The organism is Streptomyces sp. MA5143a, from assembly GCF_900290235.1.
In the GTDB taxonomy this organism is placed as follows: Bacteria; Actinomycetota; Actinomycetes; order Streptomycetales; family Streptomycetaceae; genus Streptomyces.
This window is the reverse complement of record NZ_OLMK01000006.1, coordinates 1-56,988: the sequence shown is the minus strand read 5'-3', so window position 1 is coordinate 56,988 and position 56,988 is coordinate 1. Positions and strand designations below refer to the sequence as shown.

50 protein-coding genes and 1 pseudogene (1 of these 51 only partly in view) are annotated in these 56,988 nt (G+C 73.0%); 27 read left to right on the top strand and 24 right to left on the bottom strand.

The annotated features are described in order from the left end of the window. The 3 genes from SMA5143A_RS01485 to SMA5143A_RS01475 all read left to right on the top strand — a co-directional run. Positions 1-707, top strand: the 3' portion of a protein-coding gene (locus tag SMA5143A_RS01485) for a helix-turn-helix domain-containing protein (protein ID WP_107460987.1). Its footprint begins 169 nt before the window's first position; the window shows 707 of its 876 coding nt (coding positions 170-876); its start codon lies off the left edge, out of view; its stop codon occupies positions 705-707. A 67-nt stretch (positions 708-774) separates the two neighbouring features. Continuing rightward, positions 775-987 (top strand): DUF397 domain-containing protein, encoded by a 213-nt coding sequence (locus SMA5143A_RS01480; RefSeq protein ID WP_055520851.1) that lies wholly within the window; start codon positions 775-777, stop codon positions 985-987. A gap of 122 nt (positions 988-1,109) precedes the next feature. Then, positions 1,110-1,925 (top strand): SAM-dependent methyltransferase, encoded by an 816-nt coding sequence (locus tag SMA5143A_RS01475; protein ID WP_107461027.1) that lies wholly within the window; start codon positions 1,110-1,112, stop codon positions 1,923-1,925. 52 nt (positions 1,926-1,977) lie between these two features. Here the strand turns inward: SMA5143A_RS01475 and SMA5143A_RS01470 are convergent, their stop codons facing one another. From SMA5143A_RS01470 to SMA5143A_RS01435, 8 genes are all read right to left on the bottom strand, one after another. After that, on the bottom strand, positions 1,978-3,090 hold the full coding sequence (locus SMA5143A_RS01470; RefSeq protein ID WP_107460986.1) for a LacI family DNA-binding transcriptional regulator: 1,113 nt from the start codon (positions 3,088-3,090) through the stop codon (positions 1,978-1,980). Between the two features lie 141 nt (positions 3,091-3,231). Beyond that, a complete protein-coding gene (locus tag SMA5143A_RS01465; protein WP_107460985.1) occupies positions 3,232-5,682 on the bottom strand; it encodes a beta-galactosidase in 2,451 nt (816 codons plus the stop codon). Continuing rightward, on the bottom strand, positions 5,682-7,487 hold the full coding sequence (locus SMA5143A_RS01460; protein ID WP_181361672.1) for a glycoside hydrolase family 35 protein: 1,806 nt from the start codon (positions 7,485-7,487) through the stop codon (positions 5,682-5,684). Before SMA5143A_RS01460 ends, SMA5143A_RS01465 begins: the two co-directional genes overlap by 1 nt. 45 nt (positions 7,488-7,532) lie before the next feature. Next, on the bottom strand, positions 7,533-8,690 hold the full coding sequence (locus tag SMA5143A_RS01455) for an MFS transporter (RefSeq protein ID WP_107461026.1): 1,158 nt from the start codon (positions 8,688-8,690) through the stop codon (positions 7,533-7,535). A 512-nt stretch (positions 8,691-9,202) separates the two neighbouring features. After that, positions 9,203-9,889, bottom strand: a complete 687-nt coding sequence (locus SMA5143A_RS01450) for a DUF3618 domain-containing protein (RefSeq protein WP_107460983.1) — start codon at positions 9,887-9,889, stop codon at positions 9,203-9,205. Continuing rightward, the gene (locus SMA5143A_RS01445; RefSeq protein ID WP_107460982.1) at positions 9,865-10,278 is read right to left on the bottom strand and encodes a phage holin family protein; all 414 of its coding nucleotides are present in this window, start codon (positions 10,276-10,278) and stop codon (positions 9,865-9,867) included. The genes SMA5143A_RS01450 and SMA5143A_RS01445 overlap by 25 nt, the downstream gene beginning before the upstream one ends. A 3-nt stretch (positions 10,279-10,281) precedes the next feature. After that, positions 10,282-10,920, bottom strand: coding sequence for a hypothetical protein (locus tag SMA5143A_RS01440; RefSeq protein WP_107460981.1), 639 nt, complete (start codon positions 10,918-10,920; stop codon positions 10,282-10,284). A gap of 188 nt (positions 10,921-11,108) precedes the next feature. Continuing rightward, on the bottom strand, positions 11,109-12,635 hold the full coding sequence (locus SMA5143A_RS01435; protein WP_107460980.1) for an FAD-dependent oxidoreductase: 1,527 nt from the start codon (positions 12,633-12,635) through the stop codon (positions 11,109-11,111). A 210-nt stretch (positions 12,636-12,845) separates the two neighbouring features. On the opposite strand from SMA5143A_RS01435, the gene SMA5143A_RS01430 reads away from it, so the two are divergent. The 3 genes from SMA5143A_RS01430 to SMA5143A_RS01420 all read left to right on the top strand — a co-directional run bounded on the left by SMA5143A_RS01430 (position 12,846) and on the right by SMA5143A_RS01420 (position 19,397). Next, complete coding sequence (locus SMA5143A_RS01430; protein ID WP_107460979.1) at positions 12,846-15,995, top strand: AfsR/SARP family transcriptional regulator; 3,150 nt, start codon at positions 12,846-12,848, stop codon at positions 15,993-15,995. Between the two features lie 221 nt (positions 15,996-16,216). Next, positions 16,217-18,352, top strand: coding sequence for an AfsR/SARP family transcriptional regulator (locus SMA5143A_RS01425; RefSeq protein ID WP_107460978.1), 2,136 nt, complete (start codon positions 16,217-16,219; stop codon positions 18,350-18,352). 145 nt (positions 18,353-18,497) lie between these two features. After that, the gene (locus tag SMA5143A_RS01420) at positions 18,498-19,397 is read left to right on the top strand and encodes a helix-turn-helix domain-containing protein (RefSeq protein WP_181361670.1); all 900 of its coding nucleotides are present in this window, start codon (positions 18,498-18,500) and stop codon (positions 19,395-19,397) included. Positions 19,398-19,452: 55 nt separating this feature from the next. On the opposite strand, the gene SMA5143A_RS01415 is transcribed toward SMA5143A_RS01420, so the two are convergent. The 4 genes and pseudogenes from SMA5143A_RS01415 to SMA5143A_RS01400 all read right to left on the bottom strand — a co-directional run bounded on the left by SMA5143A_RS01415 (position 19,453) and on the right by SMA5143A_RS01400 (position 23,342). Continuing rightward, the gene (locus SMA5143A_RS01415; RefSeq protein WP_107460976.1) at positions 19,453-20,190 is read right to left on the bottom strand and encodes a YoaK family protein; all 738 of its coding nucleotides are present in this window, start codon (positions 20,188-20,190) and stop codon (positions 19,453-19,455) included. Continuing rightward, positions 20,183-20,703 (bottom strand): annotated as a pseudogene (locus tag SMA5143A_RS01410) (DoxX family membrane protein). Before SMA5143A_RS01410 ends, SMA5143A_RS01415 begins: the two are co-directional and overlap by 8 nt. Before the next feature lie 36 nt (positions 20,704-20,739). Next, positions 20,740-21,402: a hydrolase gene (locus SMA5143A_RS01405; RefSeq protein WP_107460975.1), complete on the bottom strand. Its 663-nt coding sequence runs from the start codon at positions 21,400-21,402 to the stop codon at positions 20,740-20,742. Between the two features lie 56 nt (positions 21,403-21,458). Continuing rightward, positions 21,459-23,342 (bottom strand): amidohydrolase, encoded by a 1,884-nt coding sequence (locus tag SMA5143A_RS01400; RefSeq protein ID WP_181361676.1) that lies wholly within the window; start codon positions 23,340-23,342, stop codon positions 21,459-21,461. Between the two features lie 269 nt (positions 23,343-23,611). Here SMA5143A_RS01400 and SMA5143A_RS01395 point away from each other — a divergent pair, with 269 nt between their 5' ends. After that, the gene (locus tag SMA5143A_RS01395; protein ID WP_107460973.1) at positions 23,612-24,583 is read left to right on the top strand and encodes an alpha/beta hydrolase; all 972 of its coding nucleotides are present in this window, start codon (positions 23,612-23,614) and stop codon (positions 24,581-24,583) included. A 29-nt stretch (positions 24,584-24,612) separates the two neighbouring features. Continuing rightward, positions 24,613-25,329 (top strand): alpha/beta fold hydrolase, encoded by a 717-nt coding sequence (locus SMA5143A_RS01390; protein ID WP_107460972.1) that lies wholly within the window; start codon positions 24,613-24,615, stop codon positions 25,327-25,329. A gap of 62 nt (positions 25,330-25,391) precedes the next feature. Here the strand turns inward: SMA5143A_RS01390 and msrB are convergent, their stop codons facing one another. The 4 genes from msrB to SMA5143A_RS01370 all read right to left on the bottom strand — a co-directional run bounded on the left by msrB (position 25,392) and on the right by SMA5143A_RS01370 (position 28,668). Beyond that, positions 25,392-25,799: a peptide-methionine (R)-S-oxide reductase MsrB gene (gene msrB / locus SMA5143A_RS01385; protein WP_099967967.1), complete on the bottom strand. Its 408-nt coding sequence runs from the start codon at positions 25,797-25,799 to the stop codon at positions 25,392-25,394. Between the two features lie 13 nt (positions 25,800-25,812). Continuing rightward, positions 25,813-27,198, bottom strand: coding sequence for a UDP-N-acetylmuramate--L-alanine ligase (gene murC, locus SMA5143A_RS01380; protein WP_107460971.1), 1,386 nt, complete (start codon positions 27,196-27,198; stop codon positions 25,813-25,815). Between the two features lie 90 nt (positions 27,199-27,288). Continuing rightward, positions 27,289-27,744, bottom strand: a complete 456-nt coding sequence (locus SMA5143A_RS01375; RefSeq protein WP_107460970.1) for an indole-3-glycerol phosphate synthase — start codon at positions 27,742-27,744, stop codon at positions 27,289-27,291. 120 nt (positions 27,745-27,864) lie between these two features. Next, on the bottom strand, positions 27,865-28,668 hold the full coding sequence (locus tag SMA5143A_RS01370; RefSeq protein WP_107460969.1) for a pyrimidine reductase family protein: 804 nt from the start codon (positions 28,666-28,668) through the stop codon (positions 27,865-27,867). Between the two features lie 37 nt (positions 28,669-28,705). Between SMA5143A_RS01370 and zapE the strand changes: the two genes are divergently transcribed. The 9 genes from zapE to SMA5143A_RS01325 all read left to right on the top strand — a co-directional run bounded on the left by zapE (position 28,706) and on the right by SMA5143A_RS01325 (position 37,674). Then, positions 28,706-29,806 carry a cell division protein ZapE gene (gene zapE / locus SMA5143A_RS01365; protein WP_107460968.1) on the top strand — a complete coding sequence of 367 codons (1,101 nt, stop codon included), beginning with the start codon at positions 28,706-28,708 and terminating at the stop codon, positions 29,804-29,806. A gap of 234 nt (positions 29,807-30,040) precedes the next feature. Beyond that, positions 30,041-30,442: a hypothetical protein gene (locus tag SMA5143A_RS01360; RefSeq protein ID WP_181361669.1), complete on the top strand. Its 402-nt coding sequence runs from the start codon at positions 30,041-30,043 to the stop codon at positions 30,440-30,442. Positions 30,443-30,522: 80 nt separating this feature from the next. Then, positions 30,523-31,101 (top strand): carbonic anhydrase, encoded by a 579-nt coding sequence (locus SMA5143A_RS01355; protein WP_107460967.1) that lies wholly within the window; start codon positions 30,523-30,525, stop codon positions 31,099-31,101. A gap of 20 nt (positions 31,102-31,121) precedes the next feature. Further along, the gene (locus SMA5143A_RS01350; protein ID WP_107460966.1) at positions 31,122-32,627 is read left to right on the top strand and encodes a SulP family inorganic anion transporter; all 1,506 of its coding nucleotides are present in this window, start codon (positions 31,122-31,124) and stop codon (positions 32,625-32,627) included. 257 nt (positions 32,628-32,884) lie between these two features. Next, positions 32,885-33,883, top strand: coding sequence for a slipin family protein (locus tag SMA5143A_RS01345; protein ID WP_107460965.1), 999 nt, complete (start codon positions 32,885-32,887; stop codon positions 33,881-33,883). A 105-nt stretch (positions 33,884-33,988) separates the two neighbouring features. Beyond that, positions 33,989-35,356 carry a PhoX family protein gene (locus SMA5143A_RS01340; RefSeq protein ID WP_107460964.1) on the top strand — a complete coding sequence of 456 codons (1,368 nt, stop codon included), beginning with the start codon at positions 33,989-33,991 and terminating at the stop codon, positions 35,354-35,356. 255 nt (positions 35,357-35,611) lie between these two features. Further along, positions 35,612-36,511, top strand: a complete 900-nt coding sequence (locus tag SMA5143A_RS01335; protein ID WP_107460963.1) for a winged helix-turn-helix transcriptional regulator — start codon at positions 35,612-35,614, stop codon at positions 36,509-36,511. Positions 36,512-36,542: 31 nt separating this feature from the next. Continuing rightward, on the top strand, positions 36,543-37,412 hold the full coding sequence (locus SMA5143A_RS01330; RefSeq protein ID WP_107460962.1) for a polysaccharide deacetylase family protein: 870 nt from the start codon (positions 36,543-36,545) through the stop codon (positions 37,410-37,412). A gap of 46 nt (positions 37,413-37,458) precedes the next feature. Further along, a complete protein-coding gene (locus tag SMA5143A_RS01325) occupies positions 37,459-37,674 on the top strand; it encodes a hypothetical protein (protein WP_107460961.1) in 216 nt (71 codons plus the stop codon). Positions 37,675-37,717: 43 nt separating this feature from the next. On the opposite strand, the gene SMA5143A_RS01320 is transcribed toward SMA5143A_RS01325, so the two are convergent. The 3 genes from SMA5143A_RS01320 to SMA5143A_RS01310 form a co-directional block, all read right to left on the bottom strand. Then, positions 37,718-38,320 (bottom strand): YdcF family protein, encoded by a 603-nt coding sequence (locus SMA5143A_RS01320; protein ID WP_107460960.1) that lies wholly within the window; start codon positions 38,318-38,320, stop codon positions 37,718-37,720. A gap of 155 nt (positions 38,321-38,475) precedes the next feature. Further along, positions 38,476-39,144 carry an ABC transporter gene (locus tag SMA5143A_RS01315; RefSeq protein WP_107460959.1) on the bottom strand — a complete coding sequence of 223 codons (669 nt, stop codon included), beginning with the start codon at positions 39,142-39,144 and terminating at the stop codon, positions 38,476-38,478. Beyond that, complete coding sequence (locus tag SMA5143A_RS01310; protein WP_107460958.1) at positions 39,144-40,085, bottom strand: ABC transporter ATP-binding protein; 942 nt, start codon at positions 40,083-40,085, stop codon at positions 39,144-39,146. Before SMA5143A_RS01310 ends, SMA5143A_RS01315 begins: the two co-directional genes overlap by 1 nt. A gap of 420 nt (positions 40,086-40,505) precedes the next feature. Between SMA5143A_RS01310 and SMA5143A_RS01305 the strand changes: the two genes are divergently transcribed. The 6 genes from SMA5143A_RS01305 to SMA5143A_RS01280 all read left to right on the top strand — a co-directional run bounded on the left by SMA5143A_RS01305 (position 40,506) and on the right by SMA5143A_RS01280 (position 47,444). Further along, on the top strand, positions 40,506-41,252 hold the full coding sequence (locus tag SMA5143A_RS01305) for a peptidyl-tRNA hydrolase (RefSeq protein WP_107460957.1): 747 nt from the start codon (positions 40,506-40,508) through the stop codon (positions 41,250-41,252). Between the two features lie 280 nt (positions 41,253-41,532). Then, positions 41,533-42,141 carry a DUF4142 domain-containing protein gene (locus SMA5143A_RS01300; RefSeq protein ID WP_055713434.1) on the top strand — a complete coding sequence of 203 codons (609 nt, stop codon included), beginning with the start codon at positions 41,533-41,535 and terminating at the stop codon, positions 42,139-42,141. A 132-nt stretch (positions 42,142-42,273) separates the two neighbouring features. Continuing rightward, positions 42,274-43,083: a DUF4142 domain-containing protein gene (locus SMA5143A_RS01295; RefSeq protein ID WP_107460956.1), complete on the top strand. Its 810-nt coding sequence runs from the start codon at positions 42,274-42,276 to the stop codon at positions 43,081-43,083. A gap of 150 nt (positions 43,084-43,233) precedes the next feature. Continuing rightward, complete coding sequence (locus SMA5143A_RS01290; RefSeq protein ID WP_107461024.1) at positions 43,234-44,652, top strand: DUF692 domain-containing protein; 1,419 nt, start codon at positions 43,234-43,236, stop codon at positions 44,650-44,652. Positions 44,653-44,944: 292 nt separating this feature from the next. After that, positions 44,945-45,733 (top strand): DUF4142 domain-containing protein, encoded by a 789-nt coding sequence (locus SMA5143A_RS01285; RefSeq protein WP_107460955.1) that lies wholly within the window; start codon positions 44,945-44,947, stop codon positions 45,731-45,733. Between the two features lie 100 nt (positions 45,734-45,833). After that, on the top strand, positions 45,834-47,444 hold the full coding sequence (locus tag SMA5143A_RS01280; RefSeq protein WP_107460954.1) for an alpha/beta hydrolase: 1,611 nt from the start codon (positions 45,834-45,836) through the stop codon (positions 47,442-47,444). 4 nt (positions 47,445-47,448) lie between these two features. Here SMA5143A_RS01280 and hemQ read toward each other — a convergent pair whose 3' ends face one another. Then, positions 47,449-48,180, bottom strand: coding sequence for a hydrogen peroxide-dependent heme synthase (hemQ, locus tag SMA5143A_RS01275; protein WP_099967985.1), 732 nt, complete (start codon positions 48,178-48,180; stop codon positions 47,449-47,451). Positions 48,181-48,185: 5 nt separating this feature from the next. Further along, positions 48,186-49,640, bottom strand: a complete 1,455-nt coding sequence (gene hemG / locus SMA5143A_RS01270; RefSeq protein WP_107460953.1) for a protoporphyrinogen oxidase — start codon at positions 49,638-49,640, stop codon at positions 48,186-48,188. A gap of 166 nt (positions 49,641-49,806) precedes the next feature. On the opposite strand from hemG, the gene SMA5143A_RS01265 reads away from it, so the two are divergent. Together SMA5143A_RS01265 and SMA5143A_RS01260 are read left to right on the top strand one after the other, a co-directional pair. Next, positions 49,807-50,763 (top strand): DUF4349 domain-containing protein, encoded by a 957-nt coding sequence (locus SMA5143A_RS01265; protein WP_107460952.1) that lies wholly within the window; start codon positions 49,807-49,809, stop codon positions 50,761-50,763. Between the two features lie 27 nt (positions 50,764-50,790). Next, entirely contained in the window at positions 50,791-52,188 is a 1,398-nt protein-coding gene (locus SMA5143A_RS01260; protein WP_107460951.1) for an FAD-dependent oxidoreductase, read from the top strand. A gap of 37 nt (positions 52,189-52,225) precedes the next feature. Here the strand turns inward: SMA5143A_RS01260 and SMA5143A_RS01255 are convergent, their stop codons facing one another. Beyond that, positions 52,226-52,564 carry a hypothetical protein gene (locus SMA5143A_RS01255; RefSeq protein ID WP_055521120.1) on the bottom strand — a complete coding sequence of 113 codons (339 nt, stop codon included), beginning with the start codon at positions 52,562-52,564 and terminating at the stop codon, positions 52,226-52,228. A gap of 136 nt (positions 52,565-52,700) precedes the next feature. On the opposite strand from SMA5143A_RS01255, the gene SMA5143A_RS01250 reads away from it, so the two are divergent. Further along, positions 52,701-53,513 (top strand): rhomboid family intramembrane serine protease, encoded by an 813-nt coding sequence (locus tag SMA5143A_RS01250; protein ID WP_107460950.1) that lies wholly within the window; start codon positions 52,701-52,703, stop codon positions 53,511-53,513. A gap of 30 nt (positions 53,514-53,543) precedes the next feature. Here SMA5143A_RS01250 and SMA5143A_RS01245 read toward each other — a convergent pair whose 3' ends face one another. Further along, positions 53,544-54,197 (bottom strand): response regulator, encoded by a 654-nt coding sequence (locus SMA5143A_RS01245; RefSeq protein ID WP_107460949.1) that lies wholly within the window; start codon positions 54,195-54,197, stop codon positions 53,544-53,546. Further along, positions 54,194-55,375 (bottom strand): sensor histidine kinase, encoded by a 1,182-nt coding sequence (locus tag SMA5143A_RS01240; RefSeq protein ID WP_107460948.1) that lies wholly within the window; start codon positions 55,373-55,375, stop codon positions 54,194-54,196. The genes SMA5143A_RS01245 and SMA5143A_RS01240 overlap by 4 nt, the downstream gene beginning before the upstream one ends. 299 nt (positions 55,376-55,674) lie before the next feature. Between SMA5143A_RS01240 and SMA5143A_RS01235 the strand changes: the two genes are divergently transcribed. Next, positions 55,675-56,856 (top strand): DUF418 domain-containing protein, encoded by a 1,182-nt coding sequence (locus SMA5143A_RS01235; protein ID WP_181361668.1) that lies wholly within the window; start codon positions 55,675-55,677, stop codon positions 56,854-56,856. Positions 56,857-56,988: the final 132 nt, after the last annotated feature.

Below are 56,988 nucleotides of genomic sequence, written 5' to 3'. Positions count from 1 at the left end.
GGCTGCGCCTGCCGGACGTCGAGAAACTGCTCCAGGTCTACGGGGTGGGCGACCAGCAGGAGATCGAGACCTTCCTCAAATCGGTCCGCGAGGCCAACAAACGCGGCTGGTGGCACACCTACCGGGACGTCCTGCCCGACTGGTTCGCCGCGTATCTGAGCCTGGAGCAGGCGGCGCTCCAGATCCGCGCGTACGAGGCGCAGTTCGTGCACGGACTGTTGCAGACCGAGGCGTACGCGCGGGCCCTGCTGGGCGCCGGCAATCCGCACGCGGCGACCGAGGCGACGGAGCGGCGGGTGGCGCTGCGGATGCGCCGCCAGGAGCTGCTCGGGCGGGAGCAGCCGCCTCGGCTGTGGGTGGTGATGGACGAGACGGTGCTCCGGTGGCCGGTGGGCGGGCCGGACGTGATGCGCGCCCAGATCGACCATCTGATCGAGATGAATCGGCTGCCGCATGTGACGGTGCAGCTGATGCCGTTCCGGCACGGCCCGCATCCCGCGATGCGGGCCGGTGCGTTCCATCTCTTCCGGTTCAGGGCACCCGAATTGCCGGACATCGTCTATCTCAACGGTCTGGTGGGCGCGGTGTACCTCGACAAGGGGGGCGACGTGGTCGTCTACCGCGAGGCCATGGACCGGCTGGGCGCGCAGTCCGCGGCGCCCCGCAAGACCGAGGCCCTCCTCGGCGCCCTACGCAAGGAGCTCTGACGTGCACCACGACATATCCCAGGAAGTGCGCCACTCGATACGTGACATCCGCGACGTACGCAACGGCATGCCGGCCCGCGACCTCGGCGCCCACGACTGGCGCCGCCCCTGGAGCGACGACGCGGGCGGTGCCTGCGTGGAGGTGAAGAAGCTGGCGGACGGCCGGGTCGCCGTACGCCAGTCGACCGATCCGGACGGCCCGGCGCTGGTCTTCACCCCACGGGAGATGACCACGTTCCTGGCCGGGGTGAAGGCGGGCGAGGCCGACTTCCTGCTGTGAACCCCCTTGCTGCCAAGCTGTGTTGACGCACCACTTGCTGAACCGGGGTTCGGCGCACACCGGACCCCGGGCTTCTGCCCGACCACGCACCTGGACCGAACGACCTGATGGGAGGGGCGGCGTTGCCCGACAACGGATGGCCGGCCGACCGGATCGACACCGAGCACGCGCATTCCGCGCGCATCTACGACTACATCCTCGGCGGCAAGGACTACTACCCGGCCGACAAGGAGGCCGGTGACGCCATGGCGCACGAGTGGCCGGCCCTGCCGGTCCATATGCGCGCCAACCGCGACTGGATGAACCGCGCGGTGCGATGGCTCGCCGAGAAGGCCGGCATGCGCCAGTTCCTCGACATCGGAACCGGCATCCCCACCTCCCCCAACCTCCACGAGATCGCCCAGTCGGTGGCCCCCGAGTCGCGGGTGGTCTACGTGGACAACGACCCCATCGTCCTCACCCTGTCCCAGGGGCTGCTGTCCAGCACCCCCGAGGGCAGGACCGCGTACATCGAGGCCGACTTCCAGGACCCGGAGACCGTTCTCGGCTCCCCCGAGTTCCTGGAGACCCTGGACCTCTCCCGGCCGGTCGCGCTCACGGTGATCGCGATCGTCCACTTCGTCCTGGACGAGGACGACGCGGTGGGCATCGTGCGCCGGCTCCTCGAACCCCTGCCGTCCGGCAGCTACCTGGCGATGACCATCGGCACCGCCGAGTTCGCGCCGGAGGAGGTGGGCCGGGTCGCCCGCGAGTACGCGGCCCGCGACATGCCGATGCGGCTGCGCACCATCGACGAGGCCCACGAGTTCTTCGAGGGCCTGGAGCTCGTCGAGCCGGGCATCGTCCAGGTCCACAAGTGGCACCCGGACGGCACCGGCGAGCAGGGCATCCGCGACGAGGACATCGCGATGTACGGGGCGATAGCCCGCAAGCCGTGACCGAGGGCGACGCTCCCGGCTCTCCCCCGGCGCCGCCCTGCACTCCCCCGGGTCAGTGCGGTGCCGGGCCGGTGCTGCGGCGGACGATGAGTTCGACCGGGACGACCTGTTCGGTCTTCGCCGGGGGTTCCTCCGTGTCGGCGGGGTCGTCCAGCTGGGTCAGGAGCAGCCGCAGGGACCGGGTGCCGATCTCGGAGTAGTCGGTGCGGATGGTGGTCAGCGGGGGCAGCAGGTGTGCGGCCTCCGGGATGTCGTCGTAGCCGACGACGCTCACGTCGTCCGGGACGCGGCGGCCCGCCTCGTGCAGGGCCCGCAGCAGTCCGAGGGCCATCTGGTCGTTGGAGACGAAGACGGCGGTGACGTCCGGGCTGTCCGCGAGCCGCCGCCCCAGCGCGTAGCCGGAGTCGGCGCTCCAGTCCCCGACGAGCGGTTCGTGGACGGGGGCTCCGGCCCCGGCGAGGGTGTCGCGCCAGCTCGCGGCCCGCCGGTCGGCGGAGGTCCAGCCGGTGGGGCCCGCGATGTGCCAGACCGTGGAGTGGCCGAGGCCCAGCAGATGCTCGGTGGCGAGCCGTGCGCCGGCCCGGAAGTCCGAGGACACCACGGGGGTGCCGTCGCCGAGGCCGTTGTCGAGCATCACCAGCGGGGTGTCGGGGCGGGCGGAGGCGAGCGCGGTCGCCACCGGGCGCTGGGGCGCGATCGCGATGATCCCGTCGGCACCCTCGGCGGACAGCCGGTCCACCGCCTGGACGACGGTGTCGCGGTCCGCCGTGTCCAGCGCGATGGAGCTGACCAGGTAGCCGGCGTCCTGGGCGGCCGTGTTGATCGCGGTGAGCGTGGAGGCGGGTCCGTAGCGGGCCGCGTCGAACGAGATCACACCGAGCATGCGGGTGCGGCCGCTGGCCAGGGAGCGCGCGCTGCGGCTCGGGCGGTACCCGAGGGTGCGCATCGCGGCGCGCACGGCCTCGCGGGTCTCGGGGCGTACGGCCGGGTTGTCGTTGAGGACGCGGGAGACCGTCTGCTTGGAGACGCCGGCGAGCCGGGCCACGTCGTCCATCACCGGCCGGGAGCCGGCGAAGTTCCGTCTGCTGCGGCTGCCGGTGGGTCTGGGGCCGCCGGCCGCACCGGCGTCCCCGGCGGCGGTGCCGTCCGTGGTGCTTCGGGACATGCGGCGCTTCCTTCTTCGACAGGAGGGCGGGACGGCGTCCCGCCGGGGTTCACAGAATAGGTGCGGCGCCCGGGGCGCCGGGGAGCCGAGCCGACCGGAGGCAGGGGCGCGGGCCCCGGCCTCCCGGTCCCGGACTCGTGGTCAGCCCGCCCGGAACGACAGGGTGTGGACGGTGAGCCACTCCACCCGGTCGATCCGCGCCGGCAGCGGGGAGTCGCCGGTCCGGTCCGGGATGTGCACCGGCGCCCCGGCGGGCAGCGGCAGGATCTTCAGCCGCAGGCCCTCCGTTCCCGGGTCCCCTTCCGTCCGCAGCCGGTCCACGGCGAGGTCCCAGACGCGTCCGGAGTAGAACTGGTCGGCGACGAGCCGGTCCCCGACGTAGGCGCGGCCGGTGTCACCGGTCCAGTGGACGCGGAGCAGGGTGCCGGGCGGCAGATCGTCCGGCACGGGCACGTGGTACTCGGCGGCGACGGTGTCGTAGTGCTCGTCCGCCGGGGCACTGGCCCGCCCGAGCACACCGGTGACGGTGGGCGGTGCCTCGCCGGGCGCCCGGACGAGGGAGACGGGCAGGCTCCGCCCCGCCCCGCCCGGCCCGTCGGCGCCCGGCCCGTCGGCCGCCCCGACCAGCGTGTAACGGGCGAACACCCCGTCCGCCGTCTCCTTCACCGTGCCCTCGGCGGCCACGGGTGCCGCGGGCGGTGCGGGCAGCACCGCGAACGACGGCTCCGGGGACCGGCTGTGCACCCGTACCTCGTCGCGGTGGGTGTCGAAGACGACGCCTCCGTCGCAGAGGACCAACCGGTCGGCGCCCCAGGCGGGGCCCCGGTAGGCGGTCCGCGCCGTGGCCGCGTCGAGGACGAGGAGGTCGACGCGGCGGCCGTCGGCGGTGTCCACCTCGACGAGGGCGTCCGTGCCGGGCCGCAGCCCGGTGACGAGGAGGCGGTCCCCGACGGTCGTCAGATCACCGGAGGGCGCCCGCACCGCCTTCACCGACCGTGCGTCCAGGGCGAGTTCGGGGGTGATGCCGTCGATCGCGGTGAGCACCAGCACCGGGCGGCCCCCGTCGGCGTCACCGCTGTCCTCGGCTCCGCCGCCCGCGCCGTCCAGCACGCACACCACCTGCGCCGTCGCCCATTCCAGCCGCAGTCCGCCCAGGTCGAGCCGGAGCGGCCAGCAGAAGTAGGCGCCCCGGCGGACCGTGACCGGTGTGGCCGGCAGGATGAGGGGCGGCGCGTCGGGGAAGTCGACCCTGAAGGAGACGTCCGTGTGGTCCGGCAGCGGCTCGTGCGGCTGGTGGTTGTTGACGAAGAGGAAGCCGGACCGTCCGTCGCCGCGCACCGCCCAGCGCAGGGTCTCCCGGTCGTCCTGGCCCGTCGGCAGCCGCTCGGGCAGGACCGACCTCATGGGGGCGACGCGCTGCCCGAAGTCGGCCAGCAGCAGGTGCTGGAGGCGGAGTTCGTCGTAGGAGGGGCGGTACTGGCCGTACTCGCCGAGCGGGGCCTGGAAGTCGTAGGTGAGCAGGGGCAGGTCGTTGGGGTAGCCGGTGTCGTGGGACTCCTGGAGGAACGTGGTGCGCCCCCGGGGGTTCGTGCCGCCGTGGAACATGTAGTAGCCCTGCCACACCGAACCGCACCCGATCTTGGTGAGGCCGAGGGCGCCGATGTCGGCGGCGTCGACGCGCGGCCTGCGGTGGTAGGCCACGGCCATGCCGCCGCCCAGCTCGCAGGTGGCCCACGGGAAGCGGTCCGCCAGCGCCTGCGGATCGCCGCCGCGGACCGTGGTGGGGCGCAGGTCGGCGCCGATGCCCTCGTCGTCGCGCTGGTGGGTGAAGAAGAAGTGCTTGCGGCAGGTGTCGGGCCAGCCGCCGTCGGCCTCGGTCCAGAAGGTCTCGGTGTAGCCGCCGTACAGGGGCAGCAGTTCGTCCGGGGGCAGTTGGACGCCGCCCCAGGCGGTCGACGTCCACAGCGGGGCGGCGAGTCCGGCCTCCTGGGCCGTCCGCTTCAGGGTGAGCAGATGGCCCGGCTGGTCGTACAGCTCGTTCTCGATCTGGACGGCGACGACGGGCCCGCCGTGACCCCGGTCCAGACCGCGCAGTTGCTCGGCCAGGGCCGCGTACCAGCGGCGTACGGGCGCCAGGTACGCGGGGTCGTCGGTGCGGGGCGCGTCGGTGCGGGAGAGGACCCAGTCGGGCAGACCCCCGCCCCGCACCTCCGCGTGCACCCAGGGGCCGATGCGGGGGATGAGGTCCAGGCCGTGGCGGGCGCAGAGCTCTGCGAAGCGCCGCAGGTCGCGGTCGCCGTCGAAGCGGAGGTCGCCCTCGGTCTCCTCGTGGTGGATCCAGATGACGTACGCGGCGACGACCGTCACCCCGCCCGCCTTCATCTTCAGCAGTTCCTCCTCCCACTGCCCGGCGGGGCAGCGGGTGAAGTGGAACTCGCCGGAGACCGGGAACCAGGGGCGGCCGCCGCGGGTGAGCCAGCGGCTGGTGACCTCGATGGGGTCGGTCGCGCCAGGAACGTCCGCGAAGGGCAGATGCCCGCGCAGCGGGGGCGGGGGCTCGGCCGGGAGGCGCAGCCGGTGGGGGGACGTCATCAGGGCTTCACCGGCCCCAGGTCGGGTGTGTCCGTGAAGTGCGCGCGGGCGGCGGTGGTGGCGTTCAGCTCCAGCAGGACCAGCTCGTTGGCGCCGGGGCGCAGGACGGGGGCGGGGACGTAGAGGGTGCGCTGCGGGCCCCGGTTCCAGTAGCGGCCGAGGTGGAAGCCGTTGACCCAGGCCTGGCCCTTGGTCCAGCCGGGCAGGGAGAGGAAGGTGTCGGCGGGGGTGTCGACGTCGAAGGTGCCGTGGTGGAAGGCGGGCACGGTGACGTGGGCCGTCTCTCCGGCCGGGGCGAAGGGCACCGTGGACAGGTCGGTGAGGGGCAGCCGGTGGATGTCCCAGCCGTGCAGGGCCGTGCCGTTGAAGGTGACGGGGCCGAGCAGGCCCTTGGGGGCGCCGATGCGGGGCCCGTAGTTCACCCCGCCCATGTTCTCGACGAGCACCTCCAGGGTGGCGCCGGCGCGGGGGACGCGCAGCGGGAGGGTCTCGTCGTGACGTTCGCGTTCCAGTACGCCGACGGGGGCGCCGTCCACGAAGACCTGGGCGCGGTCGCCGACCCCGCCGGCGAAGTGCAGCAGGCCGTCGCCCGGCTCGGGGAAGGCGCTGCGGTAGAGGACGTAGCCGGAGCGCTGGCCCAGCTCCTCCATGGTGAGCGGGTCCTCGGTGCGGCCGGCGGACGCGCTGTGGGCGGTGGCCCACGGCAGGAGCGGCGCTCCGCGGTCCAGCTCGACGGTGATGCCGGAGAGCTTCGGCGACGGGGCCGGGGCGGGCTCGTCCGGGACCGGGGCGTGGCGGGCGATCACCTCGCGGAAGGCGTGGTACTTGGGGCCGGGGTCGCCGGACTCGGTGAGGGCGGCGTCGTAGTCGTAGGAGGTGACGATCGGCGCGTAGCACTGGTCGTGGTTGGCGCCGTTGGTGAAGCCGAAGTTGGTGCCGCCGTGGAACATGTAGATGTTGACGGAGGCGCCCGCGGCGAGCAGCCGGTCGAGGTCGGCGGCGGCGTCGGCGCCGTCCCGGACGTGGTGCTCCTCGCCCCAGTGGTCGAACCAGCCGATCCAGAACTCCGAGCACATCAGGGGCCCTTCGGGCTGGTGCTCGCGCAGTTTGCGCAGCGACTCCTCGATCCGGCCGCCGAAGGTGCCGGTGGACAGCACGCCGGGCAGGCTCCCGGCGGCCAGGTGGTGGGCGGAGCCCGCCTGGTCGCAGGTGAACAGCAGTTCCTCCACGCCGCGGGAACGCAGCGCGTTGTGCACATGCTTGAGGTACGCGGTGTCGTCGCCGTACGCCCCGTACTCGTTCTCGACCTGGACGGCGATGACGGGCCCGCCGTTCGCGGCCATGTGGGGCAGCAGCGGGGGCAGCAGGATGTCGAGGTAGCGGTCGAGGGCGTCCGTGAAGCGGGGGTCGCTGGTGCGCAGCCGGATGTCGGGGTCCGTGGTGAGCCAGGAGGGCAGGCCGCCGCCGTCCCACTCGGCACAGATGTACGGGCCGGGGCGCAGCAGTACGTGCAGGCCCTCGGCGCGGGCGAGGCTGAGGTAGCGGGGCAGGTCGAGGAGGCCGTCGAGGACGAGGGGGCTGTCGGGGTCGGGCTGGTGGAGGTTCCACGGGACGTAGGTCTCCACCGTGTTGAGGCCCATCAGCCGGGCCTTGCGCAGCCGGTCCGCCCACAGGTCGGGGTGGATGCGGAAGTAGTGCATCGCGCCGGAGATGATCCGGAACGGTTCGCCGTGGAGGAGGAAACCGTCAATCGACGTAATGAGGGCGGGCGTGCGCAAGGCTGAATTCCCTTCGGCTCGGGACATGCGGGTGACTCGGGGACGGATGCGGCTCAGCGGGACGGGTGCGGCTCAGCGGGACTCCGCGTCGGTGCGGGTGGCGCGGATCAGCCACAGGGTGGCCAGCAGGCACAGGGCCGACACGACGCACAGCAGCAGCGGCACCGCGCGGACGCCGGACCATTCGATGGCCTTGCCGAGCGCGGGCCCGGCGGCCACTCCCCCGACCATGGACGCGGCGATGACCAGCGCGCCGGCGCTGCGGGCCCGCGGCGCGGCGGCGTTCAGCCAGGGCAGGCCGGTGGGGAAGATCGGCGCCATGAAGAGGCCGACGCCGGCGTACGCGAACGGGGCCAGCCAGGGGATGACGGCGAGGAGGAGGCAGACGGTCATGCCCGCGCAGGAGACGGTGATGATCGTCTGGGGGGAGTACCGCAGGGCGATGGGCACCACCAGGAAGCGGCCGACGGTCAGCATCAGCCAGTACACGGAGGTCGCGGTGGCGGCTGCCCCGGCGCTGTAGCCGACGGTCTCCAGGTGGGTGGGCTCCCAGCCGCCGACGCCTGCCTCGATGCCCACGTGCAGGACGTAGAGGGCGACGAACACGCCGAGCACCGAGGCCAGGCTGCGGCGCAGGGCGGACCCGCCGGCCCGCTCGGGGTCCTCGTCCGGCGCGGCGGTCAGGGGCGCGCGGTCGCGGACGCCGCGCAGACACAGCAGCAGGGGCAGGTTGGCGGCGGCGAAGGCGAGGAAGACCGCCGGGTAGTGCTCGGCGCCGACCGCGCCGATCAGGGCGGGGCCGAGGATCGCGCCGATGCCGAAGTGGGCGTTGAGGATGTTCAGCATGGCCGTCGAGCGCTTGCCGAAGCCGACGGCGAACAGCTGGTTGAGGCCGTAGTCGATACCGCCGAAGCCGAGTCCGGCGAGCAGGGCGGCGGCGAGGCCGACGGGCCAGTTCGGGGCGAGCGCGAAGCCGGCCGCGCCGAGCGCCATCAGCAGGTACGAGGCGCCGAGGATCGTGCGGTTGCCCATCCGGCCGTAGAGCCGGTCGAAGAGCAGGACACCGGCGACACCACCGATGAAGTGGGCGCTCAGCCCGAGCCCGGCGGCCGAGGGGGACAGCCCGAACTCGTCACGGAAGGCCGGGATGGCGGGCCCGTACAGCGCCTGGAGGGCACCGATGAGCACGAACCCCACACAGGAGGCGACCACGGCGGCCGGGCTGAACACCCGCGCCTCCTCGGCGGCTTGGGGGTGGTTCACAGCGGATGCGGTCGGTACGTCGGACACGCGGGCACTCCACCTCGTCGCGACTGGGGACCCTCGCAGTGTTACCGGTAACATCCCGACCGTCAAGACGGCGGTCGGTTGATCGTCGGCACGGGGGTGGGCGTCGCCGGATGCCTCCGGACGGTACTGCTCGGCACGGCGCGGACGGGCGGCGGTCGTGGGTGTCCGTCGACGGGAAGGTGTGCCGGACCGCGGGTACGGGAGGCGGTGCCCGAGCCGTGGGTGGCATCGGCTCGAGGCGTTCATGCCGGTCCCGGTGGGTGGCCGTCGACGGAGACTGCTCCCGTGGTCGTCCCTGCGGGTGCCCGTCGGCGCGAGGTGTTCGATGCCGGTCTGACGGGTGCGGGCCGCCGGGCACCGGCACCCGGACCCCTGGTCCGGGGGCGAGGGGCTACGGCATCGGACCGAGCGGTCTCGGTCGGGGCTCTCTCGGGTGCGGGCCGGGGCGGTGCTCAGCCGGGGCCGGGGTGTCGCCGGGGCTCGTCGGTGACCTGGCGGCCCGAGTCGCGGGCTTGGTCGGCCACCTGCGTGGCCTGGTCGCGGGCCTCGTCCTGCGTGGTGCGGGCGGCCTCCGCGGCCGTGTCCTTGACCTCCTGCGCCGCGCTCTGGACGGTCTCCTTGGCTCCTTCCTTCAGGTTCTGCGCGGAGTCGAGGGCTGCCTGCTTCACCGGCTCCAGCGCTTCGCCGCCCTGCTGCATCAGCTCGCCGGCCTTCTCCCGTTCCATCTCCGTGGCGGGCGCCATCGACGCCGCCAGCATGCCGACGCCGAAGGCGATCAGCCCCGCGGCCAGTGGGTTGCCCTGCGTCTGGCGCATGGCCTGGTCCGGAGCCTGCCGTACGGCCTCACCGGCCTGGCCGGCCGCCTGGCGGGCGGTGTCGACCGCCTGCCGGCCGCCGTCCTGCACGTCCTGCAGCGTTCCGGCCATCGACTGCGCGCCGCCGCCGGCCTCCTGGACGGCCTGGGAGGCGGATCCCATGACCCGTTCCCGCATGCCCGAGACGGCACCACGCATCCTGCGCGTGCGGCGACGGGCCATCTTCCGGGGGCTGGCGCGGTCCGCGAGCCGGTTCACGTCGGCGGACAACCGGTCTCTCGTGGCCGTGATCTCGGCCCTCATCTGGTCGGGTGACGTGCCCATTGCGCATCCTCCTTCAGTGTCTCGACCGTGTGTTCGGGCTTCGGCGACACGGTGCGCATACGGGAGCGGCCGCGCTGGTACAGCACCGCCGCGACCACGGCCCACACCGCGGTGACGATCAGTGCGGCCCAGCCGCCGTCCATCACGTTGGCCATGCCCAGCAGCGCGGCCACGGACAGGAACAGCAGGACCATGTATCCGGCGAACCCGGCGCCGCCGTACATGCCGGCCGCCTTGCCCGCCTCGGTCGCCTCCTGCTTGACCTCGGTCCTGGCCAGTTCGACCTCCTGCCGGAACAGGGTCTGGACATCGGAGGTCACGGTGGACAGCAGTTCGCCCACGGTGGCGTCCTCATGTGTCTCCACGGCTCGGGAGCGGGTCGCAACCATCGCTCACACCCCCGGACGGGCACGGGCCGCCGCGCCGCCGGGCGGCATGCCGACGGACGGCTGTGGTTCGGGCGTCGGAGCGGACGGCAGCGCCGTGGGGCGTCCGTCATCCGTCGCCGTGGGCCGCTGTCCCCGTTCGGCGGACCCGTCGGCCTTCGCCGCCACCTTCACCAGCCGCCCGACGGCCAGCCCGGCCAGCAGCGCGCCGCCCAGGAACATGCCGGGGCGCCTGCGGGCGAAGTCCTGCACATCGGTGAGGACGCCGTCCGCGCCCGCTCTGTCGAGATAGTCGGCGGCCCGGTGTCCCCGGTCGGCCGCCTGGGCGGCGAGACCACTGGCCGGGGAGTCGCTCTGCGCGTTCTCCGCCAGCCCCGCCAGGTCGTCCGCCCAGTGGCGCACCGAGTCGGCGGCCCGCCGGGTCTGCTCCTCTGCCTCGTTCATCGCACGGCTCCGCAGATCACGGACGACCGCGCCGGCCTGCTGACGCGCTTCCCCCACGACGGCACCGGCCTGGTCCACGGCGGTTCCCCCGACCTGTCCCGCGGCCTGCTTGGCGCGATCGGCGGTGGCCGACGCCTCGGCCCGGGCCGTCTCACCGGTCTGCCGCAACCTCGTCGAGTTGCCCTGCTCTGTCTCGCTCATCAGCCACTCCTCCTCACACGGTCACGTAAGTTCGCACCAGTTGTTCGGATCAGCTATGTACGCGGGTGACTGTTTTGGTGTGGTTCACACACCTTGATGTGGATTTATCGGTCTGTGTGACGGCGAGCGAAGGTGGCGGCCCGGGTCGGTTCCGTCCCCTCCCCATCGCGCCCCCGCCGGGCGTCCCCTCAGGCGTCCCCGGCGTCGCGGGTGAGCGGTGGTTCCTCCGGGGTCGGGCGGGCCGGGCCGAAGAGGACCGCTCGGGCCACCTTCGGGGCGAAGAGGGCGCTGAGGGGCTCCTTCAGGGTGAGGGCGGCGCGGAAGGCACGGCCCACGACGGGGTCGCCCGGGGTGCGTTCCTGGACGCGGCGCAGATACCACCCGGCGACCCGGTCGGCGGGCCGTACGACGGCGGCGTTGCCGACCGCTCCGGGCATCTTCTTGTCCGCCCCGGCCGAGATGTCCCACGCCTGCCGGGACGCGGCGAGCAGCGCCTTCTGCACGCGGCGCGTGGTGGGCGTACGGCGCGGATCGGCGAGGGCGTCCCGCAGCGCGACCGCGCTCAGCGCCGCGACGGCCATGCCCTGCCCGTAGATGGGGTTGAACGTGCACAGCGCGTCGCCGGTCGCCAGGAACCCGGCGGGGCGGCGGCCCGGCAGGTCGTATCGGCGCCGGACGTTGGCGGTGCGCCGGAACCCGGACACCGGGGAGAGCGGCTCGGCATCGCGCATCCAGCGGTGCACCACCGGATGCGGGAGCCGCTTGGCGTACGTCTCGAACTCCTCCTCGTCCGTGGGCGGTTCGTCGCCGCGCAGCCCGGAGAAGGTGGCCAGATGGGTGCCGTCCTCCAGGGGCAGCACGACGACGCCGTACGGCTGGTCGGGGTTGGGGACGACGTAGAACCCGAGGGCCGCGGCACTCGCGTCGGCGCCGAGCGTTCCGGTCGTGTCGCGGTAGACGCGGGAGGCGTAGGCGAGGCCAGTGTCGATGGTCTCCTCGTGCGGCGCCTCGGCCCCGACGGCCGTCAGCCAGCGCGGGGCCTTGGTGCCACGCCCGGAGGCGTCGACGACCAGATCGGCGGCCAGTTCGCGCTGTGCGCCCCGAGCGCCGTCACCGCGCTCGCGGAGCAGCACACCGCGTACGCGGGACGCGTCACCGAGCAGTCCCACGGTCTCGGTGCCCTCGACGAGGGTGACGGAGGGGTTCGCCAGGACCCGGCGCCGGATCAGCCGCTCGATCTGCGCGCGCGAGCCGGTGTGGATGTGCGTCGACGCGGGCACCCGCCGGAACCAACGGCCGCTCTGCCACTGCACGATGTCCTCCGGCATCCCCACGCGCGGCGCGCCCGCCGCCCGCAGCTCCTCCATGAACCCGGGCAACAGCGCCTCCAGGGCGAGTTGGCCGCCCTCCAGCAGAACGTGCGGGTGCCGGCTCTGCGGTACGCCGGGCCGGGGAGCGGTACCCGCGAGGGTGCTCCCGACGACGCCGGCCTCAGCGTCGAGGTCGGCTTCGGCTTCGGCTTCGGCTTCGGCTTCGGCTTCGGCTTCGGTGGGGAAGCGGTCGCGTTCCACGATCGTCACTCTCTGGGCGTGCCCGGCGAGGACGTGCGCGGCGAGCAGCCCCGCGAGACTGCCCCCGACGACGACCGCGTGCCGGCCGGCCGAGCCGCCCGATCCCGCCGATTCCCAACGGCTGTCCGCCCCACCCGAGTTCACCGAACCTGCTCCCTTTTCCGGAGATTCCCTGCGACCTGACACCAGTATCACCGCGCCCGGCGAACCGCCCCCGCGGCTCACCGACGCCTGCCCTCCCTCCCTCACCGCTCAGCCCCGCCCCCTCCGCGCTCCCGCGCATGACTCTGGGTGACTCGCGGGGCCACGTATCGTCATGGGGGCACAGAAGATACGAGATACAAGGGGGCCTCCTTGGCACTGGAGCCGGTGTCGTTCGCGGTTCTGGGGTCGGTCCGGGTACGGCGGGCCGGGGTGGAGCTGACACCGGGCCGTCCGCAGGAACAGGCGCTGCTGGCGCTGCTCCTGGCGCGGGCGGGGCGACCGGTCGCTGTGGGAGAGATCGTCGACGTGCTGTGGGGTCGGCGCCCGCCGGACAGCGCCGTCAATGTGATACGCCGCCATGTGGGGTCGCTGCGGCGGTGGTTGGAGCCGGGGCTTCCCACCCGAGCCGTCGGGCGGTGGCTGGTCCGTGAGGCGGGCGGGTACCGGCTGCTGGTCGACGACGACTGTCTGGACCTGCTCCGCTTCCGTCGGCTGCGCGACGAGGCGCGGCGGACCTCCGCCGACCCGGACGCGGCGCCCGCACGGGCCGTGGGCGTCCTCACCGAGGCCCTGGCGCTGTGGCGTGGACCGTTCGGCGCCGGTCTCCCCGCCGAGGTCCGGGAGCGGGCCGGGTTCGGCCAACTCGACCGCGAGCGACTGGCAGCCGTACGGGAGGCGGCCGACGGAGCCCTGCGCGCCGGTATACCCGGCGCGGTGCTGCCCGCCCTCCAGGAGGCCGTACGTGGCGCACCGCTCGACGAACCGCTGCTGGCCAGGCTCATCCTCACCCTGGCCGCCGCCGACCGCACGGCGGAGGCCCTGACGACCTACCGGGCCGCCCGCACACGGCTCGCCGACGAGCTGGGCATCGATCCGGGACGGGAACTCCGGGAGGCGCACCGGACGGTCCTGCGCGGGGCGGGGCCCCGGAACGCATCCGCCCCGTGCCCCACCACCGGCCACGCCGCCGCACAGGCATCAGCGCCGGCCCCCGCACGGGCACCCGACTCCGCGTCCGCGCAGGAAACCGCCCCAACGCCAACGCCAACGCCGGCACCGGCACCGGCACCGGCACCAACTTCAGGAACCGCGCCCGCGCTCGCACCCGTCCCAGCCCAACTCCCGCACGATCTCCCGACGTTCACCGGTCGTAGGGCCGAGCTGGAGGAGGTGCTGGCCCTCCTGGACACCGCGCCAGGCCCGCCGGCCTCTGCCCCCGGCACCGTCGTCATCAGTGCCATCGGCGGCATGGCCGGCATCGGCAAGACCACGCTCGCCGTGCACTGGGCGCACCGGGTCGCCGACCGGTTCCCGGACGGGCAGTTGTACGTCAATCTGCGGGGGTTCACCCCCTCGGGCGCGGTGATGGGCGCGGACGAAGCCGTACGGGTGTTCCTCGACGCACTGGGCGTACCCCCGGAGCGGGTCCCGCACGGCGTGGATGCCCGTGCCGCGCTGTACCGCAGCCTGCTGGCCGGGCGGCGGTTCCTGGTGCTGCTGGACAACGCACGCGACACCGAGCAGGTACGGCCGCTGCTGCCGGGGGCGCCCGGGTGCCTGGCCATCGTCACCAGCCGCAACCAGCTGACCGGGCTCGTGTCCGCGCACGGCGCCCACGCGCTGACCCTGCGGCCGCTGGACACCGAGCAGGCACGGGCGTTCCTCGGACGGCGGCTGGGTGCCGCGCGGCTGACGGGCGAGTCGCGGGCGGTGGCCGAGATCGCCGCGCTGTGTGCGGGGCTGCCGCTGGCCCTGGCGTGTGTCGCGGCTCGCGCCGCCGCGCATCCGCGTTTCGCGCTGTCGGCGATCGCGGCCGAGCTGCGGGAGGCGCACGGCAGCCTCGACGCGTTCAGCCGGAGCGACACGTCCGCGAACGTCGGCGCGGTCTTCTCGTGGTCCCTGAGTGCCGTGTCGGCGGACGCGGCCCGCCTCTTCCGGCTCCTCGCCCTGCACCCGGGCCCGCACTTCTCGGCGGGGGCGACTGCCGCGCTGGCCGGGCTCCCGGTGCGCCGGGCCCGTTCCCTGCTGACCGAACTCGCCGACGTCCACCTCGTCCGCGAGCACGCCCCCGGCCGCTACGCCCTCCACGACCTCCTCCGCGCCCACGCCGCCGAACTCCTGAGCGAAGCCGGACCGGATCCGGACGGCGAGCCCCCCGCCGGGGGCGACCCGGCAGCGGAGCGCGCCACGGCAGTGCGACGGGACGCGAGGGTGGGGCGGGACATCGCCGCCGGACCCGAAACGGCCGCCGGGTACCGGGTCGCCGCCGAACACGACACGTCCGTCGGGCACATCGCGGCCACCGAACACGACGCCGCCGTCGGCCGGCTGTACGCCTACCACCTGCACGCCGCCCACGCCGGCCAGCGGCTGCTCGCCCCGCAGGAGGATCCGCTGGCGCCGGGGCCGGCCCCGGCGGGCATGCCGGTCGAGTCGTTCGGCGATCATGAGCAGGCCCTGGCGTGGCTGACGACCGAGTACCCGGTGCTCCTGGCCGTGATCGAGGCGGCGGTGCGCTCGGGGCGGGACCGGCTCGCCTGCCTGCTGGCCTGGGCGCTGGAGCCGTACTTCGACCGGCGGGGCCACTGGCACGACTGGGCGGCCACCCAGCGGACCGCGCTCGACGCCGCACTCCGGCTGGGCGAACCCGCGTGGGAGGCGAGGGGGCTGCGTGCGCTGGCGCGGGCCGAGGGACGGCTGGGTCTGCACGAGTCGGCCCGGCCCCGCCTCGACCGGGCCCTGGAACTCTTCACCGGGCTCGGCGACGCCATCGGCCGGGCCGACACCCACCGCAGCCTCGGCTGGACCTGCGACCAGGCGGGCGACCTGCCGGGCGCGCTGCGCCACAACCGGCTCGCCCTGGAACTGTTCCGGGACAGCGGCCGCCCGGCCGCGCACGCCAGCGTCCTCAACTCGGTCGGCTGGTACCACGCGCTGCTCGGGGAGTACCGGGAGGCGCTGAGCCACTGCTTCCAGGCGCTGCCCCTGCTCCAGGACCTCGGCGACCGCTACGGCCAGGCGGCCACCTGGCACAGCATCGCCTTCGCCCACCACCATCTCGGCCGCCACCGACAGGCCCTCCTCGGCTACGGCAACGCACTCGGCTTCTACCAGCAGTTGGGCGTGCCGTATCTGGAGGCGAGCACCCTCGTCCACCTCGGCGACACCCATCGCGCGATGAGCAACCACGACGACGCCCACGCGGCCTGGCAGCAGGCGCTCACCATTCTCATCACCCTCGGCCACCCCGACGCCGACGACGTCAGGGCCCTCCTCACGGCCGGTGACCGATGTGTGTGACCGGCGGGGAGCCCAAGGCGAGACCACCGCACCGGTCGGGTCACGACTCACCGGCGCCCGCCGGGCGAGTGGCCGATGAGAGCCCGTTGACCGGGGGCCCGGCGGCTCTGTTCCCTGAACGAGGTGACCGGTGGGGCGGCCCCACGGGGGCGCCGGTCCGTGGAGCGGGGCGTGAGGCAGGACGTGGGCGGCGGTCGGGGGTGGCCGGGGTGCGGGAAGCGATGCGGTTCGAGGTGTTGGGGCCCCTGCGGGTGTGCCGGGGTGACGAGGAGCTGGACCTCGGGTTCCCCCAGCAACGTGCGCTGCTCGCGCTGCTGTTGGTGCGGGCGCGCCGCCCTGTGCTCGCGGGTGAGGTCGTCGACGTGCTGTGGCCCGAACGCGCGCCGGCCAGCGCGATGAACGTCGTACGGCGGTACGCCGGTGCGCTGCGGCGGCTCCTCGAACCGGATCTGCCGCCCCGCGCCCCCGGGCGCCGCGTCCTGCGCCGCGCCGGTGGCTATCTGCTGGAGGCGGCAGAGGACGAGGTGGACCTGCTGCGGTTCCGCGCGCTCACCAAGCGTGGCAAGCGGGCGGCTGCCACCGGGCGGTCCGAGGCGGCGCTACGGCACTTCGTGGACGCGCTGGGCTACTGGCGCGGCCCGGTGGCGATGGGAATCCCCGCGTCCGTCCGGGAGCACACCGAGTTCGCCTCTCTGGAGCGGGAGTTGACGCGCACGGCGCGGATGGCCGCCGATGCCGCGCTGCTCTGCGGCGGCTCCGAGCTGGTCCTGCCGCATCTGCGCCGCGCCGTGGAACTCGACCCCCTCGACGAGTCGGCGCAGGCGGGCCTCGTCATGGCCCTGGCCGCGTCCGGCCTCCAGGCGGAGTCGCTGTCGGCGTACGAGCGGGTACGGCGGCTGCTGGCCGAGGAGTTGGGCACCTTCCCCGGCCCGGAGCTGACGGCCGCCCACACCCGGGTGCTCCGCCAGGAGTGGGGTCCCCACCGGCCGGCCGCACCCGCACGGCCACCCCACCCGACACCGACGGGCACCGTCACCGCGGCAGCCTCCGCGGTGCCCCCGACAGCGGCCCCCACGGCAGCCCCCGGAGCAGCTCCCACGTCCACCCCCGCGGTGGCCCCCACAGCAACCCCCGTGACGGCCCTCTCCACCGCCCCCGGAGCCGTACCCGCGACCGCCCCCGGAGCCGTACCCGCGACCGGCGCCGGAGCGGTACCCATGACCGCCCCGGCGCCGTCACCCACCCCACTCCGACCCGCCCGACTACCCGCCGACAACCCCGTCTTCGTCGGCCGAGACGCGGAACTCGGCACCCTGCTGTGGATCACCGACGCGGCCGCCGCCTCCACCGGCGCGCCCGCGACCGTCCTGGTGAGCGGGATGCCCGGCATCGGCAAGACGGCCCTCGCGGTGCACTGGGCGCACCGGGTCGCCGACCGGTTCCCGGACGGTCGACTCCACGTCTCACTACGGGGGTTCGACGCAGTCAGGCCCCCGCTGGAGCCCGACGAGGCCCTGCGCGGGATGCTCGGCGCGCTCGGGGTGCCCGCCGCGCGGATGCCGGCCGGGGTGGACTCCCTGGCCGGGCTCTACCGCAGCACGCTGGCCGGACGGCGGCTGCTCGTGCTGCTCGACGACGCCGCGGACACCGAGCAGGTACGGCCGCTGCTGCCCGCGGGACCGGGCAGCCTCACCCTCGTCACCAGCCGTCTCGCCCTGTCCGGGCTGACCGCGTCGGGGGCCCATCCGCTGCACCTGGACCTGCCGTCGACGGCGGACGCGGGCGCCGCCCTCGCGCGCCGCGTCGGCCAGGACCGGACGGCCGCCGAACCCGGGGCCGCCGCCGAGATCGTGGCGCGGTGCGGACGGCTGCCGCTGGCGCTGGCCGTCGTCGCCGCCCGTGCCGCCGACCGCCCGGAGTTCCCGCTCTCCGCGATCGCCGCCGAGCTACGGCACCCGGGCGACGGCCTCGACGCCTTCGCCGACGCGGGAGGCGTGCCCGGCCTCCGAACCGCCTTCGGCCCCTCCTACCGCAGGCTGCCCCCGGAGCACGCCCGCCTGTTCCGGCTGCTGGCCCTGCGCCCCGGACCCGACATCACACCGGGTACGGCCGCCGCGCTGGCCGGCCTCCCTCCGCGCCGCACCCGGCTGCTGCTCGACGAACTCGCCGACGCCCACCTGGTCACGGAGCACGCCCCCGGCCGCTACGTCCAGCACCCCCTGCTGCGCCTCTTCGCCGCCGAGCTGACCGCCGGATACGACTCCCCCACGGAACGCCGCGCCGCCCTCCACCGGCTCCGCACCTACGCGGCGACCATCCCCGACCACCACTCCACCCCACACGGCGACCGTCCCTGACCACCACCGCCGACGGTCCCCCGCGCGACAAGCCCTCCCTCCCGGCCACCGTCACTTCGCCGTCACTCTTTTTGCACATCCGCCTTCCTACGCTCCGGGTGCAATGACCGACGGTGTGTTCGAACGGCCCGGGAGGCAGCCTCAGATGATCTCCGACACCAGTACGCTCGGGGCCCCGCCCCTCCGTATCTCCGTGCTCGACGAGGCGCCGGCGCGGCTGCCCGGCCAGGAGCCGCCCGGTCGACAGACGCCGCGGGCGGGGGCGTACCGGCTGACCGCGCGGACGGGCGGCGAGTACCTGTTCGTGGGGGTGTGCGGGACCGGCGCCCCTGCCCCGGAGCGGCTGCCGGACATCGCCCTGGGGCCCGGTGACATCTGCTTCTACGACGCGGACCACCCGCCGTTACTGGAGTTCCCCGGGTGTTGCAGCCTGAAGGTGTTCCTCGTGCCGCGTGAGGCGATGGGGCTGGAGGAGCGCGACGTGCGGCGGGTGACGGCGGCGCCGGTGGCACGGGCCTCCCGGCTGGGGTCGCTGCTGTCGCCGTTCCTGTCCGAGCTGGCCGACTCGGCGGTCTCCGCCCGGCCGTTGGTCACCGAGATGCTCACCCGGAACGCGGTGAACCTGCTGACCACGCTGGCCACGGAGCAGTTGGGCCGGGAGTCGGGCGGGCCGCCGGGCGGCCGGTCGCCGCTGGTGGCGCGGATCCTGCGGTTCATCGACGAGCACCTCGCCGACGCGGATCTGTCGCCCGAGGTGATCGCCGGGGCGCACCACATCTCGGTGCGCTATCTGCACAAGCTGTTCCAGGACGAGGGCACGACGGTGGGCCGGTGGATCCAGCGCCGCCGTCTGGAGGAGTGCCGGCGCGATCTGGAGCTCGGTGTGCGGGGGCGCCGCACGATCGCCTCGGTGGCGGGCCGCTGGGGTTTCCTCAGCGCGACGCACTTCAGCCGGGTGTTCCGGGCGGCGTACGGGATGTCGCCGAGCGAGTGGCGGGACAGCATGGGCGGCATGGGCCGGGGCGGACGGACCCTCGCCCGGTAGCGGAGCGGGCGGTGACCCCGGTCGGGGGGCCACCGCCACGGGGGGTGCGGGGTCGTCAGTCCGGGGGGCGGGTCCACGCCGCGTCGGAGGACGCCAGGCGCAGGGCGGCCACGCAGGTCGGCGCGAGCAGCAGCAGGATCAGGCCCAGGGTGGGGGCGAGTCCGGTGTGCCGCAGGAGCAGGGCCCCGGCGAGGGCGCCGAGGAACATGGCGAGGACGGACAGGATCCGCCGTCCGGGCCGGGACGCAGGCCCGCCGGCCGGGGTGGAGTCCGCCGCGAGGCCCGTCAGGGTGAGGGTCAGCACGGTCGTGGTGAGGTCGGGGACGCCGAGGCGCCGTACGACCGCGTTCTGGAGCCCCATCGCGAGACCGAGCAGCACGATGAGGGTGTAGCGGAGCGGGCCGCCGACCCGGTCGCCGTCGCAGAGGGCGGCGGCGAGGGTGGCCGTGGCGGCGAGGACCGTCTGCGCCGCCACGGCGAACACCAGCACCCTCCCGCGATGGGCGAACCGCGCGGCGACCCGGCCCCCGGCCAGGGCCCCGGCGAGGAACGCGGTCATCGCGACGACGGACGCGAGCGCGGACAGGCCCTCGGCGCCCGCCAGGGCGAACCCCAGGAAGACCACGTTGCCGGTCATGTTGGCGACGAAGACATGGCCGAGGGCCAGATAGCTGACCGCGTCGACGACCCCGGTCACCACGGTGAGCGCCAGCAGGAGCGGCGGCAGCGGCCCGTGCCGGTCCCCGCGCGGCGGTACGAGCGTGCGGACCGCGTCGGTCACCAGCTCACGCACGGCCCGTCACCCCCTCGGGTGCCGCCGCGGCGGCCGGGCGGTGCAGGACCGCCCGGGTGGCGAGCCCGGCGGTGGGCCCGAGCAGCACGGCCGCGACGGACACCCACGGCGGCCACGGGGCGAACCCGAGCACCTCGTCGCCCGACCAGCGGCCGGGGCCGGTGAGCGCGAGCACGGCGGCCACGAGGACGAGGAAGAGCGGGTACTCGTACCCGTCGTTCTGCACCCACAGCCCGTTGCGCCACTTGACGGTGCTCGCGACCGTCATGACCCCCATGGCGGTCACCGCCGCCAGGGGGTGAGCAGTCCGGCCGCCAGGAACAGACCGGCGCCCAGCTGGCCGCCGCCCGCGGCGAGCGCGGTGAGCGTTCCGCCGCGGAAGCCGTCGCGGCGGAACTCCTCGGTTCCGCCGGCCAGGCCGTTCCCGCCCAGCAGGAAGCTGACCTTCTGCACCCCGTGCCCGGCGATGAGGAGCCCGGCCACGAGGCGCAGCAGCAACAGTCCGGTGTCCATCACGTTCCCGCCCGTTCCCGACGTCCGTCGTGCTTCTCAGCCGGCCGCGTGGGCGCCGATGACGGCCTGCGCGTAGACGATGCCGAGGCCGTACGCGCCCGCGTGCTCCTTCACGACCTGCGTGGTCGGCCCGTACGTCTCCTCACGCGCCCAGTCCCGCTGGAGCTCCAGCAGCACCTGCACCCACGTGACGGGCACGGCGCCGGCCTGGATCATGCGCTGGACGGCGTGCTCGTGGGCCTGCGGGCTGACACCGCCGGAGGCGTCGGTGACGACGTAGACCTCGTAGCCCTGGGCGAGCGCGGACAGCGTGGGCAGGACCACGCACACCTCGGTCCACAGACCGGCGATGACGAGCTTCTTGCGGCCGGTGGCCTTGACGGCCTCGACGAACGCGACGTCCTCCCAGGCGTTCATCGACGTACGGTCGACGATCTTGTGGTCGGGGAAGACGTCCGCGAGCTGCGGCAGGAGGGGACCCGAGAAGGACTCGGCGGCCACCGTGCTCAGCACCACGGGCACGTCGAAGACCCGGGCCGCCTTGGCGAGGCCCACGGTCGCGTTGATGATCGCGCCGCGGTCGCCGCTGCCGGTGCCGAAGAACATCTGCGGCTGGTGGTCCACGAACAGGACCGCGCAGTTGTCGGGGGTGAGGAGGTCCGGGCCGGGAGCCGCGGTGACCTCGTCGATGTCGACCATGATGGGTGCCTTTCTGCTGTGAGGGGTGTGATCGGAGGGGGAAGTCGTGGGAGGGGTCAGAGGGCGAAGCAGGGGTCGAGGGCCGGGCCGTCGTCGGTGCCGGGGGTGAGGCCGCGGGCGGCGCGCCACCGCCGGTGCAGTGCGGACTCGGCGGCGGCCTCGCCCAGCAGTTCGGCCTGGCGGGCTCCCGACCGGCCGGTGGGTCCGCCGGCCTGGTAGCCGCCGTGGTGCGCGACGGGGCTCCAGTCGGGGCTGATCGGCGGGAGTTCCTCGTCGAGGCCCTCGTACTCGACGGCGGCGTGCACGATCCGCCCGCCGACGACGGTCAGGACGGACTCGATGTGCGGGATGTCCGGCTCGGGCACGGTGAAGTAGTCCTCGGACAGCAGCGCGAGGTCACCGAAGTACCCGGTGCGCAGCACGCCCTTGAGGTGCTCCTCGCCGGTGAGGGCGGCGCCCGCCGTGGTGAACATCGCGAGCGCGGTGGCCCGGTCGACCCGGTTGCGGGGCGGGCGCAGGGCGAGGTCGCCGACGGTGCGGCCGCTGACCAGCCAGTGCAGGGCGACCCACGGGTTGTAGGTGGACACGCGGGTGGCGTCGGTGCCGGCGCCGACGGTCAGGCCGCGGTCCAGCATGGCGCGGACCGGCGGGGCGGTCGCGGCGGCCTCGGGGCCGTAGCGGCGCAGGAACGCCTCGCCCTGGAAGGACAGGCGGTTCTGCACGGAGAGGGCGCCGCCGAGGGCGGCGATCCGGTCCAGGCTGCTGCCGGAGACGGTCTCCGCGTGGTCGAACAGCCATCTGTTCCCGGCGGGGAAAAGCCCTTCGGCGGCGAGTTTCTCGAATACGGCGAGATCCCGGCGAATGGTCTCGTCATAGGTGGCGTGGAGTCTGAATCCCCAGCCGTTCTCCATGAGGAGACGGACGGCTTTCTCGAATTCCGTCTCGTAGTCCGCGGTGAGTTCCGGGCGTGGCTGGGTGAAGTTCTCGAAATCGGCGGCGGCCCAGGTGAGATTCTCGCCCGCGCCGTTCAGGCGCAGCCAGGCGTCGCCGTCCTCGGGGCGGACCGTGCCGATCCAGCGGGCCAGGTCTGCCGTCTCCTGGCCGGGGGTCTGCGGGAAGAGGTGGTAGGCGATGCGCAGGGAGAGCTGTCCGGCGGCGGCGAGTTCGACGACGGTCCGGTAGTCGTCGGGGAAGCTCTGGAATCCGCCGGCGGCGTCGATGGCGGAGGTGAGTCCGAACCGGTTGAGTTCCTTCAGGAAGTGCCGGGTGGAGGTCTTCCGGTCCTCGTCTGCCAGGGCGGGGGCCTTGGCGAGTGTCGAGTAGAGGATCAGGGCGCCGGGCGCGGCGAGCAGCATGCCGGTGGGGGCGCCGTCCCGGCCTCGGACGATCTGTCCGTCCCGGGGGTCGGGGGTGTCGCGGGTGAACCCGGCGGCCTTGAGCGCGGCGCGGTTGAGGATCGCCGACTGGTACAGGTGCAGGACGAACACCGGGGTGTCGGGCGCGGCGGCGTTCAGTTCGGCGACGGTCGGCGGCCTGCGCTCGGCGAACTGCTCGGCCGACCAGCCGCCCACCACCCGCACCCACTGCCCCTTGGGGGTGCGGGCCGCCTGTTCGCGCAGCAGGGCGAGGCCCTCGCGGAGCGTGGGGACTCCGTCCCAGCGCAGCTCCAGGACGTAGCTGAGGCCGCCCCGGATGACATGCAGATGGGAGTCGTTGAGGCCGGGGACGGCGCGCCGGCCGAGGGCGTCGACGACCCGGGTCCCCGGGCCTATGTGGGGTGCCACGTCGCGGTCGTCGCCGACGGCCGTGACGACCCCGGCGCGCACGGCGAGCGCCTCGGCCGCCGGGCGGCTCCGGTCGCCGGTGTGGATCCTCGCGTTGCGGACGACGAGGTCCGCCGCGTCGTCGACGGCACGGGGCACGAGCCCACCGACCGGCATCGTGGACAACGGGGTTCTACCTCCCTGGGAATAGGGGTGGAAGCGGCTGAACGACTGCTGCCCTCAAGCTATTTCGCCTCATGGGCCCCAAGTGACCCGCCAGCGCACGGAATTCGTACTCCCAGCGCACTGGCCGTGCCCCGCCGACCTTTTCCGTGCGCTGTGGGATAGGTCCCGGTGCGCTCAGGGGCAATTCCCGCCGCATTCCCGGTCCTAGCGTGCAGGGCGACGTACCCGCACCTCGCGCACCACACCATCGGGAGAAACACATGTCCGACACGGTCGAACCGGTACGGCCGGTTCTGGAACCGGCGGCCGCCGCCTTCGCCGAGGCGACGGCCAACCGTCCCTTCCTCTTCGAACTGCCGCCCGCCGAGGGCCGCAAGGCGGTCGACGAGGTGCAGTCCGGCGAGATCGGGAAGCCGGAGGTCGACGAGGAGTGGATCACCGTCTCGGGCGGCCCGACGGGCAGCGTCAGGGCACGGATCGTGCGGCCCGCCGGCGCCGAGGGCACCCTGCCGGTGATCCTCTACATCCACGGCGCCGGCTGGGTGTTCGGCAACGCCCACACCCACGACCGCCTCGTCCGTGAACTGGCGGTCGGCGCGGGCGCCGCCGTGGTCTTCCCGGAGTACGACCTCTCCCCCGAGGCCCGCTACCCCGTCGCCATCGAGCAGAACTACGCCGTCGCCCAATGGGTCGTGGAGCAGGGCGCGTCGAAGGAGCTGGACGGCACCCGGCTGGCCGTGGCCGGTGACTCGGTCGGCGGCAACATGACCGCCGCCCTGACCCTGATGGCCAAGGAGCGCGGGGACGTTCCCCTGGTCCAGCAGGTCCTCTTCTACCCGGTGACCGACGCGAACTTCGACACCGGCTCCTACCGCCAGTTCGCCGAGGGCTACTTCCTGCGCCGCGACGGCATGCGGTGGTTCTGGGACCAGTACACGACCGACGAGGCCGAGCGCGCCCGGATCACCGCGTCGCCGCTGCGCGCCACCACCGAGCAGCTGACCGGGCTTCCCCCGGCGCTGGTCATCACCGGTGAGGCCGACGTCCTGCGCGACGAGGGCGAGGCGTACGCGAGCAAGCTCCGTGAGGCGGGCGTCCCGGTCACCGCCGTCCGTTTCCAGGGCATCATCCACGACTTCGTGATGCTCAACGCGCTGCGCGGCACCCACGCCGCCGAGGCCGCGATCACGCTGGCCACCGGCACCCTGCGCACCGCGCTGCACGCCGGCTGACCGACCCGCACCGAGAGAGAGGACCCCTCATGTCCACCACGCCCACCGCCCTCCTCGTGCACGGGGCCTTCGCCGACGCGTCCAGCTGGGCCGGCGTCGTCGAGGAGCTCCAGAGCCACGACATCCCCGTCGTCGCCGTACCGAACCCGCTGCGGGGTCTGGCCTCCGACGCCGCGTACATCGCCTCCGCGGCCGCCCAGATCGACGGCCCCGTCGTCCTCGTCGGCCACTCCTACGGCGGTGCGCTCATCACCGTGGCGGGCGCGACCGAGAACGTCGTCGGCCTGGTCTACGTCGCGGCGTACATCCCGGAGGAGGGGGAGAGCCTCGGCGAGTTGCAGGGGCGCTTCCCGCTGGCCCCGCTGGTCGCCAACCTGGTCGAGCGAACCTACCCCGTCGAGGGCGGGGAGCCCGCCGTCGAGGTCACCATCGCGCCGGACGCCTTCCCGGGGATCTTCGCCGCGGACGTCCCCGCCGAGGCGACCCGGATCCTCGCGGTGTCGCAGCGTCCGCTGGCGACCGCCGCGTTCACCGAGACCCCGCCGGTCGCCGCCTGGAAGACCCGGCCGTCCTGGGCCGTGGTCGCCGCGGCCGACGAGGCGATCAACCCCGAGGTCCAGCGCTTCGCCGCGAAGCGCGCGGGCGCCACGATCACCGAACTCGACGGAGCCTCCCACGCGGTGGCGGTCTCCCGCCCGAAGGACGTGGCGGCGGTCATCCGCGACGCGGTACGCCTCACCAGCTGAACGACGTGTGCCCCGCGCCCCTGTCAGGGGCGCGGGGCACACGTGCCACCGGGCTCAGGGAGTCACTCGCCCTCGGGCGCCAGCCGCAGCGAGATGCTGTTGATGCAGTACCGCTGATCCGTGGGGGTGGGATACCCCTCCCCCTCGAACACGTGTCCGAGGTGCGATCCACAGCGGGCGCAGCGGACCTCGGTGCGCACCATCCCGTACGTGCGGTCCTCGATCAGTTCCACCGCGTCGCTGTCCTTCGGGTCGTAGAAGGACGGCCATCCGCAGTGCGACGCGAACTTGGTGTCGGAGGTGAACAGCTCCGCGCCGCAGGCCCGGCACGAGTACACCCCCTTCGTCTTCGTGTCGGTGTACTCCCCGGTGAACGCCGGCTCGGTACCGGCCTGACGCAGCACCGCGTACTCCGCCGGGGTCAGCTCCGCGCGCCACTGCTCGTCCGGCTTGTCGACGTCGTACGGCATGGGTCTCAGCCCCTCACTGCGAAAGACGGTCCAGGATCCTCGGGCCCAGGTCCGTCACGTCACCCGCGCCCATGGTGAGAACGAGATCACCGGGCCTCGCCATTCCCGCGACGACCGCGGGCGCCTCCGCCTTGTCGTGGACGGCCGTGACCTCGGCGCCGGCCGCCCGCGCCGCGTCGATGATCAGCTCGCTGGTGACGCCCGGGATCGGGTCCTCGCGGGCCGGGTAGATGTCGAGCACGACGGACGCGTCCGCGAGGGCGAGCGACTGCCCCATCTCGGTGCCCAGCTCCTGCGTACGGGAGAACAGATGCGGCTGGAACAGCACGAGGATGCGCGCGTCGCCGGCGGCGGCCCGCATCGCCTCCAGGTCGGCCGTCATCTCGGTCGGGTGGTGCGCGTACGAGTCGATGACCTGCACCCCGGCGGCCTCGCCCTTCAGCTGCAACCGGCGCTTCACACCGGTGTAGGCCGCCAGGGCGGGCGCCAGCTCGGCCGCCGGGACACCCAGCGCGACACCGGCGGCCAGGGCGGCGACCGCGTTGTGCGCGTAGTGCCGGCCGGGCACCGACACCGTGAAGGTGAGCTCCCGCCCCTCCAGCAGGACGGTGACCTCGCTCTTGAGTCCCTGGGGCACGACGGCGAGGACACGGACGTCGGCGTCCTCGCTCTCGCCGTAGGTGACGACCCGGACGCCCTCGACGCGACGGGTCAGCTCCCGCGCGCCCTCGTGGTCCGCCGAGATCACCAGGGTGCCGCCGGGCACGATACGGCCGGCGAACGTCTCGAAGGACTCGTAGATCTCGTCCATGGACGCGTAGTTGGCGTGGTGGTCCAGCTCCACGTTGAGGACGATCGCGACCTCGGGGGCGTACTTGTGGAAGCTGCGGTCGCTTTCGTCCGCCTCGGCCACGAAGATGTCGCCGTTGCCGTGCAGGGCGTTGGAGCCGGGCGCGTCGAGGTCGCCGCCGATGGCGTACGACGGGTTCAGGCCCAGCGCCGTCAGCGACACGGCAAGCATGGACGTGGTGGTGGTCTTGCCGTGGGTGCCGGCCACCGCGATCGGGCGCAGTCCGTCCATCAGCCGGGCGAGCGCGTCCGACCGGTGGACGACCGGGATGCCCAGCTCGGCGGCGCGGGCCAGCTCCGGGTTGTCCGCGCGGATCGCCGACGACACGACGACGCACGTCGCGTCGTCGGCGAGGTGCTCCGCGGCGTGCCCGATGTGCACGGTCGCGCCCAGCGCGCGCAACGCCTGCGCCGTCTCCGACTCCTTGGCGTCGCTCCCCGCCACCTTGGCGCCGCGCTGGGCCAGGATCTTCGCGATCCCCGACATCCCGGCCCCGCCGATCCCGATGAAGTGCGGTCGGTCCATGGCGGTAGGAAGGCCGGGTGCCATGTGTGTTCTCCCAGTACTGGTACGGCGAAGTTTCAGGGCAACCCTATGCCCATACGCCCCCGCGATCGGCAGGGACCACCGGTCACAGCACTAGGTCCCGCTGTGGGAGAAGAGCTTCAGTACCGGGACCCCCACCTTGTGTCGTGCCCGGGACGCCCAGTCGCGGTGGAAGAACTCCTCCACGTAGTGGGGGTCGGTCAGCACCAGCACCTCGTCGGCTCCGACCTCCTCCACCAGCGACTTCAGCGCGTCCAGCGGATGGTCCTCGATCAGCCGACCCTCCGCCTCGCTGCCGGCCGCGCGCAGCGCCTGCAAGGACACCTCCAGAGCCCGTTCCCCCTCGTCGAGGGCCTGTTCCCCCTCCGGGGTCTCCCCCTCGCGCGCCGCCTCGTCCAGCTCGCCGAGCGCGAGGTCGTCGATGGCCCGCAGCAACCGGTCGGCCTGGTTGCCCCGCGGCTGGAGCAGCACGTGGAAAGAGGCCGGCTCGTCGCCGTGCAGGGTGGTGACGAACTCCACGTCCGCGGACGTCAGAGCCTTCTCGATCATCAAAACGCTCGTGAACGACACCACAGGCGCCCTTCTTCCGGGAGGACCCCGCGGCCCTCGCTCCTCAGGGATCTAGTGTGCCCGGCGAGAACTAAACGGAACGGGAGATTCCGCCCGTTCTCACGTACGACGGTAACGACCGAACAGGAACCCGGCCTCTTCCAGCAACGACACCAGCTCGAACCGCCTCGGCACCGCCACCGGGGGCCCTCCGGCGATGCGCTGGGCGTCCCCCGCCGTGAGCATCGGCGACACGGTGAGGCACAGCTCGTCGAGGACACCGGCGGCGATCAGCTGCCCGAGGACCCGCGGTCCGCCCTCGGTGAGCAGCCGGGTCAGCCCCAGGTCGGCGAGGGCCCGCACGGCCCGCGCGAAGTCGACGCCCATGCCGTCCCCGGCGATCACCACCCGCGCGCCCGCCTTCTCGGCGGTGGCCACCCGGTCGGGCGGGGCGGCGGCGCCGGTGAGCAGGAGGGTGGGCGTGAGCGGTGAGGTGAACAGGGGGAGGGAGAAATCGAGGTCCAGTCCGGCGCTGACCACCGCGACGGCCGGGGCCGGTGTCTGCCCGGCGGCCCGGCGGGCCTCGGCGAACGCCTCACGCGCGCGTGCCGGGCGGTAACCCTCCTGGCGTACCGTTTCGGCGCCGACGATCACCACGTCGGCGAGCCCCCGCAGGGTGCCGAAGATCCGCATGTCGGCGTCGCCGGAGATCGGCTGCGAGCGCCCGTCGTGCTGGGCCGCCCCGTCCAGCGTGGACACCATGTTGGCCCGCAGCCACGGCTCCCGCCCGCCCGGGCCGGGCGCGGGATAGGCGTACGCCGCCGCGAGCTCCGCCAGGCTCCACTCCCGGTCGTCCGCGCCCCCACCGGTCTCGTCCGGGGTCCGGGCCGCTGTCTCTTCGGTCACAGGGAACAGGCGTCGCATGTCGTGCAGTGTGGCACGGCCTTTAGACTCGGTAACCGTGTCGTCGTCCTCTGCCGCCGTGTCCGGCCCCATAGCCGAAACGGCTCCGCTGTCCCTGTGCACCCGCGAGCCGCACGTCCCCGCCGACCGGCTCGTGGCCGAGATGGTGCCGCCGCCCCGCTTCGACTCGGTGCGCTTCGACACGTACATCCCGGACCCGAACCAGCCGAGCCAGACCGAGGCCGTCAAGGTCCTCGGCGGCTTCGCGGCGGGTCTCGGCGGCGCCCACGCGACCGGTGCGGGCAGGCGCGGCCTCTTCGGCTTCGGCAGGGCGAAGGCCCCCAAGGTCCCCGCCGGCCCCCGCGGTGTCTACCTGGACGGCGGCTACGGCGTCGGCAAGACCCATCTGCTGGCCTCCCTGTGGCACGCGACCCCGGCCGAACCCGCGCTGAAGGCGTTCGGCACGTTCGTGGAGCTGACCAACCTGGTCGGCGCGCTCGGCTTCCAGAAGACGGTCCAGACCCTCTCCGGGCACCGGCTGCTGTGCATCGACGAGTTCGAGCTGGACGACCCGGGCGACACCGTCCTCGTGTCGACACTGCTCGGCAAGCTGGTGGACGCGGGCGTCGCCCTGGCCGCCACGTCCAACACCCTGCCGGGCAAGCTCGGCGAGGGCCGGTTCGCGGCGGCCGACTTCCTGCGGGAGATCCAGGGCCTGTCCGCCCACTTCCGCGCGCTGCGCATCGACGGCGAGGACTACCGCCACCGCGGGCTGCCCGAGGCGCCGCCGCCGTTCTCCGACGAGCAGGTCACGAAGACGGCGTACGCCACCGAGGGCTCCTCCCTCGACGACTTCCCGCATCTGCTGGAGCACCTCGCGCGTGTGCACCCCAGCCGGTACGGCGCTCTCACGGACGGCCTGAAGGCGGTGTGCCTGACCGACGTCCAGCCCGTCCCCGACCAGTCGACCGCCCTGCGGCTCGTGGTGCTCGCGGACCGGCTGTACGACCGTGAGGTCCCCGTGCTCGCCTCCGGTCTGCCCTTCGACCGGCTGTTCAGCGAGGAGATGCTGAACGGCGGCTACCGGAAGAAGTACTTCCGGGCCATCTCCCGGCTCACCGCCCTCGCCCGCGACGCCGGGCGACTCGCCGGACACTGAGCCCCAGCGGCCCACCGACACCCCTCACCGGGAGGAACTCCCCCAGGTCAAGGGGCTTTTTCGGCCATCCTGCCCACGCTTTTCAGGCTCTCTTCAGCTCGAAACGTTAAGTTAACCCTGCAAACAACTTTGCAGGGTTAACGTGTTTCTTGACCATCGGTTGACCATTGATTGACCAAGTCATTCAACTGTCGGTCCCATGGGAGACAAGACGAACTGGCAGTGGGGAGGCTCATGTTGCGAGGTACGACGCCCCGGACCGTCATCACGGCCCTAGCCGCCGTCCTGCTCGCCCTGCATTTCTTCACTCCCACCGCTTCCTTCGCATCCGCGCACACGCCCGGTCACGTCAAGGCCAAAGCCGCGCCCGGAAAGGCCCTCCCGGTCACCCCGGCGCGTGACCCGGCCGCCATGTCCCGCCCCTGCGGTCATCCCGAGGACCCGATCGGTCCTCTCCGCACCCGCGACCGGCATCGCGCCACCATCCACACCGCTACCGGAGCGCCCGTACGCCCGTCGCAGGGGGAGAACCCGGCGGTCGCGAGCGAACCGGAACGCCCCTCGGCCCGGCACCACCGGCAGTCGAGATCCCTCACGGCCCACACCCCGGCCGCTCTCCAGGTCTTCCGCTGCTGAGAGCGCGGAGCCCGTTCCCCCCACATCTGTCGTGCAAGCCCGACGCGCCGCCGTGGCGCGCCAGGAGGAGTCACCACATCATGCAGCCCCTCATCGACAACGCCCGTACCTTCGGACAGCGCCCTGAGGAGTTCGCCAGGCTGGCCGAGGGCCAGTCCCCCGAGGTCCTGTTCATCACCTGCTCCGACTCGCGGGTCGTCCCGGCCCTGATCACGGGCGCCCGCCCCGGCGAGCTCTTCGAACTGCGGACCGCCGGCAACATCGTCCCCCCGTACACCCCGGACCGCCCCACCGGTGAGACGGCCACCATCGAGTACGCCGTGGAAGTCCTCGGCGTCAGCGACATCGTGGTCTGCGGCCACTCGCACTGCGGTGCCGTCGGCGCGCTCGTACGCGGCGACGACCTCGACGCCGTGCCCGCCGTACGCGACTGGCTCACCCACGCCACCCCGCGCCCTGAGGGCACGGTCGAGGACCCCACGGTCGCCGACGGCGTGCAGAACCACGTCCTCAGCCAGCTGCTGCGGCTGCGCTCCTACCCCTGTGTGGAGAAGCGCCTCGCCGACGGCCGGCTGCGGCTGCGCGGCTGGTACTACGAGGTCCACACCGGAGCCGTGCGCGAACACCGCGCGGACACCGACACGTTCGAGACCCTCTGAGCGGCGGGCCGGTGTCCTCGATGAACTCCTCTACCTCCCCCACCTCCAAGTTCCCCTACATACGCCAGGACTTCGGCGCCTCACTGGTCGTCTTCCTGGTCGCCCTGCCGCTGTGCGTGGGCGTGGCCGTCGCCTCCGGGGTGCCGGCCGAACTCGGCCTGATCACCGGCATCGTGGGCGGCATCGTCGCCGGTCTGATGCCCGGCAGCAGCCTGCAGGTCTCCGGCCCGGCGGCCGGGCTCACCGTGCTGGTCTTCGAGGCGGTGCGCCAGTTCGGCCTCCCCGCGCTCGGCGTGATCGTGCTCGCCGCCGGTCTGCTCCAGCTCGCCATGGGCGCGCTGAAGCTGGGCCGCTGGTTCCGTGCGATATCCGTCTCCGTCGTCGAGGGCATGCTGGCCGGAATCGGTCTCGTGATCATCGCCGGCCAGCTGTACGCGGCGGCGGGCCTGAAGGCCCCGGCCTCCGGGCTCGACAAGATCGCGGGGCTGCCCGGCGCCTTCGTCGCGGCCGTGGGCAGCGCCGCCGCGGTCGCCTCCCTCGCGCTCGGCGCGGGCACCGTCGCCGTGATGGTGCTGTGGAAGCGGCTGCCGAAGAAGGTCCAGGTCGTGCCCGGCGCGCTCGCCGCGGTCGTCCTCGCCACGGTCGCGACCCTCGCCTTCGGTCTGCCGGTCGCCAGGGTCGAGGTGAAGGGCCTGCTGGACTCCATCCAGCCGCCGGGACTCGACGCCTTCGGCGGGCTGGCCGACGTGGCGCTGATCGGCACGGTCCTCGCCTTCACGCTCATCGCGTCCGCCGAGAGCCTGTTCAGCGCGGCGGCGGTGGACCGGCTGCACGACGGGCCGCGCACCGAGTACGACAAGGAGCTGATGGCCCAGGGCGCCGGCAACACGGTGTGCGGTCTGCTGGGCGCGCTGCCGATGACCGCGGTCATCGTGCGCAGCTCCGCCAATGTGCACGCCGGCGCGAGGACCAAGGCGTCCCGTGTCCTGCACGGCGTCTGGCTGCTGCTGTTCGCCGCGCTGCTGCCGGGGGCCCTCGCCCTGATACCGCTGCCGGCCCTGGCCGGCATCCTCGTCCACGCGGGCTGGAAGCTGATCCCGTTCCGCGCGGTCGTCTCGCTGTGGCGCGACCACCGGGGCGAGGCGCTGATCCTGGTGACGACCGCCGTGTCGATCGTCGCGGTGAACATGTTCGAGGGCGTCCTGATCGGCCTGGCCCTCGCGGTCGTCAAGACGGCCTGGGAGGCCTCGCACATCAAGCTGGAGGTCATCGACAAGGGCGCCGGCCCCGTCCAGGCCTATCTCTCCGGCAACGCCACCTTCCTGCGGCTGCCGAAGATCCTCGACAGCCTGGAGTCCCTGCCCCAGGACCGCCCCGTCGAGCTCCACCTCTCGGGTCTGCACCACCTCGACCACGCCTGCCGCACCGCCCTGGAGAACTGGGCGGAACGGCACAGCGCGACCGGCACCGAGCCGGTGAGGATGACGGGCCCGGAGCCGGAGAAGGTCGCCTCGGCCGCCCGCTGACGCCGCACGGCGATCCGCTGCCGCCGCACGGCCCCACCAGGCGGGCGGCGGCCCTCGCGGGCCGTCCCCGCCCCGGCGCCCCGGTCCCCGCGACCGGGGCGCCCCCCGTGTTCGGCCCCCGGCGAACGACAGTCGCCCCAGCCGTCGCCCGAGGCATATCGTGGTATTCGCGTGGATATGCCACGACTCCGCGGACGCACGACGACCCGGGAGAGGCCGGGGGCGGTCGTCACGGTCGACTCAAAGGGGCGGTCGTCATGGGCGAAGCACTCATCGCGGCAGCCGCGGCCCTCGCCGCCGGCGGCGCCGTCTATGTCGCGGCGGCGGCCCGCGTCATCAAACAGTACGAACGCGGCGTGGTCTTCCGCCTCGGCCGTCTGCTCGGGGCGCCCAGACCGCCCGGTTTCACCATGGTCGTCCCGTTCGTCGACCGTATCCGCAAGGTGAACATGCAGATCGTGACGATGCCGGTGCCCGCCCAGGAGGGCATCACCCGCGACAACGTGACGGTCCGCGTGGACGCGGTCGTGTACTTCAAGGTCGTCGACCCGGCCGGCGCGGTCGTACAGGTGGAGGACTACCGTTTCGCCGTCTCCCAGATGGCGCAGACGTCCCTCCGTTCGATCATCGGCAAGAGCGACCTCGACGACCTCCTCTCCAACCGCGAGAAGCTCAACCAGGGCCTGGAGCTGATGATCGACAGCCCGGCCGTGGAGTGGGGCGTCACCATCGACCGCGTGGAGATCAAGGACGTGTCCCTCCCCGACACGATGAAGCGCTCCATGGCCCGCCAGGCCGAGGCCGACCGCGAACGCCGGGCGCGCATCATCAACGCGGACGCGGAGCTACAGGCGTCGAAGAAGCTGGCGGAAGCGGCGCACCAGATGGCCGAGGCGCCCTCGGCGCTCCAGCTGCGCCTGCTCCAGACGGTGATGGCGGTGGCCGCGGAGAAGAACTCGACCCTGGTCCTCCCCATCCCGGTGGAGCTGTTGCGCTTCCTGGAACGCGGCCAGTCGGAAGAGGAGACCACCCCCGGGCGCCGACCCCGCCCGGACCGGACCACGCCGGCCGAGGAACCACCCGGCTCGGCCGCCCCCGCCGGGCTCCCGGACTCCGCCGGACCGGCCGCCCCTCCCGAACTCACCGACCCGCCCGGTTCAGCGGCCGCGCTTCCGCCCCGCCGGGCTGCGGACGCCCCACCGGTAGCCCCCCACTTCCCACCCGTCACACCGGACAACCCCACGCCGACCGAGTGATACCTACGGAACACCTTCTACGCGCGTGGTTCACGCGGCCGTACCCCCGTGATACACACAGGCGGGTCACATCCTGTCCGCCAACAGGAAGGTTGTCCCGTGTCAGTGACTCGACGTCAGGCCCTCGCCCGTACCGGTGCCCTGGGAGCGGGCATCGCGTTCACCGGAGCCCTGTCCGAACTCTTCGCGGGCACAGCGGCCGCGCAGAGCGACCTCGGCCACACCGGCTACGGCCCGCTGATCCCCGACCCGAACGGCCTGCTCGACCTGCCGAAAGGTTTCCGCTATCAGGTCCTCTCCCGCGAGGGCGACCAGCTCCGCTCCGGTGAGGGCCGCGTCCCCACCAACCACGACGGCATGTCCGCCTTCGCCGGCAGACACGGCCGCGTCCACCTGGTCCGCAACCACGAGAACCGCCACACCGGCCGTATCCCGGTCCCCACCGTCGAGGGCCTCACCTACGACCCGGCAGGCAAGGGCGGCTGTACGGCGCTGACCCTGGACGCCCGCGGCAACGTCCTGGCCGAACGCGTCGCCATCGCCGGCACCGCCGTCAACTGCGCGGGCGGTCCGACTCCCTGGGGCACCTGGCTGACCTGCGAGGAGACCGAGGACAGGGCCGGCACCAACGGCTACACCAAGGACCACGGCTTCATCTTCGAGGTCGACCCGGCCGACCCGCACCGCTCCGGCGCCGTCCCGCTCACGGCGATGGGCCGCTTCCAGCACGAGGCGATCGCCGTCGACCCGAGGCGCGGCGTCGTCTACGAGACGGAGGACGCCTTCGAGCGGCCCTTCGGCCTTTTCTACCGCTTCCTCCCCGACCGGCCGCAGGGGGGCCTGGGCTCCCTGCGCGCGGGCGGCCGTCTGCAGGCGATGCGGGTACCGGGGGTCCCCGACCTGTCCTCCATCCAGGAGACGGGCGCCTGCTTCGAGAAGATCGAATGGGTGGACGTCCCGGACCCGCTGGCCACCACGACGGCCATCCGCCACCAGGACTTCGGCCCCAAGGGCATCACCCACGCCCAGAAGCTGGAGGGCTGCTACTGGGGCGGCCGCTGCGTCTACTTCGTCTCGTCCTTCGCCCGCAGCGCGGACGGCTCGGCCGCCGACCACTACGGCCAGATCTGGCGCTACGACCCCGACCACCGCACCCTCACCCTGGTGATCGTCTTCGGCCCCGACACCGACGTCCAACTGCCCGGCGAGTCCCCCGACAACATCTGCCTGGCACCCAGCGGCGGCCTCATGGTCTGCGAGGACGGCAACGGCACCCAGCACGTGTACGGCGTCACCCGCCACGGCGACGTCTACGCCATGGCCCGCAACGCCCAGAACATCGGCACCCCCACCGAACCCGAGTGGGGCGAGTTCGCGGGCGTCACGTTCTCCCCCGACGGGCGCACGATGTACGTCAACTGCTACACGCCGGGCACGACGTTCGCGGTGACGGGGCCGTGGCGCCGTACGTGAGGTGACGGGTCGTACGCGACCCGGAAGGGGGCGGGCGTCTGCGGGTGCCCGCCCCCTCTCGCGCATCGATGGACCCGAATCCGCAGGTCCGTGCTCCCCGCGTAGATTTTTCTGTCCTTCCCCGGAGGATCCTTTGACGCCGTTCTGACCCGTTCCGGGTTCACTGGCCGCGACCGCTTCCCCCCAGCGGAACGACAGCTCATGACGCGGGCGGCACCGTGACGCCCGCTCGACAGGGACCGGTGAACGAACCTCATGGACACGCCCCCCACCCCGGTGTCCAGCGGCGACGGGACGACACGTGTCCTCGTCGCCCACCCGACCCCGTCGCAGGCGCTCGGCCTGTTCCGGCACCTGCGCGCGGCGGGGATGAGCGTCGCGCTCCCACGGGGCGGTGCGGGCGCCCTGTCACTGCGGCAGCTACGGGAGCAGGCGCCCGATGTGGCGCTGCTGGCGGTCGGCTCGTCCGGCACCTCCTGGGACGCCCTCCTCCTGGCCCGCGCCCTGCGCCGGGAGCCGCACCGCCCCGCCATCCTCTTCCTCACCGACGGCACCTGCCGGCCGGAGGAGCTGAGCCTGGCCGACGACTACGTCCACGAGGGCTGCCGCCCGGCCGAACTCGCCTTACGTGTGCGGGTGCTGATGACCAGACGCCGCACCCCCGACCTCGCTGCGGCGGCCTCCCGGCTCCCCGCCTCCCCGCCCGCCACCGGCCCGGTGCTGCACGTGCTCCCGGAGAGCAGGCGCGTCCTCCTGCGCGGACGCGATGTGCCGCTCACGATGACGGAGTTCGACATCCTGCACGTCCTCGCGGTCCGCGCGGGCGAGGTGGTCCGCAAGGAGGAGATCCTCGACCGGGTCTGGCGCCACGACTTCGACGCCGGCTCCAACGTGGTCGAGTCCCACATCTGCACCCTGCGCCGCAAACTGGCGGACACCCGCCGCACCCTGATCAGCACCGTACGAGGCATCGGCTACCGCCTGACCGCGCCCGACACCCTCGACCCGACCTCAGGTCAACCGTCCGGCGTCACCGGACACCCGGGCCGCGACCGGTCGGCCATCCCGAGTTCCCCGCGTCCCGGCTCCGCTCCGCTCGGCCGGCCGGGTGACTTCCGAGGCGGATTCCGGGTGGATGAGCGGGTGATCGGATGAGTGGCGAGTGCGGGGTGTTTACGTTCGTGTCGTGATCATTCCTGTGCGAAGTGTCAGGGTGCTCTGTGCGCTCGGGGCGCTCGGGGTCGCCCTGACCGCCTGTGGGGGGCCGCGGGCCTCCTCCCGAGTGGTCACCGCCACGGCCACGGGGGCGGCTCAGCGCCCGGTCGTGGCGTCCCGGCCTCCCACACTCGCTCCCGGGCCGGCCGGCCTCGCGCCGGTGTTCGAGCACGGGCCCCGGAACCGGGGCGAGAAGGCGGTCGCGCTCACCTTCGACGCGGACATGAGCGAGGAGCAGGGGGCTCGGGCCGCCGAGGGCGCCCGGTTCGACAATCCCCGGCTCATCGCGACGCTTCGCCGGCTGGAGGTGCCGGCGACCGTGTTCATGACCGGGCGGTGGGCCGAGGAGTACCCGATCCAGGCCCGCTCGATCGGACGGGACCCGCTCTTCGAGGTGGCGAACCACTCATACGGTCACCAGGCCTTCAGCGCCGACTGCCATGGCCTGCCCACCCTGGAGGCGGGCCGTGTGGCGGCCGACGTCGAGCGGGCGTACACCGCGTTCCGCGAGGCCGGGGTGGCGGACCCGATGCCGTACTTCCGCTTCCCGGGCGGCTGCTACGACCGCCGTGCCCTGCGCGCGCTCAGCTCGTCCGGGGTCACGGCCGTGCAGTGGGACGTCGCCGGCGGGGACGTCGCGGCCACGGATCCGGCGGTGGTCGCCCGAGGCGTGCTGGAGCGCGTGCGGCCCGGGTCCGTCGTCGTCCTGCACTGCGTGAGGAGCGCCGCGCCCGTCACGGAGCGGGCGGTGCGGATGATCGTGCCCGCGCTGCGGGAGCGTGGATTCCGACTGGTGAAGGTGTCGGAACTGGTCGGGGCGGCCGCCGCCGCCACGTCGTGAGTCCCGTACGCGGGGCGTTTCCTCCGCGCCGTCCTACGCTGGACGCATGAGCGAGTACCGCGGCACCGAGGCGACGACCACGGGTGCGGCTCCGGCGTCGGCCACGGAGACGGTGGAACAGGCTCGCGTCGCCGCCGGTCCGCCGTTCGCCGCCTGTGTCCTGTGCCAGGAACCGACCGAGTATCCCGAGTCCCACAGGGGGATCACCCTGTGCCCCGTGTGCGAGTGGCGCGAGGCCGAGCGCACGGCTTGTTCGGGCTGAGCACGGATCACTTCTCGGCCGGCCGCTGACGTGGGGTGCCCGCCTACGGCGCGACGATCTTCCGTTCGTCGACCCGGAGAACGCGGAGTGTCCACAGCCCGTACAGGGCCAGCAGCGGCTTGACGACGATCCACTCACCGGGGCGGTAGTCCTCGGCGCGCACCAGCCGCTCCGCGAGATCGGGGCGCTGCCGCCGCAGGTACGCGCGGGCCTTGAGCGCGTGAGCCGGCTGGGAGGCGATCTTGATGTGGTCCACGCCTTCGAGCAGGGGGACGACGTTCGTGATGTTCTCCCACGTCGTCGTGGACCGGTCCTCCAGGATCACCGTGCCGTCGTACCCGAGCACCGACCTCGCGTAGTCGGCCATCAGCCGGGCCTCCGTGGTGCCGGCGCCGGTCGGGCCGCCGCTGAAGATCAGGCAGGTCTCCCGCGCACCGTCAGCGGCGACGGAGCGGATTCCCGCCCGGACTCGCCATCGGTTGATCAGGTTCACGGTCGCCCGGGGATTGCGGTACCCGAGCACCACCACGGCCATCGAACCGCCCCCGCCGTCCTTCACGAGAACCCGGGACCAACGCCAGTTCACCCACTCGCCCCAGGCCAGGGCCGCGACCCCGGCCATCGCCAGTCCTGTCCTTCGCCGCATGCGGCGACTCTAGGGCCTGTCGCACCCGCGTAGCCCGCCGCTGCGCCGGATGAATGGTGGTCGCGAGGTCGCGCCACGCGCCACCCGTCGCCCGCGCCCGCGCCCGCGCCCGCAGCACAACGCCTGCTACGAGACGGCCCCGGGCCCAGGGCCTCTCAGGCCCTCCGTGTCGTCAGCGCGCACGCCAGTGCCGTCGCGGCCGCCGCGCAGAGGGCCGCCGCGAGGACCGGCAGGGCGGGGACCGGGATCGCGCCGCGCTGGGAGCCGTCGACCAGGGCCGTGATCGCCGCCCTCGCCGGGGAGCCCACGACCACCAGCGCCAGGAGCGCGCCGAGGAGCAGGGCCGGCACGGCTCGGCCGGGTGAACGGAGCAGGGGCCAGTTCGTGAGGGCGCCGACGGCCGTGCCGAGAAGGGCGCAGGCGAGGGTCGCGAGGAGACCCGCGGCACCCGCGGGGAGCGGTGCGACCCGGATGTCGTGGGCCGTGCTGGTGGGGGCGCTGATGATCGTGACGATCACCGTGGCCGCGGTGCCGAGCACACCGGCCGCCGCGAGCGCGACCAGGACGCAGGCCAGATGGGCGCGGCCCGGTCCGGCCGCCGCGCCCGTACAACTACGGGCGGCGGGCGGCTCGTTGGTCGCGCAGATCCGCACCAGCCAGGCGGCGACGGGCAGGAGCGCGGCCGCCGTGTAACCGAGCGAGTCGAGCACCGGCTGCCCGCTCTGCACGCCGATGCCGAGGAACGCGGCGTAGAGGATGACCGGCGGCAGCCAGCGCTGGGAGCGGACGAGGAGGGCGGCCTGGTAACGGAGAAGGGCGGTCATCAGGAGTGCTCCACTTCCAGCGCGGTCGGCGCGACGTCCGGGTCCGGATCGTCCACGTTTCCCACGCTGACCACGTGCCAGGGTGGCCGGGATCCCAGTAAGACCCGCAGCAGCGTGTCCGACTGGGGCCCGGGGACGGTGAACCGGTGTGCTCCGGAGCCGGTTTCCTCGACCGAGACCGCCAACTTCCCCGCCTCCGGGGGCACCGGGGAGCCCGGGCGGCCTCTCGCCTCGACAAGCACGCACGGGCCGGTGACAGCCGTCGCCGGTGCCTCGGCCCCCTCGCCCGCGCCGAGTTCCAGGGCGCCCCCGACCACCGTGTACGTCGCGTCCGGCATCCCGGCCAGGCGCCGGGGGTCGTGGTCGACGAACACCACGGCGGACCCGGCGGCCGCGCGCTCGACGACCACGCGCTCCAATTCGTCGCGGGCCTCGGCGTCCAGGCCGGTCCACGCCTCGTCCAGGACGAGCAACTCCGGGTCGGCGAGCAGGGCCTGGGCGACCGCTACCTTCTGGCTGCTGCCCTTGGAGAGCTGGGCCATCGGCGTACGGGCGTACTCGGCGGCGCCGAAGCGCTCCAGCCACTCGTCGGCGGCGCGGACGGCGACCGGACGGTCCAGACCGTGTACGGCGCCGAGGTGCGTGAGGTACTCGGCGGCGGTGAACGGCAGGGCCGCGGGGAAGCGTTCCGGGACGTACGCCGTGCGCGGGCGGCCCGTGAGCCGGCCCTCGGTCGGCGCGTCGATCCCGGCGAGGACGCGGAGCAGGGTCGACTTGCCGGTGCCGTTCGCGCCCAGCACCCGGATCAGTGTGCCGGGGGTGACGGTCAGGTCGACGCCGCGCAGGACCCAGGGGCCGCGGAACCCGTACCGGCGCCCCACGCCCTCCAGGCTCAGCAGGGGGTCCGCGCCCTCGGGGCTCAGCGGTGACTCACGTTCCATGCGGACCATCCTCGTACACGTGTCCGGCCGAGAGGGGAGAAGACCCGATCTTCCCGCCCGGGGACGCCAGGGATCCTTCGACGCCGCCCCCGTCGCCCCGCGTACCGCGCGCTGCCCGACCGCCCCGCGCGGGCCACGCGCCGCGCCGCGCTGCCTTCTCCCGGCGCGGGCCACGCGCCGCGCTGCCTTCCCCCGGATCAGGCCACGCCGCCCTCTCCCCACCGAGCCCACCCCGCTCCCGTTCCCCACGGGGGCGGCCGGAGCGGGGTGGGCCGCTGGCAGACTGGGGACGTGACCACCAGCGACCCGTTCTCCACCCCTGCCCCGGCTGCCGCCCTCGATCCGGCCTCCCTCCCCGTGCCTGCCCACGCCCCGGCGTCGGCCGAGGCCCCGGATGCCGCCGCGTCTCCCGCCCCGGGAGTGGGCGAGGGCGCCGACCCGGCTGCCTCGCGGGCGTACGCCTCGGCGGCGCGGGACAGCCCCTTCCGGGGCGAGCGGACCGCTCGTGACGAGGCGCCGCAGTTCGTGCTGCCGCTGGTCGTGCGGATCGAGCGGGCCGAGCCGCCGGCGCGCACGGACGCGTTGGAGACGGCCGCGCGTGCCGTGCTGGTGATGCTGAGTGACGAGCGGTCGGTCGGCGCGGGAGAGTGGGCCGAGGCGATGCGGAACTGGCAGGACGCCCGGATCCGCAAGGTGGTCCGGCGGGCGCGCGGCGCGGAGTGGCGGCGGGCCGAGGCGCTGCCCGGCATCACGGTGACGGGCAAGTCGGCCGAGGTGCGGGTCTTCCCGCCCGTACCGCTGGACGGCTGGCCCAGGGAGCTGGCCCGGCTACAGGTGTCCGGCACGGACCTCGACGACCCGGAGCCGCCGGTCGACGCCGATCCCGCCACCCCGGTGCTCTGGCTGAACCCCGAGGTCGCCATGTCGGCGGGCAAGGCCATGGCGCAGGCGGGGCACGGTGCCCAACTCGCCTGGTGGGACCTCTCCGACGAGGACCGCGCCGCTTGGCGCGAGGCCGGGTTCCCGCTCGCCGTCCGCACCGCCGACCCCGCCCGCTGGCCCGGCCTCACCACCTTTGGGCTCCCCCTGGTCCGCGACGCGGGCTTCACGGAGATCGCCCCGGGATCCTGCACGGTGGTCGCGGACCATCCGGCCCTGCGGGGCTGAACCGGGCCGCCGCCGGTCAGTTGTCGAACCACACCACCAGCCTGACGTTCTCCCCGCCGTGCGGACCGGCCGGGGCCCGCATCACCGTCCAGATCGGCTCCCGGTCGTCCGCGCGTAGACTCCCTCCTCCGCCTTGCGGCCGTCGGCCAAAGGGGCCCGCCGCCGAGCCTTTCGGTGACCGCGCGCCGCCGTTGAACAGTTCGACGATCGCGTACGTATCTCCCGGCACTGGCCAAGCAACTGCCCCAACGACCAGTTGGCATTACCCGGGAGGCTCATTTTGCGGCGTATCAATGGCTCGGTCATCGCCAGCCTGGCGCTCGTCGTCACCGTCGGAGCGCTTGCGTTCCCCGTCTGGTCCTACGCCGACCGCTCGGGCACTGCTCAGGCCAACATGGCGGCGGGCACGGTCAACACGCAGTGGGGGCCGCTCACGGCCTCCGACCGTGACCTGATCATCAGGGTGCGGCTGGCGGGGCTGTGGGAACTGCCGGCCGCCGAGCAGGCGATGCAGCGGTCGAAGAGCCCCGCCGTCAAGGAGGCCGCGGACCATCTGATCGTGGGTCACAAGGACCTCGACCAGCGTGTGCGGGCCGTGGCGGAGCAGCTGAACGTCGAACTGCCGAACCAGCCGAACGCCCAGCAGCAGGGCTTCCTGCAGCAGATGTCCAACGCCACCGACGACCAGTACGACCGTGTCTGGGCGAACCTGCTGCGCTCGGCCCACGGCAAGATCTTCCCGGCCATCGGCACGGTGCGGAACATGACCGAGAACACGCTGGTGCGCCAGCTGGCCTCGGACACCAACCAGACCGTGCTCGACCACATCACGATGCTGGAGAAGACCGGCCAGGTCGACTTCGACGCCATCGCCAACGGCACGATCTGACGCCGCCCGCGGTACGTACGTGCCCGTGGCCGTCGGCCCGCCGCCCGAGCGGCGGGGCCCGGTCGGCCCCCACTCCACGCCCAGCACCACTTCAGTCCCCAACGAACAGTTGGTTTCCTCCGGGAGGCACCTTTGCGACGCTCCAAGGGCTCTGTCCTCGTCGCCGTGGCGATCGTCGGCACAGTCAGTGCGGTCGCCTACCCCGTGTTCTACTCGTACCCCAACCGCAACGCGGCCGCCGCCGCGGCCGTGCCCACCGGTGACACGGTGACCACGCAGTGGGGGCCGCTCACCCCCGTGGACCGCGACCTCATCATCCGGGTGCGGCTCGCGGGCCTGTGGGAGCTGCCGGCCGGCCAGCAGGCCCTGGAGCGCAGCGGCAACAAGTCGATCAGGGAGGCCGCGGACCACCTGATCAAGGGGCACACCGACCTGGACAAGCGGTCACGGATCATCGCGGCGAAGCTGGGTGTCGAGCTGCCGAACCAGCCCAACGCCCAGCAGCAGGGCTGGCTGGACGAGATGACCGCCGCCAAGACCGAGGCCGAGTACAACAAGACCTGGGCGAACCTGCTGCGGGCCGCGCACGGCAAGATCTTCCCGGCCATCGCCGCCGTGCGGAACCAGACCCGCAACACCCTGGTCCGCCAGCTGGCCTCCGACGCCAACCAGACCGTGCTCGACCACATCACGATCCTGGAGGCGACCGGGGAGATCGACTTCGCTCAGATCGCCGACAACTCGGTCACCGGTACGGCGAGCCCGACCGGCCCGCCGCCGCCGGTGCCGGGGCAGATCGTGCAGCCCGCGCCCGCCGCGGAGCCGTCGACCAACCCCGATGTGCGGTCGAAGCCGTCGCCGACCACGCCCGGCCTCGTCCCCACCGGCCGCCCCGACCCGGAGGAGCTGAACAAGGACCAGGGCGAACCGCAGGTCCAGTAGCCCGCCGAAAGCTCAAATGTTGCTCTGAAGGTCCCCTTCTCGGGGTTCGGCTCCGGGCGACGGGGCCATGACTCCGTCACGCCGGAACACAGGTCCGCCGTAAGGAGACGAGCACAGGGTCTGGGTGCAGCCGTGACCGAGGAGGGGACGATGGAGCGGATCAGGCAGCTGGGTACGGGAATCGGATGGCGTCCGGAGATCGCGGACGCCGTCGAGCGCATGGCCGGGTCGGCCGGCGGCGTCGACTGGGTCGAGGTCGTCGCGGAGAACGTCTGCCCCGGCCACATCCCCGAGTCGCTGCTGCGGCTGCGCGAGCGGGGCGTCACGGTCGTGCCGCACGGTGTCTCGCTCGGCCTCGGCGGCGCCGACCGCCCCGACGAGGAGCGGCTGCGGAACCTGGCCGAGCGCGCTCAGGCTCTGGGCGCGCCCCTCGTCACCGAGCACATCGCGTTCGTCCGGGCGGGGGGCGCCCTCACCGCGTCGCCGCGGCTGGAGGCCGGGCATCTGCTGCCGGTGCCGCGCACCCGGGACGCCCTGGACGTGCTGTGCGAGAACGTACGGATCGCCCAGGACGCGCTGCCGGTGCCGCTGGCGCTGGAGAACATCGCGGCGCTGATCAACTGGCCGGGCGAGGAGATGACGGAGGGGCAGTTCCTGTACGACCTCGTCGACCGCACCGGGGTCCGGCTCCTGATCGACGTGGCGAACCTCCACACCAACCACGTCAACCGGGGCGAGGACCCCGCGAAGGCGCTGGACGAGCTGCCGGTCGAGGCCATCGCGTACGTCCATGTCGCGGGCGGTTTCGAGCGGGACGGCGTCTGGCACGACAGCCACGCCCACCCCGTCCCCCAGCAGGTCCTCGACGTCCTCGCCGAGCTCGCCTCACGGGTGAGCCCGCCCGGTGTCCTCCTGGAGCGCGACGAGAACTTCCCGGAGCCGGCCGAGCTGGAGCGCGAGCTGGACGCGATCCGGGGGGTGCTGAGGACCGCCGGGGTCCAGGGCGGCGCGCCCGCGCCGGACGAGCCGGCCACGACGCCTGCCACCGCACCGGCCGCGTCGACCGAGTCCACAGCCGGGTCCGGCACAACACCTGCCACTTCCGCCGAGCCGGTCCGCTCCGCAGGGGAGGCGCCCGGTGACGAGGGTGAGCCGGTCGCCCGGCAGCGGCTCGGGCTGGCGCAGGCCGCCCTGTTGTCGGCGCTCGTCGCGGGGACGCCGGTGCCCGAGGGGTTCGACCGGGTGCGGCTCGGGGTGCAGTCCCGGGCGCTCGCGGCGAAGCGGGCGGACGTCGTGGGCAAGGTCGCGCCGGAGCTGCCGGTGATCCTGGGCACGTCGTACCGGCCGGCGTTCGTGGCGTACGCGCAGGGCCAGCCGATGACCGACGGCTACCGGCGCGACGCGCTGTCCTTCGCCGAGCATCTGCTGCTGGGCGACCGGGTCGAGGACGCGGGCACCCGGCGTGCGCTGCGCGAATGGTGGCTGGAGCGCTCCGGCCCGGCACCCCTGTCCCGGCGCCCGACGGCACGGCTGGCCCGTGCGACCCGCAGGGTGCTGCTGCGCCGTTGACCGCCGTGCGCCCCCACGCCGCCCCGCTCCCGGAAGCGAGGCGGCCTCTCGCGCGCCCCCGGTGTGCTGCGATTAACAAACCCATGTCCTGCACACGGGTTTCACGCCCCATTCACTCCGCTTTCACCTGACCTGTCCAGCATCCCGGACATCCCATCCGGGGCGATTTGTACCGTCCTCAACCCTTCCTCCTCGTACGGCAGTTGGTGCGGACCGAGCAGTAACATGCCGTTCCGTAGGCCAATCCGCACCCGAAACGCACCTGCGTGCGGTGCCGCGAGCAGGAGGCACCATGCGATCCGACCGACGCAGCAGAGGACTGCTCAATGGAACAGGGCTCATCGTCGCCGGGCTGACGGCGACGCTCCTGGCACTGATCTTCCCGATCTGGTCGTACAGCGACCGCTCGGGCACCGGCGTCGACACGCTCAACGCGTCCACCGTGACGACGCGGTACGGCGCACTGTCCGGGCTGGACCGGGAGTTCATCACCAAGGTCCGGCTGGCGGGACTGTGGGAACTGCCCGCCGGACAGCAGGCCCAGACCAAGGGCACCACCAAGGCCGTACGGACGGCAGGCGAGCACCTCATCGCGGGGCACACCTTCCTCGACGCCCGGGTCCGCAATGTCGCCGCCCGGCTCGGGCTGGCCCTGCCCAACCAGCCGAACGACCAGCAGAAGGCCTGGCTCAGCACGCTGGACGCGGCACGGGGCGAGCAGTACGACCGGGAGTTCGCGAACATCCTGCGGACGGCCCACGGCAAGGTGTTCTCCGTCGTCGCCCAGGTCCGCGCCACCACCCGCAACTCGCTGGTCCGCGACCTCGCCGACGACGCCAACACCACCGTCCTCGACCACATCAAGGTCCTGGAAGCCACCGGGCTCGTCGACTACGACGCGATCGCCCGGGACGCGGCTGCCGCGAGCCCCCCGCCCATCACCAACTCCCCGGCCCCGCCGGGCCCGCTGAACGACCCCGGCTCCCCGATCCCGGTGACCCCCTCCCCGACGACCGCCCCCTCCGAGCGCTACTCCCTCCCCCCGGCGGCGACGGGCCCGCGCGAGGAGGACGAGGACTAGTGCTGTGACCGGACCGCGACACCGGCGGTCGGTGCTTTACATCACCCCCTTCCGAACGAAACATCCCTTTTGTTGCTGTCGTGCTTCGGAGGGATACGCGATGCGAGCTGCCGTGCTCTACGGGACGGTCGGGGCGGTGCTGCTGAGCGGTGTCGCCGCCGCGCCGGCGGCGGGCGGGACGACCGCGGTCGTGGGGGTGGAGGTCGCGGCCCGGCGGGCGGCGGAGGAGGGCATCCGGTTCGGGCAGTGCCCGGCGGAGGAGGGGCTGCCGGACGGACTGCGGTGCGGGACGGTGAAGGTGCCGCTCGACTACACCCGGCCCTTCGGCAGACAGATCTCCCTCACGGTCAGCCGCGTCGAGGCCCGGGGCAAGGTCCCCCGGCAGGGGGCGCTCGTGTTCAACCCCGGTGGGCCCGGCGGCTCCGGGATGTACTTCCCGCTCATCGGGTTCCTGCCGCAGTGGAAGCGGATCGCGGCGGCCTACGACCTCGTCGGGTACGCGCCGCGCGGCGTCGGGCGGTCGGCGCCGCTGTCCTGCCTGGCCCCGAAGCGGCTGTACCAGGGCCCCTCCCCCGCGCCGGCGCACCCCACGGCGGCGTACAAGAAGCAGCGGATCGCGGGGGCGAAGGCGTACGCGCGCGGGTGCGCCCGGCGGGCCGGGAGCGCGCTGCGGCACTACCACTCTCTGAACAACGCCCGCGACCTCGACGTGCTGCGCGCCGCGCTCGGCGAGCACCGGCTGACGTTCATGGGGGCGTCGTACGGCACCTACTTCGGGGCGCTGTACGCGACGCTGTTCCCCTCGCGGGTGCGCCGTATGGTCTTCGACTCGGCGGTGAACCCGGACCCCGAGCGGATCTGGTACCGCAACAACCTCGACCAGTCGGCGGCGTTCGAGGGGCGCTGGGCGGACTTCCGGCGGTGGGTCGCCAAGCACCACAAGGTGTACCAACTGGGCAACACCGCGCAGAAGGTGCTGCGCAGCTACGAACGCGCCGCCGCCCGCCTGGCCGCTCGGCCGGCCGGCGGGAAGGTGGGTCCGGGGCAGCTGCGGAGCACGTTCCTCCAGGCCGCGTACTACGACGACTACTGGCCGCAGCGCGCGCTCGCGCTCTCCGCGTATCTGCGGGGGGACGCGAAACCGCTGATCCAGCTGGCCGGGCCGTACCCGGAGGCGGCCGTCGAGCAGGAGAACGCGAACGCGGTGTACACGGCCGTCGAGTGCAACGACGGGCCCTGGCCGACGGACTTCCGGGTCTGGGACCGGGACAACACCCGGCTCGCCCGGACGGCACCCTTCGAGACCTGGGACAACGTGTGGGCCAACCTGCCGTGCGCGTACTGGCCGGCGCCCCGGCAGCGTCCCCTGGATGTGCGCACCGGGCCCGGTGAGCTGCCGCCGACGCTGATCCTCGCGGCGGAGCGGGACGCGGCCGCGCCGTACGAGGGGGCGATCGTGTTGCACCGGCGGCTGTCGGGTTCCGTGCTGGTGACCGAGCGGGACGCCGGGAGCCACGGTGTCGCGGGCGGCCCCAACGCGTGCGTCAACGCGTATCTGGAGGCGTATCTGCTGGAGGGCCGGGCGCCCGACCGGCGGGCGGCCTGCGCGGGGCGCCCGGAACCGAAACCCGGCTCCGCGCGGTCGGCGAGCGCACCGTCCGCCGACCGGCCGGCCGCGGGGCTCCCCGCGCCCCTCACGGGGCGCGGGTAGACGGTTACGCCAGGCCCTCGACCAGTTCCGCGACCGACTTCCGTCGGCCGGTGTAGAACGGGACCTCCTCGCGGACGTGCATCCGGGCCTCGGAGGCACGCAGGTGGCGCATGAGGTCGACGATGCGGTAGAGCTCGTTGGCCTCGAACGCCAGGATCCACTCGTAGTCACCCAGCGAGAAGGAGGCGACCGTGTTGGCGCGGACGTCGGGGAAGCCGCGCGCCATCTTGCCGTGGTCGGCGAGCATCCGGCGGCGGTCCTCGTCGGGCAGCAGGTACCAGTCGTAGGAGCGCACGAACGGGTACACGCTGACGTAGTCCCGGGGCGTCTCGTCGGCGAGGAACGCCGGGATGTGCGAGCGGTTGAACTCGGCGGGGCGGTGCAGCGCCATGTTCGACCACACCGGGGTGAGCGCGCGGCCCAGCCGGGTGCGGCGGAAGAGGTTGTACGCCTCCTGGAGCTGGTCGCTGGTCTCCGCGTGCCACCAGATCATGAGGTCGGCGTCGGCGCGCAGGCCCGACAGGTCGTACGTGCCGCGCACGGTGACGTCCTTCGCGGCGAGCTGGTCGAACAGCTCCTGGACCTCGTCGGCGTAGCCGGTACGGTCCTCCGGGAGCACGTCCTTCAGCTGGAAGACGGACCACAGCGTGTAACGGATGACCTCGTTGAGGTCCTTGGCCAGCTTGCCCTTGTTGGGGACGCGGCCGGACTCGGTGGTGGGGGCGTCGTCGCTCATGGAACTCATTCTCCCGCTCCGCCGTGCAGGCTCTGCACCGGGTTGGCCGTGAGGTCCTGCACAGCGCGCAGGTCACCGTGGATCTGGTCGACGGCGGCGGTCGCGCTCGCGACGCAGGCCGGGACGCCGACACCGTCGTACGCCGCGCCGCAGACGGCGAGGCCGGGCAGCTTGCCGAGGTGCTCCCGGATGCGGGCCACGCGCGCGTGGTGGCCGACCGGGTACTGGGGCAGGCCGTCGTCCCAGCGGGTGACGCGGGTCTCGACGGGGTCGGCGATCAGGCCGGTGGCCTCGCGCAGGTCGTGGCGGGAGACGTCGACGAGGTGGGCGTCCTCGTGCTCCAGGATCTCCGTCTCGCCGTGGCGGCCCACGGAGGTGCGCAGGATCAGCAGATCGGGGTTCTGCTCGGCGATCCAGCCCCACTTCTGGGAGGCGAAGGTGGACGCCTTGATGGTGCGCCCGTCGACCGGCGGCACCAGGAAGCCGCTGCCCTCGGGGAGGGAGACGTCGGCGCGGCGGTAGGCGAGGGTGACGAGGGCCATCGAGGCGTACTCGACACCGGCGAGTTCGGCGGCGGCCTCGGGGGCCTCGGCGCGCAGCAGGTCCGCGGCGACGGGGGCGGGGGCCGCGACGACGACGGCGTCGGCGTGCAGCACCCGGTCGCCGGTGGTGACGCGCCAGCCGCCGGTGCTCTCGCGGCGCAGCTCGGTGACGGGGCTGCGGGTGAGGATCTCGGCGCCACGGGCCCGCACCGACTCCGCGACGGCGAGCGGCAGTTGTCCCACGCCGCCCTCGATGCCCATGAACACGGGGCCGGTCTGCTGCGCGGCGGCCGCGCGGGCCTGGATGTCGCGGACGGCCTCGGTGAGGGAGGTGTGGGTCCGGGCGGCCTGGTAGAGCTGCGGGACGGCCGAGCGCATGGAGATGCGGTACGCGTCGCCCGCGTAGACGCCGCCGAGCAGCGGCTCCACCAGGCGGTCCACGACCTCCCTGCCGACGCGGGCCGCCACGTACTCCCCCACCGCCACGTCGTCGCCGACCTCCGTGCGGGGGAGGTCCGCGTCGCGCTCGATACGGGCGAGGCCCTCGTCGGACAGCACCCCGGAGAGCGCGGACGCGGTGCCGGGGACGCCCATGACGTGGCCCTTCGGCATGGGGCGCAGCGCGCCCCGGGTCCACAGGGAAGCGGTGGCGGTGGCGGGCGGCTGGAGCCGGTCGGCGAGTCCGACCTCCCGGGCGAGGGCGACCGCCTCGGGGCGGCGCGCGAGCAGGGACTCGGCGCCGAGGTCGACCCGCGCGCCCGCGATCTCGCCCGGCAGCAGCTTGCCGCCGACCCGGTCCGAGGCCTCCAGGACGGTCACCCCGGCGCCTCTTTCCAGCAGTCCGTGCGCGGCGGCCAGCCCCGCGATCCCGGCTCCGACGACGACGACATGTCCGGCTTCCGGACGTGATCCGCTCATGGGTCCACCTTCTCAGACGTCCCGGACGCCCCTGGTAGGGCCGTGTGGCCCCGCCGAGTCCCGACCGTGACCGCTTCGGGACCACAGTGCGCCAACGTTCCGGGGCCCTGCGGCGTCGAAGGAGCGTCATCAGGAAGCCGGACACGACTCCCGGGGGTACGCCGCCATGGCTCAGACACACGTACGACGGTCCCGACGGCCCGCAGGGGCCCTCGCCGCCCTGTTCCTCGCCGCCGCGTTGGCGCTCACCGGGTGCGGCGCCCGTGACGACGGTTCGGACGGCGCGACGACCTCCGACAGCAAGTCCGACGCCGCCGCCCGGCAGGAGGGGGCGGCGGCCGCCGAGAGCGGCGTGGACACCGGGAGCGGCGGCTCGACAGAGAACCAGTCCGCCGACACCCCGACGAAGCTGCCGAGCCATGTCATCCGTACCGCGAGCCTGACCGTGCGGGTGAAGGACGTACCGAAGGCGCTGGACGAGGCCCGGACGGTCACCGAGAACGCGGGCGGGTTCGTGGGCGACGAGTCCACGACCCGCGACGACAAGGGCCGCGAGCGCACGCGGGTGGTGCTGCGGGTGCCCGCCGAGAAGTACGAGGAGGTCCTCACCGCGCTGGCGGGCACCGGCAGGTTGATCGAGCGCAAGGCCAAGGCGGAGGACGTCACCGAGCAGGTCGTGGACGTGGAGAGCCGCATCAGGACGCAGCGGGCGAGTGTGGCCCGTATCCGCGAGTTGATGGACCGGGCCACCAAGATCAGCGATGTGGTCACGCTGGAGGGGGAGTTGAGCACGCGCCAGGCGGACCTGGAGTCGCTGCTCGCCCGGCAGAAGTCCCTGAAGGACCGCACGAGCCTCGCGACCGTCAAGCTGTCGCTGTCGGAGACCGCCGTGAAGAAGGCCGACAAGGAGGACGACGAGCCGGGGTTCGTCGACGCGCTGGCGGGCGGCTGGAACGCGTTCGTCGCGGTGTTCCGCTGGCTCGGTATGGCGCTCGCCGCGATCCTGCCGTTCGCGGCGGCCACGGCCCTCTTCCTGCTGCTGTGGTTCCGCTTCTTCGGCCGTTCGCGGCGCCCCGCCCCGGCCGCCCCGGCCGCCGAGCCGGAGGGCGGCGACGAGAGCTGAAATGCGGGGCGGTCGTAGCGTGTTCCCATGAACATGAGCCGTACGGAACGTTCGAGGGAACGCCTGGTCGTCGTCGGGGGCGACGCGGCGGGCATGTCCGCCGCGTCGCAGGCGCGCAGGCTGCGAGGGCCCGACGAGTTGGAGATCGTGGCGTTCGAGCGGAGCCACTTCACCTCGTACTCGGCGTGCGGCATCCCGTACTGGGTCGGCGGCGACGTCCCCGAGCGGGACCGGCTCATCGCCCGCTCGCCCGAGGAGCACCGGGCCCGCGACATCGAGCTCCGGATGCGCACGGAGGTCGTGGAGATCGACGTCGAGGGCAGGCGCGTCCGCGCACGTGAGCTGGACACCGGCGACGCGTACTGGACTCCGTACGACAAGCTGGTGATCGCGACCGGGGCCCGCCCGGTCCGCCCGGACCTGCCCGGCGTCGACGCTCCCGGCGTGCACGGGGTGCAGAACCTGGACGACGGGCAGGCCCTCCTCGACACGTTGGCCGCCACCGAGGGCCGCCGCGCGGTGGTCGTCGGCGCCGGCTACATCGGCGTGGAGATGGCGGAGTCGCTCATCAACCTGGGGTACGAGGTCACGGTCGTCAACCGCGGCAAGGAGCCGATGTCGACGCTGGACCCGGACATGGGCCGCCTGGTCCACCGGGCCATGGAGGGCATGGGCATCACCATGGTCGACGACGCGGAGGTCACCAAGTTCCTCACGGGCGACGACGGCAGGGTCCGCGCGGTCGCCACGGACGACGCCGAGTACCCGGCGGACGTGGTGGTCCTCGGTATCGGGGTGCGTCCCGAGACGGGGCTGGCGAGGGCGGCGGGTCTGCCCGTCGGCGACCACGGCGGCCTGCTGACCGATCTGTCGATGCGGGTCCGCGGCCACGACGACATCTGGGCGGGCGGCGACTGTGTGGAGGTCCTCGACCTGGTCTCCGGCCGTGAACGGCACATCCCGCTGGGCACCCACGCCAACAAGCACGGGCAGGTCATCGGCGCGAACGTCGGCGGCGGCTACGCCACGTTCCCCGGCGTCGTCGGCACCGCCGTCAGCAAGGTCTGCGACCTGGAGATCGCCCGCACGGGCCTGCGCGAGAAGGACGCCCGCCGCGCGGGCCTCCAGTTCGTGGCCGTCACCATCGAGTCGACGAGCCGCGCCGGCTACTACCCGGGCGCCGCCCCCATGACGGTCAAGATGCTCGCCGAACGCCGCACGGGCCGTCTCCTCGGCGTGCAGATCGTCGGCCGGGAGGGCGCGGGCAAACGCGTCGACATCGCCGCCGTGGCCCTGACGGCGGGCATGACGGTCGAACAGATGACAGCCCTGGACCTGGGCTACGCCCCGCCCTTCTCGCCGGTCTGGGACCCGGTTCTGGTGGCGGCGAGAAAGGCGGTGACGGCGGTGCGGTCGGGCTCCTAGGGGCTGTTGGACGCGCGGGAAACCGCGCACAGCCGGGTCAGACGGCCGACGAGTTCCCGCTGAGCCGGTCGATGGCCTGCATCGCCTGGTCCGCGCCCGGCCGCGACGGCAGCGACGACACGGACGCGGAGGACGTAACGGCGGCGGGGGCCGTGGGCGGCGTCGCCGGCTTGGCGTGCGCCGCGGTCGCCCGCACCGACCGCAGCCGGTGACTCACCGCCTCGTCCAGCGTCACCGGCCGCTGCATGCGCGCGGACAGCCGCCCGGCCTCCTGGCCGAGCGCGGCCACGTCTTCCCAGGTCAGCTTCACCACCAGGGACAGTTCCGCCTCACCGTCGGGGGTGGCGTGCATCGAAGGAGTGACTCGGTCGTTCATCGCCTGTTCCTCACGTAGATCCGCGGTTGAGGACACATACGCACCACCATGCACGAGCGTTCACATGTCCGGCAGCCGTACGGGCCCGCGCCGACCAGGCTCGGTTCCGGCCCCGTATCGCGGGCACACGATCCTTGTGGTCATCCCCGTGCACGACGTGAACCCCGTTCGCGGCACGCCCTACGTGACGTACGCACTGATCGCCGCGAACGTCCTCGTCTTCCTCTTCATGCCCGGCCTCGCCGGTTCGACGGCCGGTGACAGCGGTACTGCCCAGCTGTGCCATCTCCAGGCGTTCGTCGAGCAGTACGCCGCGGTTCCGCGGGAGTTGATTCACCATCAGCTGCCGCGGCTGGTGCCCACGGGCGCGGTCGACCCCCGCACGGGCGGCTGTCTCCTGGGCGCTCCGGACTACGTCAAGTCGCCCGCGTCGTCCGTCCTCACCTCGCTGTTCCTGCACGGCGGCTGGCTGCACCTGCTCGGCAACCTGCTGTTCCTGCTGATCTTCGGCAACAACGTCGAGGACCGGCTGGGGCACATCCGGTTCCTCCTCTTCTACGTCGCCTGCGGCTACGCGGCGACCTACGCCTTCGCCTACCTCAACGACGCCTCGGCGGACCCGCTGATCGGCGCGTCCGGAGCGATCGCCGGGGTGCTGGGCGCCTATCTCGTCCTGTATCCGAGGGTCAGGGTCTGGATCCTCGTGCCCTTGTTGTTCTTCCTGCCGCTGCGCCTGCCGGCCTGGATCGTGCTCGGCTTCTGGTTCGGGCTCCAGGCGGTCTACTCGTCCGGGGAGGGCGTCTTCGGCCTGGGCACCGTGGCGTACGCGGCGCACATCGTCGGCTTCCTCGCGGGCATGCTGATCGTCTGGCCGCTGCGCGCCGGGACCACGCCGCCGCCGCAGCCACGTGGCCTGATCTTCGGACGGCACGCACGGCCGCGCTGGTGAGGACGACCGGTCGGCCGGGGGCGGCACCGGTTACGGCGTCGGCCCGTCCAGGAGCCCGGCCCGGCTCGCGATGAGCGCCGCCTGCACACGGGTGCGGGCGCCCAGCTTCGTGAGCACGTTCTGGACGTGGGACTTCACGGTGCTCTCCTCGATGTGCAGTCTGCGGGCGATCTGCGTGTTGCTGAGGGCGTGTCCGAGCAGGGCCAGTACGTCATGCTCACGCGGCGTCAGCTCCGCGGGCAGCGCGCACGGGCCGCCGCCCACGCCGGACACCCGGGCGATCAGTCTCCTGGTCGGTCCGGGCGAGACGAAGCCATTGCCGCGGGCGACGGCACGGATGCCGTCGAGCAGGGTGGACGCGCTGTCCTTCTTCAGTACGAAGCCGGCGGCTCCCGCCTGGAGGGTGCCGAACAGGTACTCGTCGATGTCGAAGGTGGTGAGCGCGAGGACGGCCGGCGGGTCCGGCTCGGACATGATCCTGCGGGTGGCCGCCACCCCGTCCGTCTTCGGCATCCGGATGTCCATGACCACCACGTCGGGACGGAGCCGGGCGGCCATGGCCACCGCCGCCTCCCCGTCGGCGGCCTCCCCGACCACCTCGAGATCGGGCTCGACGTCGATCATGATGCGCATGCTGGTGCGCACCAGGTCCTGGTCGTCGGCGAGGAGTATGGAAACCGTCACGAGTCGTCCTTCTTCACGGGCAGGGCCGCCTCGACCGTCCAGCCGCCCCCGGGCCGAGGGCCTGCCGAGGCCCAGCCGCCGCACAGCGCGGCGCGTTCACCGATCCCGATGATTCCATGGCCCGAGGAGGCGGACCGCGCACCCGGTTGCAGCACCCCGTCGTCCTCGATCCGCACACACAGGTGATCCATGCCGTAGTCGAGGCGGACCGTCGCGTGCGGGGGGAACGCGTGACGGGCCACGTTCGTCAGGGCCTCCTGCACGATGCGGTAGGACGCGAGGTCGACCATGCTGGGCAGCGGGTACGGGTCGCCGCTGATGACGATGTCCACCTGTGCGCCGGCGCGGCGGGCTTCCTCGGCCAGCAGGTCGACGTCCCGCAGCGAGGGCGGGGTGGCCGCGCCCGCGCCGTCCTCGTCGTCCCGCAGGGTGCCGAGCACACTGCGCAGCTCACCGAGGGCCTTACCGATCTCGTGGCCGATCTCGGCAAGTACCTCGCCTTCCGGGGTGCTGCCACCGGCCTTGCCCACATGGTGGGCGGCGGTGATCCGTATGGTCACCGCACTGAGCCGGTTGGCCACGACGTCGTGGAGTTCCCGCGCCAGGCGCAGCCGCTCGTCACGGACCGCGGCGCGAGCGTCCAACTGACGCAGTCGATCGGCCTGTTCGGCCTGTTCGGTGGCCAGCCGGATCCGGCCCCGGACCGTCTCTGCGACCGCCACCACCACGACCGGGAGGAAACTGACGCTCACCGTGTCGTAGATCAGCAGTTCGGTCCCTACTCCACCCGCATCGGTCATGCGGATGACGTCGAACGCTTCCATGGCGACGCACGCCCCGAGCATGGCGATGGCGGTGACCCGGAGACGGCTTGTTCCCTCGGCGATCGCGGTGAACACGGCCACCCACAGGGCGGCCTGCGCCATGGCCGGCAGAAGGCGTGGCTCCGACAGGGTGATGACCCAGGCGCCGGCGTAGCCCAGAGCGGCGACGGCGAGTGCCGTCGCCGGCCGCCGACGGCGCAGGGCCACGGACGCGACCAGTGCGACGGCACTGACCAGGGTGACCACCAGCCACCCGGCGGTGTAGCCGAAGACCACCAGCTCGATCAGGTCGATCACCGCCGCGACCACGACCATGCCCGCGACCGTGACGGCGTGGGCACGGGACGGCCTCAACGGTCCGCGCGGTCCATGGGCCCCGGGGGTGCTGCTACGCGGCGTCGACAAGGGTCTCCTTCCTGCGCTCGTGGTCGAGGCGAAACTACGGGCTGTTCGCGGACGAAACGTGGCCCGAGCCCCAGGACGCGACCAAGGGACTACCCGAGAGCATGGGCGCCTCCCCCGAAATGATGAGGAGCCCCACCGAAGTAATGAGGATGATTCCGCTCAACCGGCCGAGGTGTGCGGCGAGTTCACCGTCCTAACCTCGCGGAATGTCAAACTCACATGGCATCGGGCGAGTTCAATCGCTTGATGTGTTGCGCGGCATCGCGATCGTCGGAACGTTGCTGACCAATATCTGGCTCTTCACGGGCGGGGTGGGTGGCGCATCGCTCGGCCTGCCCGATGGGCGGTGGGACGGGGACGTCATGCTCCTGTCCGGCGTGCTGTCGAACGGGAAATTCCTCGGGTTGCTGTCCATACTGTTCGGCGTCGGCATGGCCATCCAGTTCGAGTCGGCGATGCGTCACGGACACCGCTGGCCCTGGCGATACGAATGGCGTTCGCTGCTGCTTCTGGCGGACGGCTTCATCCACTTCGCGCTCGTGGTCGATTTCGACATTCTCATGGGATACGCGTTGGTGGCGATGGTCGTCGCCCCGCTGCTTCGGCTGCGGACCAAGTGGCTGGTCGTGGCCACCGCGCTCGCCGGCGCGCTGCACTTGTTCCTGCAGATCAGCGGGACGACGGGGATGGCGGCGTTCACCAAGGGGCCACTGCCCGAGGATTTCGGTGATGACGCGGCGCGCGCAGACGACTGGTCGACTCTTCCCACCCCCACGTACTTCGAGGAAGTGGCCGGGCGGATAGGGGACTTCTGGAACGCCAGGTACGAGGCGTTCATCATTGTTCCTCCCCTGTCGGCCTTCCTGTTCCTCTCCGGGGTGCTGCTGTGGCGGGCCGGGCTGTTCAAGGGGGACGAGCGTGCGCGGACGCTGAGCCGTCGGCTCGCCATCGGGGGCCTGGGCGTGGGGGTCCCGTTGACGGTGTGGGAGTACCTGCCCCTGCCGGGCGGGGACGTCACCGCTTCGCTTTCGCGGTACACCATCGCCCCCCTCGTGGCCTTCGGATATCTGGGGCTGACCCTCGTCCTGCTGCGGCGCGGCGGCGGCTCCGGGTTCGTCGCCCGCCGGTTGGCCGACGTCGGCAGGACCGCGCTGTCGTGCTACATGCTGCAGAACGTCGTCGCCCTGATCCTCTTCAGCGGATGGGGTCTCGCCCTGGGGCCGTTGGGCAGCGTCGGGACGATCGCCGCCTGGGCCGGGATCAGCGGTCTGCTGATGCTCGCCGCGTCCCTGTGGCTGCGGCGCTTTCGGCAGGGACCGTTCGAACTGGTATGGCGAACGGCCGTGGACGCGCCCTTCCGCAAGGCCGACCGCGCGCGTGCGCACCAGCGACGCGAGCACGAGAAGGACGCTTCCCTGAGTGCCTCATAGCGGCGCCTCACCTGCCCGGCGCCCGTCCGCTCCGCCCCCAGTTCCACGAGGCGTGCGGGCAGGCGGGCACGGCACGAGCGACGAGGCCGGCGCCGCGGGGCGGCCAGTGCTGCGACCGGAAGGTTTGACGAC

Coding starts and splice junctions, on each gene's coding strand:
- SMA5143A_RS01465 (WP_107460985.1), bottom strand. CDS start 5,682: ATGACGTCCCCCCACCGGCTGCGCCTCCCGGCCGAGCCCCCGCCCCCG.
- SMA5143A_RS01255 (WP_055521120.1), bottom strand. CDS start 52,564: ATGAACGACCGAGTCACTCCTTCGATGCACGCCACCCCCGACGGTGAG.
- SMA5143A_RS01260 (WP_107460951.1), top strand. CDS start 50,791: ATGAACATGAGCCGTACGGAACGTTCGAGGGAACGCCTGGTCGTCGTC.
- SMA5143A_RS01360 (WP_181361669.1), top strand. CDS start 30,041: ATGTTGCGAGGTACGACGCCCCGGACCGTCATCACGGCCCTAGCCGCC.
- SMA5143A_RS01375 (WP_107460970.1), bottom strand. CDS start 27,744: ATGATCGAGAAGGCTCTGACGTCCGCGGACGTGGAGTTCGTCACCACC.
- SMA5143A_RS01405 (WP_107460975.1), bottom strand. CDS start 21,402: ATGGTCGACATCGACGAGGTCACCGCGGCTCCCGGCCCGGACCTCCTC.
- SMA5143A_RS01445 (WP_107460982.1), bottom strand. CDS start 10,278: ATGGTTGCGACCCGCTCCCGAGCCGTGGAGACACATGAGGACGCCACC.
- SMA5143A_RS01370 (WP_107460969.1), bottom strand. CDS start 28,668: ATGCGACGCCTGTTCCCTGTGACCGAAGAGACAGCGGCCCGGACCCCG.
- SMA5143A_RS01425 (WP_107460978.1), top strand. CDS start 16,217: ATGCGGTTCGAGGTGTTGGGGCCCCTGCGGGTGTGCCGGGGTGACGAG.
- SMA5143A_RS01470 (WP_107460986.1), bottom strand. CDS start 3,090: ATGTCCCGAAGCACCACGGACGGCACCGCCGCCGGGGACGCCGGTGCG.
- msrB (WP_099967967.1), bottom strand. CDS start 25,799: ATGCCGTACGACGTCGACAAGCCGGACGAGCAGTGGCGCGCGGAGCTG.
- murC (WP_107460971.1), bottom strand. CDS start 27,198: ATGGCACCCGGCCTTCCTACCGCCATGGACCGACCGCACTTCATCGGG.
- SMA5143A_RS01450 (WP_107460983.1), bottom strand. CDS start 9,889: ATGGGCACGTCACCCGACCAGATGAGGGCCGAGATCACGGCCACGAGA.
- SMA5143A_RS01280 (WP_107460954.1), top strand. CDS start 45,834: ATGCGAGCTGCCGTGCTCTACGGGACGGTCGGGGCGGTGCTGCTGAGC.
- SMA5143A_RS01335 (WP_107460963.1), top strand. CDS start 35,612: ATGGACACGCCCCCCACCCCGGTGTCCAGCGGCGACGGGACGACACGT.
- SMA5143A_RS01285 (WP_107460955.1), top strand. CDS start 44,945: ATGCGATCCGACCGACGCAGCAGAGGACTGCTCAATGGAACAGGGCTC.
- SMA5143A_RS01320 (WP_107460960.1), bottom strand. CDS start 38,320: ATGCGGCGAAGGACAGGACTGGCGATGGCCGGGGTCGCGGCCCTGGCC.
- hemQ (WP_099967985.1), bottom strand. CDS start 48,180: ATGAGCGACGACGCCCCCACCACCGAGTCCGGCCGCGTCCCCAACAAG.
- SMA5143A_RS01395 (WP_107460973.1), top strand. CDS start 23,612: ATGTCCGACACGGTCGAACCGGTACGGCCGGTTCTGGAACCGGCGGCC.
- SMA5143A_RS01355 (WP_107460967.1), top strand. CDS start 30,523: ATGCAGCCCCTCATCGACAACGCCCGTACCTTCGGACAGCGCCCTGAG.
- SMA5143A_RS01420 (WP_181361670.1), top strand. CDS start 18,498: ATGATCTCCGACACCAGTACGCTCGGGGCCCCGCCCCTCCGTATCTCC.
- SMA5143A_RS01315 (WP_107460959.1), bottom strand. CDS start 39,144: ATGACCGCCCTTCTCCGTTACCAGGCCGCCCTCCTCGTCCGCTCCCAG.
- SMA5143A_RS01480 (WP_055520851.1), top strand. CDS start 775: ATGCCGGCCCGCGACCTCGGCGCCCACGACTGGCGCCGCCCCTGGAGC.
- SMA5143A_RS01265 (WP_107460952.1), top strand. CDS start 49,807: ATGGCTCAGACACACGTACGACGGTCCCGACGGCCCGCAGGGGCCCTC.
- SMA5143A_RS01310 (WP_107460958.1), bottom strand. CDS start 40,085: ATGGAACGTGAGTCACCGCTGAGCCCCGAGGGCGCGGACCCCCTGCTG.
- SMA5143A_RS01460 (WP_181361672.1), bottom strand. CDS start 7,487: ATGTCCCGAGCCGAAGGGAATTCAGCCTTGCGCACGCCCGCCCTCATT.
- SMA5143A_RS01440 (WP_107460981.1), bottom strand. CDS start 10,920: ATGAGCGAGACAGAGCAGGGCAACTCGACGAGGTTGCGGCAGACCGGT.
- SMA5143A_RS01325 (WP_107460961.1), top strand. CDS start 37,459: ATGAGCGAGTACCGCGGCACCGAGGCGACGACCACGGGTGCGGCTCCG.
- SMA5143A_RS01400 (WP_181361676.1), bottom strand. CDS start 23,342: ATGCCGGTCGGTGGGCTCGTGCCCCGTGCCGTCGACGACGCGGCGGAC.
- SMA5143A_RS01350 (WP_107460966.1), top strand. CDS start 31,122: ATGAACTCCTCTACCTCCCCCACCTCCAAGTTCCCCTACATACGCCAG.
- SMA5143A_RS01345 (WP_107460965.1), top strand. CDS start 32,885: ATGGGCGAAGCACTCATCGCGGCAGCCGCGGCCCTCGCCGCCGGCGGC.
- SMA5143A_RS01390 (WP_107460972.1), top strand. CDS start 24,613: ATGTCCACCACGCCCACCGCCCTCCTCGTGCACGGGGCCTTCGCCGAC.
- hemG (WP_107460953.1), bottom strand. CDS start 49,640: ATGAGCGGATCACGTCCGGAAGCCGGACATGTCGTCGTCGTCGGAGCC.
- SMA5143A_RS01290 (WP_107461024.1), top strand. CDS start 43,234: ATGGAGCGGATCAGGCAGCTGGGTACGGGAATCGGATGGCGTCCGGAG.